This is a genomic window from Salinimicrobium sp. 3283s (genome assembly GCF_039602225.1).
Taxonomy (GTDB): domain Bacteria; phylum Bacteroidota; class Bacteroidia; order Flavobacteriales; family Flavobacteriaceae; genus Salinimicrobium; species Salinimicrobium profundisediminis.
The window spans coordinates 1-57671 of the sequence record NZ_CP143631.1 but is presented as its reverse complement, the minus strand read 5'-3'; the positions used below and the strand labels follow the sequence as shown (position 1 = coordinate 57671).

Below are 57671 nucleotides of genomic sequence, written 5' to 3'. Positions count from 1 at the left end.
ATCCATGATTTCTGAGCAAAAAATCACCCCTCAAAAAGGCCAGAAATTTGACACTTTTGCCACCACTTTTTGCCTGCATGGAGACACACCAAATTCGGTAGAAATTCTTGAATATTTACACCGGGAATTACCCGCTAAAAATATCGAAATCTTTAAAGCTTAATGGAAGTATTTCCGAAGATAAAACGGATGGGCGAGGGGGCTATCCTTGTCGAATTTGAACCTGAAATTTCTCCAGAAACTCTTGCGAAGGTTCTAAATCTTAAGAAATTCCTTCAGGAGAAATTAGTTAAACAAAATGTTGAGATAAAAAGTACATACAGCTCATTATTAATCATTTATGTGTATGTTATAGAGAATGCTTATAATGAGGTTTATAGCCTTTTGGGGGAGTTTTCAGGTGCTAATATAGATGAAATTATTGAATCTAAATTATTTCATATTCCAGTGTGTTACAGTGATGTTTTTGCTCTTGACCTCGATGAGATTTCCCGGGTGAAAAAGTTGTCTAAAGAGGAAATAATCAGGTTGCATTCTTCGGTAGATTATCTGGTGTATTTCACCGGATTTTTACCCGGATTTTTATACCTGGGCGGGCTGCCAGAAGTACTGCATTTTTCACGCAGGGATCACCCCCGGATACAGGTCCAAAAAGGGGCTGTGGGGATTGGTGAAAAACAGACGGGAATTTACCCTAAATCGAGCCCCGGCGGATGGAATATAATTGGCAATTCTCCGGTAAAATTATTTGATCTGGCAGCAGATAAACCATGCCCAATTTCGGCTGGTGACAGGTTGAGGTTTTACCAGGTAGATTTAGAGGAGCACCAAAGAATTTCTGAGCTGGTGGAAAGAGGGGACTTCAGAATAAAATCTGAAAAACTATGATGGCGCAGGCGGAAATTCTACAGCCGGGATTGTACAGCAGCATACAGGATTTTGGTCGGTATGGTTATCGTGAATTTGGCGTACCAACATCGGGGGCGATGGACAGGCAGGCGGCGAAGGTGGCCAATCTTCTGCTAAAGAATGAGCCTGATGCCGCAGTGATGGAAATCACGCTACAGGGGCCAAAAATGGCATTTTCGGGTACTGCTCAAATTGTGATCACCGGAGCGCAACTGTCTCCGGAACTTGACGGCGGGGCGTTGCAGAACAACCAGGTGATGCAGGTCTCGGCTGGGCAGGTGCTTAGCTTCGGGAGAAGAAAATGCGGCTATAGAGCCTACCTTGCCATCAAAGGTGGCTTCCAAACCTATGCAGTTTTGGGTAGCAGAAGCTGGTGTGATGGGGTGACGCCCCACAGCCGACTGGAAAAGGGTGTGAAATTGCCTTTTTTGGAGAGTAAGCGCGCATCTGTTTCAAAATTTTCTTCGGTTAAAGTAGATGAGCATATCACTTCAGGCGTATTGGAGGCTTTTCGGGGACCGGAGTTTGATCTGCTTCAGCCTTCAGAAAAAGAAGCGCTTCAAAAATGGCATTTTTCAGCAGCAAAAGAAAGTAATCGGATGGGGATTCAATTTCAGGAAAAAATGGAGAATAATTTAAATCCGATCCTTACAGGTCCGGTGCTTCCCGGTACGGTACAACTCACGCCATCAGGAACTTTAATCGCTTTAATGAGGGATGGTCAAACTACGGGTGGATACCCAAGAATTCTGCAGTTGACAGAAACAGGCATAAATACTCTGGCTCAAAAAATGCCGGGAGAAAAGCTGCGAATAAAGCTGCTTGACTATAGCTGATTCAGAAAAAACAGATGGTGCCATTTTCATGAAACTGCTTAAATCCCCTACTATTTAAGCATTCCGAAAGATGGCACCATTCTTTATTTTAAGTGCTATAAATTTAATTAAAGTTGATGTGAAAAAGGTAAATTTCTCTAATAATTTACTGTTTTGAATTAAGATTTTTACTAATTGTGTTAGAGGCTGCTAAGTATTTGAGTCTTAATAAATTTCTCTGTTGCCGAATATTTTTAAAGCAGCAGTGAAAGGAATATCTTTGTAAAAAAATTTAAGTGATAGATTCTGCTAAAATTGAGTTACGAAACCTGAGTGTAAAGGATTATAAGGAGTTAAAGATCTCTATGATTGAGAGCTATGATGCCATGCCAAATGAGTATTGGAGCGAGAAGGAGATCAAAAACCTGATTAAAAAATTTCCCGATGGCCAATTTTGTATAGTGATCAATGAGAAAATTGCAGGTTGTGCCCTGTCAATCATGGTAGATTATAACAAGTTTGACGATAGCCATACCTATGGGGAGATTACCGGCGGAGAGAATTTTTCTACCCACACAAAGTCTGGCGATGTGCTTTATGGTATTGATGTTTTTATTCATCCTGAATATCGCGGGATGCGCCTGGGGCGTAGGCTTTACGAGGCAAGGAAGGAGCTGTGTGAGCAATTGAACCTAAAATCTATCATTTTTGGAGGGCGAATCCCTAACTATGCCGAATACGCCGAAGAGTTAACACCTAAACAGTATATAGAAAAGGTAAAGGTCAAGGAAATACATGATCCTGTATTGTCTTTTCAGCTCTCTAACGACTTTCACGTAAAAAAAGTGATCAAGGGTTATTTGCCCGGAGATCATGAGAGCAAAGAATTTGCCACGCTAATGGAGTGGAATAATATTTATTACACCAAGCCTGACAAGCTCATCAATACGGCTAAAACCGTGGTGCGGCTGGGATTGGTGCAGTGGCAAATGCGTCTTTTTAAAGATTTTGATGCTCTTGTATCTCAAATAGAATTTTTTGTAGATGCCGTAAGTGATTATCAAAGTGACTTTATCCTTTTTCCGGAGCTCTTCAATGCACCTTTAATGGCCGAGTATAATCACCTTAATGAAGCTGAAGCCATCCGCTCCCTGGCCTCTTATACCGATAAGTTGCTGGAGACCTTTGTAGATTTTGCCATCACCTACAACATCAATATCATTACAGGCAGTATGCCTCAAATTATTGGAGAACACATGTATAATGTGGGCTATTTGTGCCGTCGCGACGGAAGTTATGAGCGGTACGAGAAACTGCATATTACACCGGCCGAAGGTTCTGCCTGGGGTATGAAAGGTGGCAGCCAGTTAAAAACCCTTGATACCGACTGTGGAAAGATTGGAGTGCTTATTTGTTATGACGTGGAATTCCCGGAGCTGGGGAGACTACTGGCCGAGCAGGGAATGAACATACTATTTGTGCCTTTTATGACCGATACTCAAAACGGTTATTCGCGGGTGAGGTTGTGCGCCATGAGCCGGGCTATAGAAAATGAATGTTACGTGGCAATTGCGGGTTCTGTGGGTAACCTTCCAAAGGTGAACAATATGGATATACAGTATGCGCAGAGTGCTGTTTTTACACCGTCTGATTTCTCTTTTCCTGTGAACGGAATTAAGGCTGAAGCTACGCCAAACACAGAGAGTACCTTGCTTGTAGATGTAGATCTTGACCTGCTCAAAGAGCTGCACACTTTTGGAAGCGTTAGAAACCTGAAAGACCGGCGTAAAGATTTATATTCCCTTAAGCTGAAAAAGTAATTACAAGCGTTTCATTACTTCTTTAATAAGCGGAAGTTTTCCTGCATAGGGAGCATATCGCAGAGGGATATCTATCCAGGTAGCCCTCTTGCTGATGCTTTTTTTGTGCGTGAAAGTGTCGAAAGAGAATTTGCCGTGGTAGCCGCCATAGCCGCTGCTGCCCACCCCGCCAAACGGCAGGTTCTTATTGGCAATATGTATTACAACGTCATTGGTAGCACCCCCTCCAAAATGGTATTTTTGAAGGGTTTTTTCTGAAAAACCTTTGTCTTCAGCAAAGACGTAAAGCGCAAGAGGATCGGGATAATGGCTGATGATCTTTTCGATTTCCGTTTCATCGGAATAAGTGAGGACCGGAAGGATTGGGCCAAAGATCTCATCCTGCATTACTGCAGATTCGAGTGAAGGTTCGTTTAGTAGGGTAGGCGCGATATAATTGTCGCCTGGAGCGGTTTCACCTCCTGTAATGATGGTTTGGCCCTCAAGCATCGCCTGAAGCCTCTCAAAATTCTTCTTATTGATGATTCTGGCATAATCTGGCGACTTTTTTATCTCATCGCCAAAGGCAGCCTTAATTTCTTTTTTTACGGCCTCGGTAAATTCAGTTTTCTTCCTTTTGTCGATCAGGATGTAATCGGGGGAAATACAGGTTTGTCCGGCATTAATGAATTTTCCCCAAACAATTCTTTTTGCTGCCAAACCAATTTTAGCCGACTCATGAATGATACAGGGATTTTTTCCGCCGAGTTCCAGGGTTGAAGGAGTAAGATTGGGGGCTATGGCTTTAGTTACAATTCTTCCTACCGGAACGCTTCCGGTGAAAAAAACATAATCCCATTTCTGTTTCAGGAGTTCTTCCGATGTTTCTACGCCTCCCAGGATCACGGCAATATGTTCTTCAGGATAAACTTCAGCAAATATTTCTTTGGTGATTTGAGAAGTTGCGGGAGCGTATTCACTGGGTTTGATCACCACGGTGTTTCCTGCAGCCAATGCACCTATTGCCGGGGAAACACTTAACTGAAAAGGATAATTCCACGGTGCCAGTACCAGGACTTTACCGTAGGGCTGGGAATAGATATAATCTTTTGATGGAAAATTGAGGAAAGTGCTTTTTACCTTTTGAGGTTTTGCCCACTTTTTTAGCTTCCTGATGGTGTACTTAAGTTCACTGAGAATAAGTGCTGTTTCGGTGGCGTAGGTTTCAAATTCCGGCTTTCTGAAATCGGTGAAAAGGGCTGCAGCTATTTCTTTCTCCCTGCTTTCAATGACATTTTTAAGCTCCTTTAATTTAGATATCCTTTTGGCAACATCAAGAGTTTTACCGGTCTCAAAAAAGGCATTTTGAGAGCTGAGTATTTGAGGGATGTCTACTGCTGCTATATTTTCGATTTCTTCAGCCATAATTTTTCATTGTAATTTACAAAAATTATGACTGAAGCTAAAGCTGTATTATTTTACAAAGCTCATGGGCAATCTAAACCTTGTAGGTGCAGGTTCTCCAAAGTGCTTGGCGGGTTCCCATTTTGGCATGTTGCTCAATACCTGAACGGCTACCGCATTGTACCAGCGTGGAGCACCTTCAACTACCTGCACTTCGCTAATTATTCCTTCTTCATTGATAGTGAAAATAAGTAGAACCTTAACAGTAGTGCCTTTCTTTTGTTTTTCAGGCACAGGCAGGGTCTCTTTTAAATAATCTTGCAGGGCATCATTCCCACCGGGATAGGAAGCTGAAACCCAATAAGGGAAATGCTCAATTTTTTCACCTTCTTTATTCCATACCGTTCCCGATTTGAATTTGTCTTTTTTAAAGAAATCGTGACGTTTTTTATTACCATTGGGCCACCAGGCGACGAGCTCTCCATGTCGGTCTCCATTTTTGTATTCAATTTCGTACCATGGCTCTCCTGTTTTGTACCAGAATTTATGTCGGCCTTCATTCACCGGTTTTCCATCTTTACCGGTTTTCCATCTTTAATAGATAGATATTGTTCTGCAGAAATATCACCGTTTATTCTATAGGTTACCCTATGAAATTCAGCATCCCCTTCATCAGTTTTTTCCTCTATCTTATAAAAAGTAGCTTCGGCAGGATTGGTCACTACTTCATACTTTTCATTCATGTAAATTTTTTTCTGGGCAAAAAGTATTGTGGTAAAGAGAAGGAAGAGGGCGGGAATTATATTTTTCATTTTTTGTGAACCTTTTTCAGTAAAAGAGAGGAAAATTGAGAATATGATTATTCGGGTTAGAATTCCGGGGAAAAATAAGGTAAAGATTTAAAAAACAAAAAAGTAAATCCGTAAAAGCAGATGCCAAAAATGTAGGGTTTATGCTGAAAGCTATGTAAAAAATAAGGTTTGAAGTTATATTATTTTTCTAATTTGTTTTGGTTTTTAAAAAATAAACTTACTTTTACGGTGTGATTTTAGAGTCTCAAATAATAATAAGGCCCATGTTGCGCCGCCGGATGTAGTCCATCTGTCAGCGCACCTCTCTTTTTGTCTTAATTTTTATTTAGTTTTTTTATTTTGAATCACATTTTTCCACAATACATTTCTCATTTACTTTTTAGGCTTTCTCCTGAGAATTCTTTCAGGCGCCGCCGTAGTTTCCGCCGCACGTTTGTGCGCGCTTAATTATTATGGAACCCAGGTGAGTCCGGTTCTTTCCCCGAAAACCCTTTCTTGATTTTTTAACCTTTAATTCTTTAGCATATGAAAATTGTCATTGCTAATGCTTCTCATGAAAAGTATGCACAGGTAATTTGTGATACTATTGAAGAATCTGCCAAAATTCGCGGCACAGGTATAGCCCGCCGTACACCCGAGTATATTCTTACCAAGATGCAGAATGGAAACGCCGTAATTGCCCTGGAGGGCGATAGATTCGCTGGTTTTTGCTATATCGAAGTGTGGAGCCACGAGAAGTTTGTAGCCAATTCAGGACTTATAGTTCATCCCGATTTCAGGAATCGAGGCCTCGCAAAGGATATCAAAAAAGCCATTTTTGAGCTCTCCCGTAAAAAATATCCTCAAGCCAAGATCTTTGGGATCACCACAGGACTTGCCGTTATGAAGATCAATTACGAATTGGGCTACCAGCCTGTAACCTTTAGTGAACTCACAGATGATGAGAGTTTCTGGAAAGGCTGTCAAACCTGCAAAAATTACGATATTCTTACCCGTACCGAAAGAAAGATGTGTCTTTGCACAGGGATGTTGTATGATCCTGTAAAAAAGGAGAAATCTAAAGAAAAATCAAGACTGAACGACAAGGCGTTCACCCGATTAAAAAGTATCAAACAAACCCTTTTTTACAAAAAAGAAAAAGTGGTTGAAAAAATTGAAAATAAAACAAAATGAAAAAAGTAGTAATTGCTTATAGTGGAGGATTAGATACCTCTTATTGCGCAAAATATTTATCAAAAGAAGAAAACTTTGAAGTTCATGCAGTGAGCGTGAATACAGGAGGATTTAGTCAGGAAGAGATTGAACGCATTGGTAACACAGCCAAAGCCATTGGTGCCACTACCTATACCAACCTTGATGCGGTTTCTTCCTTTTACCAAAAGGTAGTAAAATATCTCATTTTTGGAAACGTACTAAAGAACAATACTTATCCACTTTCTGTAAGTGCAGAACGTATTATTCAGGCTATTGAAATTGTAAACCACGCCAGGAAAATAGGAGCAGGTTATATTGCCCACGGTAGTACAGGCGCAGGAAATGATCAGGTGAGGTTTGATATGATCTTCCAGATCCTTGCTCCCGAAATTGAAATTATTACACCAATCCGCGATAAGAAATTAACCCGGCAGGAAGAGATCGATTACCTGCAATCTCAGGGGGTAGATATGAACTGGGAAAAAGCAAAATACTCTATCAATAAAGGTTTGTGGGGAACCAGCGTTGGTGGTGCTGAGACCCTGACATCAGAGAAACCTTTGCCAGGGGCGGCTTTCCCTTCCCAACTTCAGGAAAAGGAAGCTTCACGGGTAACACTTACCTTTGAAAAAGGGGAACTTACAGCCGTGAACGGAGAAGAAAATTTTCCCGAGAAGAATATAGAAAAACTGGAAGAACTGGCTTCAGCATATGCTATTGGCCGTGATATCCACGTAGGAGACACGATTATTGGTATTAAAGGAAGGGTAGGTTTTGAAGCAGCTGCGGCTTTAATAACCATTAAGGCACACCACCTTTTGGAAAAACACACCCTGAGTAAATGGCAGTTACAACATAAAGAAAATGTTGCAAGTTGGTACGGAATGCACCTTCACGAGGGCCAATACCTGGATCCTGTGATGCGCGATTTTGAAGCTTTTTTACAGAACTCCCAGCAACAGGTAACAGGGGAAGTATATATTAGCCTGCACCCATATAGATTTGTTCTGGAAGGGATCTCTTCTCCTTTTGATCTTATGAACAGCGGCTTCGGAAAATACGGAGAAGAAAACAATGCCTGGACAGCACAGGATGCCAAAGGTTTTATTAAGATCCTTAGTAATTCAGGAAAGATCTATAACCAGGTAAAACAGAAATCATGATCAAAGCAGGAATAATTGGGGGAGCCGGATATACGGCCGGGGAATTGACCCGGATCCTGGTAAACCATCCGCAGGTAGCGCTGGATTTTATTTACAGCACCTCAAGTGCAGGAAAACCTGTATATGCCATTCACCAGGACCTTGTTGGGGAAACCGAAATTACTTTCAGCAGTAAAGTAAACACTAATGTAGATGTGGTTTTTCTCTGCCTTGGGCATGGAAACTCTAAAAAGTTCCTGGAAGAGACAGAGTTCTCAAAAAGTACCAAAATCATTGATCTAAGTACCGATTTCAGGAAAACAGAACCTTCACATTCATTTATTTACGGCCTGCCTGAATTAAACAGGAGAAAGATTGAAAGTGCAGAATTCATTGCAAATCCCGGTTGTTTTGCAACGGCAATCAACCTGGCACTTTTACCTCTTGCATATGCAGGATTATTGAAAGAAGACGTTCACGTAAATGCTGTCACAGGCGCAACCGGCGCCGGAACCTCTTTTTCGGGCTTTACACATTTCGCCTGGAGAGATAATAACTTTTCTTCTTACAAGGCTTTTGAACATCAACATCTTTCAGAAATTGGGCAGAGTGTGCTGCAGCTACAGGAAAATTTTGATCACAAGATCAATTTTATTCCCAACCGGGGCAATTTCTCCCGCGGTATTCACTGTACAACATATACCTCTTTTGAGGGGGAACTGGAAGACGCTGTTGGGATATATAAGATGTTCTATGCAAATGCGGCTTTTACACACGTGGTAGAAGAAGAACTGCATCTTAAACAGGTAGTTAATACCAATAAATGCCTGGTAAGAGTGCAAAAGTTTGATGATAAGATATTGATCACCACTGTTCTTGACAACTTGCTAAAAGGTGCCAGTGGGCAGGCGGTTCAAAATATGAACCTTATGTTTGGTCTTGAAGAAAGCACGGGGCTGAAATTGAAAGCGAATTATTTCTAACTAAATAAGATCTCACAGGTTTTTAAAACCTGTGAGATCTCTAAACCTACCTGATATGAAAATCGCAATTCTTGGAGCGGGAAACCTGGGGCTCTCAATCGCCAAAGGACTCCTTGTGAGCAATGCTTACAACACACTTTATCTCACTAAAAGAAAAACAGAAGCTATACAGGAATATTCTGAATATGAGAACGTGGTGGTAACAAAAAGTAACCGCGAAGCTGTTCAAAATTCTGATATTCTCATTCTGGCAGTGCAACCCAAACAGATTGAAACCGTACTGGAGGAAATTAAAAATGACTTGCACGAGAGACATGTGATTATTTCGACCATTACGGGAGTGAGTATAAGCAGGATCGAAGATTTGGTGGGAGATCACATCATTATTCGGGCAATGCCTAACACTGCCATTGCCGTAAAGAAATCAATGACATGTCTTTGCAGTAATGAGAAAGGACAAAAACAGCTTCAGGTAGCCGAGGCTATTTTCGATAAAATGGGAACAACAATGGTAATTCCCGAAAACAAAATGCAGGCCGCAACAGTATTATGTGCCAGCGGAATAGCTTTTTGGATGCGATTAATAAGAGCCACTACTCAAAGTGCAGTTCAGTTAGGTTTTGACGCTAAAGAGGCTCAGCAACTATCAATGCAGACCTGTCTTGGTGCAGCGAGTTTATTGATAGAATCGGGTAAACATCCCGAAGAAGAAATAGACAAAGTAACCACACCTATGGGTTGTACCATTGAAGGTCTTAACGAAATGGAACACCACGGCCTCAGTTCTTCGCTAATACGGGGAATGCAGGCTTCATTCAAAAAAATCAATAATATTTCTAATTAGCCCCCATGAATTTATTTGACGTTTATCCACTATATAATATTACTCCTGTAAAGGGAGAAGGCTGTCATGTCTATGATGACGAAGGCAAAAAGTATCTCGATTTGTATGGCGGTCATGCCGTAATTTCGATAGGCCATTCGCATCCTTCTTATGTTAAAGCCGTACAGGAGCAGGTTCAAAAACTCGGATTTTACTCCAATTCCATAAAAAATCCGTTACAGGATGAACTTGCCGAAAAGCTTTTGCAGGTTTCGGGACTTGAAAATTATAAACTTTTTCTTTGTAATTCGGGTGCCGAGGCTAACGAAAATGCACTTAAACTTGCTTCATTTCACACCGGGAAAAGCAGGGTGATCTATTTTAAAAATGCTTTCCACGGAAGAACTTCGGGTGCTGTGGCAGTGACCGATAATGAGAGTATAAAAGCTCCTTTTAACAAGGCTCATGAAGTTACCTGCCTTGCTTTTGAAGATGTGTCAGGTCTGGAAAAAGAACTTTCAAAAGGGGATGTTGCCGGGGTCATTGTTGAAATTATCCAGGGAGTGGGAGGTCTTGATGAAGCATCTACCGAATTTTATCAGGCTACGGCCAATCTATGTTCAAAATACAATGCTGTTCTCCTTGCCGATGAAGTGCAATCGGGTTATGGCAGGACCGGAGATTTCTTTGCCTTCCAAAAACATCAAATTTCACCCGATATTATTTCAGTAGCGAAAGGAATGGGCAACGGATTTCCAATTGGGGGGATCCTTATTTCTTCAAAATTTGAAGCAAAACACGGCTTATTGGGAACCACCTTTGGCGGTAATCACCTGGCCTGTGCAGCGGGTATTGCCGTTCTTGACGTGATAGAAAATGAGAACCTGATGCAAAATGCAGCCGAAATTTTTCAGTTTGTCAAAGAAAAGGCTGCTGAAATTCCGCAGATAAAGCAAGTGAAAGGAAGAGGCTTGATGTTGGGGCTGGAATTTGACTTTGAAGTGGCCAGCCTTCGGAAAGATCTCCTGTTTGAACATCAGATTTTTACAGGAGCAGCTTCCAATAAAAAGTTATTGCGAATACTACCACCTCTAAGTATCCAAAAAGGGCATTTTGAGCAGTTCTTTTCGGCGTTGAAGTCAGAACTTAAAAATCAATAATATCTAGCAGATTAAATAAGGCCTCACAGATTTTATCCCGATAACTATCGGGGCTGTGAGGTCTCAATAAACATATTTTAAAAATGAAGAATTATATCAGTTTATCAGATATAGAAAATTTAGATTTGGCTATAGCAGAAGGGCTTCAGCTTAAGAACAATAATACGGTAGCAAACCTGGGAAAGGGAAAAACTCTTGGAATGTTGTTTTTTAACCCGAGCCTTCGCACGCGCCTTAGTACCGAAAAAGCTGCAAAGCTCCTCGGGATGGAGGTGATGGTGATGAATGCCGATAAAGATGGCTGGGCTTTGGAGTTTGAAGATGGAGCAATTATGAATTCCAACAAAGCAGAACATATCAAGGAAGCGGCTGCCGTGCTCTCACAATATTGTGATATTATTGCGGTGCGGGCATTTCCCGGCCTTGAAGATAAAGCAAAAGATGAAGAAGACCTGGTGATGAAAAGCTTTAAAAAATATGCTACTGTGCCGGTGGTAAATCTTGAAAGTGCTACAGGGCATCCGCTTCAGGCCCTAACCGATGCCATGACCATTACAGAGCTGCAAAAGACAAAAAAGCCAAAGGTTGTCCTTACATGGGCACCGCACCCACGAGCCCTGCCTCAAAGTGTCCCCAACTCGTTCGTTGAGGTGATGCAGCGTATGGATGTTGAATTTGTAATTGCAAATCCTCCGGGTTACGATTTGAACCCTCAGGTCAAAAAAGATACAAAGGTGTTTCACAATCAAGATGAGGCACTTAAAGATGCCGATTTTGTTTACGTAAAGAACTGGAGCAGCTATGAGAACTACGGAAAGATCTTATCTGAAGACAGTTCCTGGACCTTTAGTGAACAAAAAGTACAGCTTACAAACGATGCAAAAGTGATGCATTGCCTGCCCGTAAGGCGAAATGTGGTTATTGATGATGCCGTACTGGACAGTCCTAATTCCGTAGTAATTCAACAAGCCGGGAACAGGACCTACGCCGCCCAGGTGGTGCTGAAGAGGTTGCTCGAAAACCTGGAGATAGAATAAGATAAACAGCATAAGGCACAGCTGAAGGGAATAGTTCAATAAATCTGGCTTGGTTTAAAAAAGCCTGTAAAATGTCAACATGAGAAAACAAGATCTTACTATTGTAAAAATAGGAGGAAAGCTAATTGAAAACGAGGAGCGGCTTTCGTCTTTCCTCAATGATTTTTCTGCTCTTAATGGTCTGAAGATCCTCATTCACGGAGGTGGAAATATGGCAACCGAAATCGCTACAAAATTAGGATTCCCCACAAAGATGATCGACGGCCGCCGAATTACAGATGCCAATTCGCTTAAAGTGATCGTGATGACCTACGGCGGACTCATAAATAAAACCATTGTTGCTAAATTACAGGCGCTCCAGGCTAACGCCGTGGGTCTTTGCGGGGCAGATGGCAATAGTATTGTTTCTAAAAAGCGTGCAGTTAAAGAAATTGATTACGGTTTTGTAGGAGATATAGAAACGGTGAATACCAGGTTTATAAATTCTTTGCTGGAGCAGGGCTGCGTTCCTGTTTTTTCGGCTATTTCAGCTACTCGTGAGGGACAACTTTTAAATACCAACGGGGACTCTGTTGCTGCTGAAATTGCAAAGGCAATGAGCAGTATTTATAACACCCAATTGTATTTTTGTTTTGAGAAGAAGGGCGTTTTGGCCAATCCGCAAGATGAAAATTCGGTTATTCCTGAAATTGATCATAAAAAATATCAGCAGCTTCTTGAAGAAAAAGTGATAAGTGAAGGAATGCTTCCGAAGCTTCACAATTGTTTTGAAGCTTTGGATCATGGAGTGAATAAAATATTTCTTGGAAATGCTGATGTTCTTAAAATGGGAAATTCCTGTACAAAAATCATAAAATGACACACTTATCTAAATTGCAGACCGAAGCCCTGGAACTTCTCAAAAAATTGATTTCCACCCAGTCTTTTTCAGGAGAAGAAGAAGGTACAGCCGCATTGCTTGAGCAGTGGTTCAAAGATCATGAGATTCCTTTTCAGCGCCACCTGAACAACGTTTGGGCAGTGAATAAGAACTTTGAAGATACAAAACCCACTTTGCTGCTTAATTCCCATCACGATACTGTTAAACCTAATTTGGCTTACACGAAGGATCCTTTTAATGCTGAAATTTCTGAAGGGAAATTGTTCGGTCTTGGAAGCAATGATGCAGGTGGATGTTTAGTATCCCTGCTGGCCACTTTTACCTATTTTTACAAAGCTGAAGGTTTGTCACATAACCTGATTTTTGCCGGAACAGCTGAAGAGGAGATCAATGGAAAGGATGGTATTGCGTGCCTTTTGCCTTTGCTGCCAAAAGTAGATGTTGCCATTGTAGGAGAACCCACGCTGATGGATTTGGCAATAGCCGAAAAAGGCCTGGTAGTATTTGATGTTTTAGTAAAAGGAACACCTTCACATGCTGCACATCCCAATGATGATAATGCCATTTATAAATCGGCAAAAGCCTTGCAGTGGTTTGAAGCCTGTAAATTTGAAAAAGTTTCAGAAGCTCTAGGAGAAGTGAAGCTTACAGTTACTCAAATTAAAGCAGGAAGCCAGCACAATGTAGTGCCGGCACAGGTTGAACTGGTGGTAGATGTGAGAGTTAACGACCAGTACAGCAATGCCGAAATTGCAGCTATTTTGGCAGAACAAGCCCCTGTTGATGAGATCAAGCCACGTTCTTTAAGACTTAATTCTTCTTCCATTCCTCTGGAGCATCCATTAATAGAGGCAGGTATTTCTTTAGGAATGAAAACTTATGGATCACCTACCCTTAGTGATCAGGCTATGCTTAGCTGCCCTTCTTTAAAATTAGGTCCCGGAGACTCTACCAGGTCACATTCGGCAGATGAGTTTATCTTTGTGAAGGAAATAGAAGAAGGTATTGAGAAGTATATAAAGTTGCTGGAAAAGGCATTCGTATAAAAATAAATTTAAGACCTCACAGGTTTTTGAAACCTGTGAGGTCTATTAAATCGGAAATATGAAACTCTGGGATAAAGGAATATCAATAGACAAAAAGATCGAGAATTTTACTGTGGGTAATGACAGGCAACTGGATATGTTCCTTGCCGCGCATGATCTGCAGGCTTCGGCGGCACATGCTAAAATGCTGGGGAAAGTTGGCCTAATTGGAGAAGAAGAGGTGATTCAATTAGTTGAGGAACTTCAGCGCCTTCAGCAACAGGTAAAGAACGGAACTTTTGTGATTGAAGAAGATTTTGAGGATGTGCACTCCAAAATAGAGTTTGAGCTCACCAAAAAACTGGGAGACACCGGAAAGAAAATCCATACCGCCCGTTCACGGAATGATCAGGTTTTGGTGGCACTGCATCTTTATTTCAGGGAAAACCTTCAGGAGATCATCAGTCGGGTCAATGATTTGATAGAAGTACTTCTTAAACTTGCTGAAGAGCATCAAAACAGCCTTTTGCCGGGTTACACTCATTTACAGGTAGCCATGCCTTCCTCTTTTGGGTTGTGGTTTTCGGCATATGCAGAGATACTAATAGACGACCTCTACCAACTTAAGGCCGCGCTAAAAATAGTAGATCAAAACCCCTTAGGTTCTGCCGCAGGCTATGGCTCCTCATTTCCTATAGACCGGGAATTTACCACAAAGGAGCTCGGTTTTTCCACCTTAAAATACAACGTGGTGGCAGCTCAAATGAGCAGGGGGAAAAGTGAAAGGGCAGTAACTTCGGCAATAGCTTCGGTGGCCAATACGCTCTCCCGTTTCTCTATGGATATCTGTCTTTATATGAGCCAGAATTTCTCCTTTATCAGCTTTCCGGAGGCACTTACTACCGGTTCCAGTATTATGCCTCATAAAAAGAACCCCGACGTCTTTGAACTTGTAAGGGGTAAAAGCAACAAACTCCAATCTATAGCCGGGGAAATGGTACTGGTGACCAACAATCTGCCGAGCGGTTATCACAGGGATTTTCAGGTGATCAAAGAGAACAGTATATATTCTGTAGAAGGTTTGAAAGAGATCCTCGATGTTTTTACACATTCCATTTCGCAGATTATTGTGAAGGAGGTAAACCTGCAGGATGAAAAATATAAATACCTTTTTACCGTAGACAGCATTAACGATCTTGTGATGGAAGGAAAATCCTTCAGGGAAGCCTACCAGATCATTGGCGAACAGGTTCAACAAGGCACTTATGAACCTGTGGGCAACAAACATCATTCCCACAGCGGAAGTAAAGACAATCTTTCTCTTGACGAAATAAGGAAAAAGCAAAGATCTGTAGATTAACTTTCCATTATTCTTACCTCTCAAAAATGCCGTTTTTTAACGGCATTTTTTATTCCCGCCTTTCTGCTGAAAATATCTTTTGGAATTTAGCTATCGTAAATAATTAAGGGTTAAGTATTTGTTTTTCAGTTAATTAAAACTATTTCGTTGCTTCTGAAAATAATATGAAGCCAGCAACTTCAAGTTTGTGCAAGATTTATGGGCCTAATTTTAGAAAAAAATGACGAAATCCCGTAATGAACAATAAGTACAGTAAAATTTTAACACAAAACGAATCTCAACCGGCCTCTCAGGCCATGTTACATGCAATAGGTCTTACAAAAGAAGATTTTCAGAAGCCATTCGTGGGTATAGCAAGTACAGGCTATGAAGGGAATCCCTGTAATATGCATCTTAATGAGCTTGCCACCCTGGTGAAAAAGGGTTGTAATGAAAATGGTCTTGTAGGCTTAATTTTTAATACCATAGGCGTAAGTGACGGAATTTCTATGGGTACACCGGGAATGCGCTATTCTCTTCCTTCCAGGGACATCATTGCAGATTCTGTTGAGACGGTCATCCATGCCATGTCGTATGATGCGCTTGTTACGGTTGTGGGGTGCGATAAGAATATGCCCGGGGCGCTTATGGCGATGTTAAGGATCAATAGGCCGTCTATTTTAGTGTATGGAGGAACAATAGCTTCGGGCTGCCACAATGGGAAAAAACTGGATGTGGTTTCGGTTTTTGAAGCCTGGGGCTCTAAGGTGTCTGGTGATATTAGTGACGAAGATTACAATAGCGTCATCGAAAAAGCCTGTCCCGGGGCAGGCGCATGTGGCGGAATGTATACCGCCAACACCATGGCTTCGGCTATTGAAGCTTTGGGGATGGCACTGCCTTACAATTCGTCAAACCCTGCAACAGGAGCCGAAAAAAGAGCAGACTGCGAAGCCGCCGGAAAAGCTGTTCAGTTGCTTGTAGAGAAGGATATAAAGCCCAAAGATATTGTTACCCGAAAGGCACTTGAAAACGCCGTTAGGTTGATTACAGTGCTTGGAGGGTCTACCAATGCGGTACTTCACTTTTTGGCGATTGCAAAAGCTGCTGAAGTAGAATTTACCCTTGCCGATTTTGAGAAGATAAGTGATACCACCCCTTTCCTTGCCGATCTTAAGCCCAGCGGAAGATTTGCGATGGAAGATGTTCACAGTATAGGAGGCATTCCTGCCGTTTTAAAATATATGCTGAAGCATGATATGCTTCATGGGGACTGCCTCACGGTTACCGGTAAAACTTTAGCTGAAAATCTCGCTGATGTGCCCGATTTAACTGAAGGCCAGCAAGTGATAAGAGCAATTGAGAATCCTATTAAGACATCAGGACATTTAAGGATCCTGTACGGCAACCTTGCCGAAGGTGGATCGGTTGCCAAGATCACCGGGAAAGAAGGCTTGTTGTTTAAAGGTAAAGCCCGTGTGTTCAATAGTGAATATGAAGCGAATAGCGGCATTTCTGAAGGGAAAGTGAAGAAAGGTGATGTGGTAGTTATAAGATATGAAGGCCCTAAAGGTGGCCCGGGAATGCCCGAAATGCTGAAGCCTACGGCAGCGATAATGGGAGCAAAGCTCGGTAAAGATGTTGCCCTGATTACCGACGGAAGATTTTCGGGAGGGACCCACGGTTTTGTGGTAGGTCATATTACCCCAGAAGCACAGGAAGGCGGGTTAATTGCCCTGGTTGAAGATGGAGATGAGATCACCATCGATGCCGAAGCCAATACAATTTCGGTTGATTTGAGTCCGGTGGAGATTCAGGAGCGAAGAAATAAATGGAGCGCCCCTAATCTTAAATTCAGCAAAGGTGTGCTTTATAAATATGCAAGAACAGTTTCTTCAGCCTCAGAAGGCTGTGTTACAGATGAATTCTAATAAGTAGAACTATGGAAGTTAAAACAGCTGGTTTTAAAGAAGTTTCCACTGCGGAAACATTGAAAGTTTCGGGAGCAGAGGCCGTGATAAAGAGCCTTCTGGCCGAAGGGGTGGAGGTAATGTATGGATATCCCGGAGGCGCTATTATGCCCGTTTACGATGAAATTTTTAAATACAAGGGTCAAATTGAACATGTGCTCACCCGTCATGAACAGGGAGCGGCACATGCAGCACAGGGATACGCCCGGGTCACCGGAAAAGTGGGAGTGGCTATTGCAACTTCGGGTCCTGGAGCTACCAACCTCATAACAGGAATTGCCGATGCTCACATAGACTCTACGCCAATGGTATGCATTACCGGGCAGGTGGGGTCGCATCTTCTGGGAAGTGATGCTTTTCAGGAGATAGATATCGTGGGGCTTTCAACTCCCATTACAAAATGGAATTACCAGATTACCAAAGCTTCCGAAATTCCTGAAGTTCTTGCCAGGGCTTTTTACATTGCCCGAAGTGGAAGACCAGGCCCTGTTCTTATTGATATCACCAAAGATGCCCAGTTTGAAAGCCTGGACTTCAGCTACAAAAAATGCTCAGGAATAAGAAGCTATACGCCTTATCCTGAAGTCAACCTACTTCAAGTGGAAAGAGCTGCCCAGGCCATTAACAATGCAAAAAAACCCATGATAGTTTTTGGGCAGGGAGTTATTTTGGGCAGTGCAGAAAAACTTTTAAAAGAGGTGGTTGAAAAGACCGGAATACCTGCAGCATGGACAATTCTCGGACTTTCGGCATTGGAGACAGATCATCCGTTAAATGTTGGAATGGTAGGGATGCACGGCAATTATGCCCCCAATATTTTGACTAACGAATGTGATGTGCTTATTGCCATAGGAATGCGTTTTGACGACCGGGTAACCGGAGACCTCAATACTTATGCAAAACAAGCTACCATTATTCATTTTGAAATAGATCCTGCCGAGGTAAACAAGAATGTACATGCTCATATCCCGGTATTGGGAGATGTGAAACAGACTTTAAAGCTGCTTCTCGAATTTCTTCAGCCAAAGAGCCATGATCAATGGCATAATAAATTTCGGGAGCTTCATAGTACTGAATACGAAAAGATCATCAAAAATGATCTTTCAGCAAGCGAAGGAAAGATAAAGATGGCCGAAGTTCTCGATGAAATAAACACAGTTTCAAAAGGGGATGCTATCATAGTTTCAGATGTGGGCCAGCATCAAATGGTGGCCTGTAGATATGCAAAATTCAACTCCTCGCGCAGTAATGTAACGTCGGGCGGACTGGGAACCATGGGGTTTGCTTTGCCTGCAGCCATTGGTGCAAAAATGGGAAGCCCTAACCGCCAGGTTGTGGCAATTATTGGTGACGGAGGTTTCCAGATGACGTTGCAGGAACTGGCTACCATTTATCAAATGAATGTTCCTGTGAAGATTGTTGTTTTAAATAACAATTTTCTCGGTATGGTAAGGCAGTGGCAACAAATGTTCTTTGAAAAACGCTATGCTTCTACAGAAATGGTGAACCCCGATTTTACAGGCATCGCCAAAGCCTATCATTTAACCACCAGGAAAATTTCAGAAAGATCTAACCTTCAGGAGGCAGTACAGGAAATGCTGGCATTAGATAAACCTTTCTTTCTTGAAGTAGAAGTAGAAAAGGAAGAGTGCGTTTTCCCAATGATCACAACAGGAGCATCAGTTTCAGATATACGTTTAGAGTAATGGAAAAGAAAAATTATACAGTATCGGTTTACACAGAAAATAACCTGGGGTTGCTAAGTAGAATAGCCGCCATTTTTTTGAAGAGACACATAAATATTGAAAGTATTACGGTCTCTCAAAGTGAGGTGCATGAGGTGATGCGGTTTATCATCATCGTAGAAGTGACTGAAGAGCAGGTCAAAAAGATCGTGGGACAAATTGAGAAACAAATAGAAGTAATTAAAGCTTTCTATCACAAAGATGAGGAGCTTATTTACCAGGAGACTGCCTTATATAAGGTGCGATCTTCAGATTTTGTAGAAGATTTTGACATCCAGAGTTTTATTAAAAAGACCAATGCCCGCATTGTCACTGTTTCACCCAATTTCTTTGTCATTGAAAAAACTGGGGAGCGGCACGAGACTGAAAGCCTTTATGAAAAATTAAAACCTTACGGACTTATGCAGTTTGTAAGATCGGGAACCATTGCAGTTTCCAAAAATGAAATGCCAATATCAGAACTATTAGAAAAATTCAATACTTCAAATACAATACAATGAGTAACTATTTTAACAGCCTTTCAAGAGGCGAACAATTAGCTCAATTACAAACCTGCAGGTTCATGTCTAACGAAGAGTTTAATGACGGCACCTCAGCTTTAATCGGTAAAAAAATAGTAATCGTGGGCTGTGGGGCGCAGGGGTTAAACCAGGGGCTCAACATGAGAGATAGCGGTCTTGATATTTCTTATGCTTTAAGAGAAGGGGCAATTCAAAACAAGAGACAATCTTACCTCAATGCTACAGAAAATGGGTTTGAAGTAGGGAGTTTCCAGGAATTGATCCCACAGGCCGATTTGGTTATAAACCTTACCCCAGATAAGCAGCATTCTTCGGTGATAGAAGCTATTCAGCCTTTAATCAAAAAAGATGCAGTTCTTTCCTATTCTCACGGTTTCAATATTGTGGAGGAAGGAATGAAGATAAGAGAAGATATTACTGTAATTATGGTTGCACCTAAATGCCCGGGGAGCGAGGTGCGTGAAGAATACAAACGTGGTTTTGGCGTGCCTACGTTAATTGCTGTACATCACGAGAATGATCCGCATGGAATAGGTTTAGAGTGGGCAAAGGCTTATGCTTATGCTACAGGTGGCCACCGGGCAGGAGTTTTGGAATCGTCTTTTGTAGCCGAAGTAAAATCTGATCTCATGGGCGAACAGACCATCCTGTGCGGCGTACTGCAAACCGGATCTATTTTGAGCTTCAATAAAATGGTTGCTGAAGGAGTAGAGCTGGGATATGCTGCAAAACTCATTCAGTATGGCTGGGAAACTATTACTGAAGCTCTAAAACATGGAGGAATTACTCAAATGATGGACAGGCTTTCAGATCCTGCAAAGGTGAGGGCGTATGAAATTTCCGAAGAACTGAAGGAAACGTTGAGACCCTTGTTTAGAAAACATATGGATGATATCATCACCGGTGCCTTTAGTTCAAGGATGATGAAAGATTGGGAGAATGATGATAAAGAATTGTTGGAGTGGAGAGCAGCTACAGAAAATACTGCTTTTGAAAAAACTGACGCTACTTCAGAAAAAATTAGTGAACAGGAATACTTTGACAAGGGCGTGCTTTTGGTGGCCTTTGTAAAATCTGGCGTAGAGCTGGCTTTCGAAACCATGGTAGAAGCCGGAATTATAGAAGAATCGGCTTATTATGAATCCCTTCATGAAGCGCCACTTATTGCCAATACCATTGCAAGAAAGAAACTGTATGAAATGAACAGGATTATTTCGGATACAGCTGAATATGGTTGTTATCTTTTTGACCACTCCTGCAAACCTTTGATAAAAGATTATATCAATAACCTGGAGCCAGATGTGATTGGAAGGGAGTATACTGGTAGTGTTCAGGATGAAAATAAAGTAGCACAAATAAATGAATCTGTAAGACAGCATTCTGTTGAAAAGGTTGGTGCAAAACTTAGAAAGGCGATGACCGCAATGAAAAAACTCGAAGTATAATGGATGAGCTAACTGCTGCTACAAAACAATACCGCCCGCAACTGGAGGCTGTAAGAGAGGCTAAAGAAAGGATCTCAAAAGTGACACTTTTGACACCTTTGGCTTCCTCATTTACATATAGCAGGAAGTTTAATGCCAATATTTTTCTGAAAAGGGAAGATCTTCAACAGGTAAGGTCTTACAAAATTCGTGGTGCCTATAATAAGATCTCAAGTTTACCTAAAGACCAGTTGAACAAGGGAGTTATTTGCGCCAGTGCCGGCAATCATGCCCAGGGAGTAGCCTTTGCATGTAATAAATTACAGACCAAAGGGGTTATCTATATGCCGGTAACCACCCCACGCCAAAAAGTGGAACAAACCCAGATGTTTGGCGGGGAATGGGTAGAAGTTGTTTTAAAAGGTGACACTTTTGATGATTCTTATAAACAGGCCGTAGTTCACGGCCTGGAGAAATCGTTGGTCTTTATTCACCCTTTTGATGACCCCAAGGTAATTGAAGGACAGGCCACCATTGCTCTCGAAATCCTGGAACAGGCTGAGGCTCCTATAGATTACGTTTTTGCACCCTTGGGCGGCGGCGGATTATTAGCGGGATTATCTTCGGTATTTAAACAACTTTCGCCCCAAACTAAAGTCATTGGAGTAGAGCCCGAAGGCGCTGCTTCTATGACCGCTTCCCTGCAGGAAGGGAAAGTAGTGGAGCTGCAAACTATTGAGCGATTTGTTGACGGTGCAGCGGTACAGAAGGTGGGAGCAATCAATTTTGATCTCTGCCGGGACAACCTGCACCAGATGCTTAGTATCCCCGAAGGTAAGATTTGTCAAACCATTCTGGATCTTTACAACCAGGATGCTATAGTTGCTGAACCTGCAGGAGCTATGGCACTTGCGGCGCTTGATCTCTTTTCGGAAGAAATTAAAGGCAAGAATGTGGTTTGCATTTTAAGTGGTGGCAATAATGACATCACCAGGACCGCCGAAATTAAAGAAAGGGCCTTACTGTATTCGGGTCTTAAGCATTATTTCATTGTGCGCTTTCCGCAGCGGGCCGGGGCTTTAAAAGAGTTTGTTGAAACTGTGTTAGGTCCAAATGACGATATTACCCATTTTGAATACTCTAAAAAGCACCACAGGGAGAATGGTCCGGCTGTGGTAGGAATTGAGCTAAAGGATGCTGAAGATTTTGCACCTTTAGTGCAACGAATGAAGGATTACAATTTCTATGGGCAGTATCTTAATGATAGCCCCGATCTTTTTCAGTTCCTGGTATAAAAAAAGAAGCTGTCTAAAATATTGATAGTGGTTGAATTAATTGATCAGGTTATCGGGTTGTGCAAACACCGGTAGCCTGATCAATTTGTTTCTGAATAAATTCAGAAGAACACTTTCAATAACTTTAAGACAGCCTCTACAGGCAATAGACAACCATTCTAAATTATTGTCATTTGGCCAATAGTGAGGTTATTATCATTGATGTGATGATGCTCAGACTCACTTATTCTTCCTTCAAGAAAATCACCCACTTTTTCTGTAGAGTAATGATTGTTCTTGTTTAGATCTTGTGTACAAACATTCAGTTTGATGCTTTCTTCAACTGCTTTTCTAATTACATCGGCTTCCCGGTTTAGATTGAAATGATCGAGTAGAAGTGCTGCAGATAAAATTGAAGCTACAGGGTTGGCAATTCCTTTCCCCGTGGCCTGCGGGAATGATCCATGTATAGGCTCAAAAAGAGCATTTTCAAAACCCACTGAAGCTGAAGCCAGCAAGCCTATACTACCACCAATAACGCTGGCCTCGTCAGATATAATATCTCCAAACATATTTTCTGTAACTATCACATCAAATTGTTTTGGATCAAGCACCATTTGCATGGCCGCATTATCTATAAAGAGGAAGTCAAGGCTTACATCTGGATATTCTTTAGCCATATTTGTTACTGTCTTTCTCCATAAGCGCGAAGTTTCCAGCACGTTTGCTTTATCTATAAGAGTAAGTTTCTTTTTCCTCTTTTGTGCTGCTTTAAAAGCAAGGTGGGCGAGTCTTTCAATTTCGTAGGTGCTGTAGGTGCAAAGATCGTTTGCAGTTTGACCATCTTCGCTGGTGCTTTTTTCTCCAAAATAGATTCCGCCGGTGAGTTCTCTGTAGATCACCATATCGGCTCCTGCGATACGCTCAGGACGCAAAGGGGAATGCTCCAGCAGATTTTCGTAAGCTCTTACCGGTCTAATGTTGGCATATAGCCCAAGTTCTTTTCTCAATTTTAATAGCCCCTGTTCTGGCCTGACTTTAGCGGCAGGGTCATTGTCATATTTTGGATGGCCAATCGCACCAAACAAAACTGCATCAGACTCTTTGCATAGTTCTAAGGTAGAATGGGGGAGCGGATCCCCAGTGCGGTCTATGGCAATGGCGCCCACTATTGCTTCTTCAAATTCAAAATCGTGGTCAAAACGTTCAGCTATTGCCTTTAAAATTTTAACTGATTGTTTTGTTACCTCTGGTCCAATTCCATCTCCCGGTAACACTGCTATTTTCAACTTCATATCTGTAATTGTTTGTCTTCGTATTTCTTAATTGCGTCGCGCCTGCTTAATAGAAAATCTATGTCATCATAACCATTTAACATGCAGGTCTTTTTGTAAGGATCTATTTCAAAATTTTCAGCTTCTCCCGAATCTTTTATGCTGATTTGTTGATTTTCCAGATCGACAGTAATCTCTCCTGAAGGTTGTGAATTGAGATAATCAAATAGCTTTTCCAGGAATTCGGGAGACACCTGTACCGGAAGGAGTCCGTTATTCAGGGCATTTCCTTTAAAAATGTCTGCAAAGTAGCTTGAAACTACAACCTTAAATCCATAGGCTTTAAGAGCCCACGCGGCATGTTCCCTGCTTGAGCCACACCCAAAGTTGTCTCCGGCTACAAGAATAGGACCTGAGTAGGATGGGTTGTTAAGGCTGAAATCCGGGTTAAGATTTTCATCTTTTGTATATCTCCAGTCCCGGAAAAGATTTTCACCAAAACCGGCCTTGTCTGTCGCCTTTAAGAATCGGGCAGGAATGATCTGGTCTGTGTCTATGTTTTCAGTTTCGAGAGGTACAGCAGTGGCAGTAAGTTTTATAAATTTTTCCATTTAATTCAGGCTTTTGGTAAAGTCAACTAATTTTCCTGCTACAGCTGTGGCTGCTGCTGTTAACGGGCTGGCAAGAATAGTTCTTGCTCCCTGGCCCTGTCTACCTTCAAAGTTTCTGTTACTGGTAGAAACACAATATTCTCCTGCGGGAATCTTATCATCATTCATAGCAAGACAGGCCGAGCAACCGGGCTGGCGCAAAGTAAAACCGGCATTTTCAAAAATCTCCTGAAGTCCTTCGGCTTTAATTTGGTCGGCCACCTGCCGGGAGCCGGGAACAATTAAAGCGTTAACGTTAGCAGCTTTTTGCTTCCCTTTAATGTAAGACGCTGCTACTCTAAAATCTTCTATTCGCGAATTGGTGCAGCTTCCAATAAAGATCCAGTTCACCGGTTTGTCCAAAAGAGATTCCCCCTGCACAAATCCCATATATTCCAAAGCTTTATCTGCGCTTTTACCTGCGCCAGTAGGGATAGAGCCTGTAAGTTTTATACCCATGCCGGGATTGGTGCCATAGGTAACCATAGGTTCAATATCTTCAGCCTCAAAACTTACTTCCTTGTCAAAAAAAGCATTTTCGTCAGTTTTAAGTGTTTTCCAGAACGTTTTTTGTTTCTCAAATTCATCTCCTTTAGGAGCAAATTCTTTTCCTTCAACATAATTGAAAGTAGTATCATCTGGAGCAATAAGGCCGCCACGGGCTCCCATTTCAATGCTCATATTACAAACCGTCATACGCCCTTCCATAGACATATTTTCGAATACATCTCCTGCATATTCACAGAAGTACCCTGTACCCGAATTTGTTCCCAGCTTGCTGATGATGTATAGAATAACATCTTTTGGGAGCACTCCTTTTCTCAACTTTCCATTGACATTCACCCTCATCTTTTTCGGTTTCTCTACCAAAAGACACTGGCTGGCAAAAACCTGGGCCACCTGGCTGGTTCCAATACCAAAGGCAATGGTTCCAAAGGCACCGTGCGTTGAGGTATGGCTATCTCCACATACTATGGTCATTCCCGGTTGGGTAATACCTAATTCGGGGGCCATAACATGCACAATTCCATTGTAAGGGTGTCCCAACCCGTAAAGCTGGATATTATTCTCTTCGCAGTTTTGCGTTAGCTCCGACAGTTGTTTTCTTGACAGGAGATCCTTTATAGGTAAATGTTGATTTAATGTAGGCGTATTATGATCGGCAGTGGCGACAATCTTGTCGGGCCTGTAAACCGAAATGCCCCGCTCCTTTAATTCATTAAAGGCCTGGGGGCTGGTAACTTCATGGATGAGGTGTTTATCAATATACAACACATCTGGCCCGTTAGGGATTGATTCCACAACATGCGAGTCCCAAATCTTATCAAATAACGTCTTCTTCATTAGGCAGAGGCTCGGTTTTTAAAACTTAAGTCCATAATTTCATGTAAGTCTGTATCTGCTACTTCTTTTTTAACATCGGCATAACTAAGGAAGGTGGCATAGACAATATCTAACTGCAATTTGGTTAGTTCATATCCCATAATTTTGGCTTTATAGGCAAGTGCAGCCCTGCCACTTCTTGCAGTGAGAATAATAGCCGATTCTGTGACTCCTACATCTGCAGGATCTATGATTTCGTAAGTTTCCCGGTTTTTAATGACCCCATCCTGGTGAATGCCCGAGCTGTGCGCGAAGGCATTAGCCCCAACAATAGCTTTATTTGGTTGTACTACCATTCCCATTTCCCTCGAAACGAGGTTGCTTAATTCAAATAATAGTTTTGGGTTCAGGTTAGTAGTAAAGTTAAGGTCGGGGTGCTGCCTCAAAATCATAATTACTTCTTCAAGAGCTGTATTACCTGCACGTTCCCCAATGCCGTTTATGGTACATTCCACCTGGCGGGCGCCATTTCTAATTGCTGCAATGGCATTTGCGGTGGCAAGCCCAAGATCATTGTGACAATGACAGGAAATAATTACATTCTCGATGTTTTTTACATTCTCTTTTAGGTATTTTATCTTTTGTCCGTATTCTTCAGGAAGGCAATATCCCGTAGTATCGGGTATATTTAATACGGTGGCACCTGCTTCTACTGCGGCGGTACATACACGGGCCAGGAACTCATTGTCGGTGCGTCCGGCATCTTCAGCATAAAATTCCACGTCATCTACAAAATTTTTGGCATAGGAAACTGCTTCCCTCGCCCTCACGATAATCTCTTCGCGGGTGGAATTAAATTTATACTTAATGTGAGAATCTGAAGTTCCAATCCCGGTGTGAATTCTTGGCCTTTTAGCAGGTTTTAATGCTTCGGCAGCAACTTCTATATCTTTCTTTACGGCCCGGGTGAGTCCGCAAACGCTGGTATTTTTAACGAGTTTGGAGATTTCAGATACCGATTTAAAATCGCCGGGGCTTGAAACAGGAAATCCTGCCTCTATAACATCTACTCCCAGCGCTTCCAGCTTTTCAGCAATCTTCAGTTTTTGCCTGGTTTCAAGTTTACAACCCGGTACTTGCTCCCCATCTCTCAGGGTGGTGTCAAAAATTTGTACCCTTTCTTTACTCATATCAAATAAAATTTACTTTACAATAACTTTGACTAATTTAACCAGCTCATTTCCCTTCATAGGAAATAAATACCTGTTATTACGACAATTAAATATAAAATTAGAGTTTAAAATATTTGATTTTCAATAAGTTGCACCTGATCTTGTTACAATGACCAATGAATTAACCGATAACCTGTTTTCTCTTATTAAGTCACTTTCACCTTCCGAAAAACGACAGTTTACCCTGTACGTTGGCCGAATTGGGGTGAATAGTGACAGTAAATTTCTTAACCTGTTCAAAGTAATGTCCAGGCAAAAGAAATATGATGAAGAATATATTCTAAAGAATACAGCGATAAGCAAACAGCAGCTTTCTAACATCAAAGCCCATCTTTATAAGCAGTTGCTCATAAGTCTAAAATTAAATCCCGTACATCAAAGTGTACCTATTAATATTAGGGAGCAGATGGATTTTGCTTATATCTTATATCGAAAAGGGCTTTATAAGCAAAGCCTTAAGATCCTGGAGAAAGTGAAAGCCACAGCATTGCATTATGAAGAGAAAGTGCTGGCTTATGATATTCTTGAGTGGGAAAAGATCATCGAGTCTCAATACATCACCCGCAGTACACACAACAGGGCAGAGACCCTGGTACAGGAAACTAAAGACCTTACCGAACTCAATCTCATTTCGGGTAAGCTCTCTAACCTTTCCCTTCAGCTTTATAACATTTTTTTAAAGATGGGCCACGCCCGTACTCAGGAAGAATCTGATACTATTCGTGATTATTTCAAACAAAATCTGCCCGAATTTGATATTGCAAAACTCGGTTTCCGGGAAAAGCTGTGGTTATATAAAGCCCATTTGTGGTATAGCTTTATTTCCCAGAATTTTATTTCCTGTTACCGGTATTCTTCCAAATGGATAGATCTTTTTAAGGAATATCCTCACCTCATTAGCGTGCACCCTGTTTCTTATTTAAAAGGGAATCACTATTTGCTGGAATCGTTGTTTTATCTCAATCATACAGCACTTTTTGAAAAGACGCTCAAACATCTCGAGGAAACTCTAAAAGATCCCAAAATTCCTGATGATGACAACATAGCTACCCTGTCGTTTCTCTACGTTTATTCAAATAAACTCAACCTTAGGTTTATGAAGGGTGATTTTGATAACGGGGATACGCTGGTAGAGAAAATTGAGAAGAAGATCAAAAAATACGGTTCCAGGATAGACGGGCACCACATCATGATTTTCTATTATAAAATTGCCTCTTTATACTTCGGAAATGGAAATTACACAAAGTGTATAGACTTTCTGAAAAGGATCATTGACAATAAATCTTTGGAAGTAAGGGAAGACCTCATGTGCTTCTCAAGAATTCTTAATCTGGTTGCCCATTACGAGGCAGGAAAGGATTATCATCTTGAAAGCCTTGTGAAGTCAACGTACAAATTCCTTATTAAAATGAACGATATGCATAAAGTTCAAAAGGAAATGATAAGGTTTCTTCGGAATTTACCCGAAGTTTCTCCTCTGTACATTAAAGATGAATTCAGGAAGCTTCACAGTACGCTGAAGGTTTACGAAGATCATCCTTATGAACGAAGGGCATTTCTATATCTGGATATCCTGTCCTGGCTCGAAAGCCGGATTGAAGACCGGCCTGTTGCCGAAATTATTGCCGAAAAGGTGAAACTGGTCTCCAGGTAAGAAAGATCAGGCCCTGGGAGCCTCCCATATAGGATCATTTGGTGGCGGAGCAATGACTTCCAGTATTTCCTTTTTTACCGGATGGTTAAAAACCAGCTTCCGGGCATGTAGGTGAATGCTACCGTCTTTATTGCTGCGGTCAAAACCATACTTGAGATCACCTTTTATTGGGCAGCCAATAGATGATAACTGGCTCCTGATCTGGTGATGCCTGCCGGTATGCAAATCGATCTCCAGGAGGTAATAATTATTCAGTTCTTTTATAACCCGGTACTCTAAAATGGCTTTTTTGGAGTCTGGTACTTCCTTTATGTGCGCGTAAGATTTATTCTGTTTAGGATTTCGCTTCATGAAATGCACCAGGGTGTCCTGTTGCTTTGGCGGTGCATTCTTTACCACGGCCCAATACATCTTTTTCGCCTCCTTTTCTTTAAAAAGCTTGTTGAGACGGGGTAGCGCTTTTGAAGTTTTGGAGAACAACACAATCCCGCTGGTAGGGCGGTCAAGGCGGTGAACCACTCCCAGGTATACATTTCCGGGTTTATCGTACTTGATCTTTATGTATTCCTTGACAACCTCGCTAAGTGGTACATCTCCTGTTTTATCCCCCTGCACTATATCCCCAGGACGTTTATTTACGATGATCAAATGATTGTCTTCGTAAAGTACCTGTAGGTTTTGTGGTGTTGAGATTGTCTTACTTTCCAAAAATGGCAAATTTTAAATGGGTTTTGTAGCATAGCCAACAAACGGATTTTGCTCCACCTCCAAAGAACCCAAAGTGCTTAAGAGTTTGTGCAACGAGTCGTTTTCTATGACTTCAGTATTGATGCTAAGCTTTTCTTCGGAAGTAAAAAGTTTTATCCTGCCGGGAAAAGACTGTACCTGCTCAATTTCATCAAGCTCAATTGATTGCTTTCGGAGAGAATTCTTTGTTAATAACCCTTTTTGAATACTCAGATACTGATGCTTTTTCTGAAAAAAGAAAGCTCCAATTAATAATATTCCGAGGAGAAGCTGAAAAAAGGTGAAATAGCTGGCGGTTCCTTCATATATTTTGAGACCACCTAAAATGACGAAAAGTCCTCCCAACACAAGGTTGGAATAAAGTCGCCTTTTTGAATACGCTATTTTCATTATTTTACAATTACTTCTCAGAACCCACTCCTAACTCTGAACTTCTCTAATATTGTTCATCATCTGATGGGAAATTCCTGCTCTTCACATCATCCCGATATTGCTCGAACGCCTTCGTCATTTCTGAATACAGGTCTAAATACCTTCTTAGGAATCTTGGATTAAACTCGTGGGTCATACCAATCATGTCGTGAACTACAAGTACCTGTCCGTCAACACCATTTCCGGCGCCAATTCCAATTACAGGAATGGTTAAGCTTTCAGCAACTTCTTTGGCCAGTTTGGCAGGTACTTTTTCTAATACCAGTGCAAAACAACCGGCTTTTTCGAGCATAAGCGCATCGGTTTTCAGTTTTTCAGCTTCAGCTTCTTCTTTAGCACGTACCGTATAGGTTCCAAATTTGTAGATGGACTGCGGAGTTAACCCGAGGTGGCCCATCACCGGAATTCCGGCATTGAGGATACGTTTTACTGAATCTTTAATCTCTTTTCCACCTTCCAGCTTCACTGCATGTCCGCCGCTTTCTTTCATGATCCTTATCGCTGAACGCAAGGCTTCTTTTGGATCACTTTGATAGCTTCCGAAGGGAAGATCAACAACCACCAAGGCCCGTTCTACCGCCCGCACCACACTAACCGCATGATAGATCATCTGGTCAAGCGTAATAGGAAGTGTAGTTTCATGTCCCGCCATCACATTACTGGCCGAATCTCCTACCAAAATTACGTCTATCCCTGCACCGTCAACTATTTTTGCCATCGAAAAGTCATAGGAGGTAAGCATTGAAATTTTCTCTCCCTGGGCTTTCATTTCAACCAGCGATTTGGTAGTGATTCTTTTATATTGCTTCTTGGCGACTGACATACTTGTAAAATTAAAATTCAGGTAAAAGTACTAAATTACATTCAAAACTGAACACATGAAAAGACTTGTAACCACTGCTGTTTTTGTCATTTTTGGCACCCTGGCTTTCGCGCAGACCTCTTCGGAAGAAGAAAAGGTAAAAGAAGTGGTGCATACTTTTTTTGAAGGTTTCCATGCCAGGGATTCTTTGATGATGAAATCCGTTTTTTATGAAGATCCTGTGATACAGAGTATTGCAAAGGGAGAAGACGGGGTCCCACAATTAGTGAATGAGGAGCTTGAAAAAGTACTGAAGGGAATTGTTTCCATTCCTCTAAAGACCACTTTCAAGGAAGTGCTTCACGAGTATGTGATCAAAATAGATGGCGATATGGCAAATGCCTGGACGCCTTATTCTTTTTACCTCAATGACGCCTTTAGCCACTGCGGCGTGAATAATTTTCAGCTTTTGAAGCAGAAGGGCGAATGGAAGATCATCTATCTTATTGATACCAGAAGGAGGGAAGGTTGTGAATATAAGAAACTCAAATAGCATGGAAACACAAAGATTAAAACAGGAATTTTCACAACTCTATAATGGCGATCCATGGATTGATGTCACTCTGAAGCAGACACTTCATGAAATTTCTGCGGAAAAAGCTTTTAAAAAAATTGCTGAAGGCCGAAATTCCATTTGGCAAATCCTCAATCATATCATTGAGTGGCGGCGCATGATCCTGAAGCGTTTATCTGGCACTATTGTCCCTGTCCCCGAAGATAATTTTATTAGAAAAATTGAAGATCCTTCTGAAGAGGCGTGGCAGCGGACTTTGCAGGATCTGGAAGAGACCCAGCAAGAATGGCTGGAATTTCTTGATAATTTGCAGGATGAAGATCTGGAAAAAACCTATCCGGGGAACGGGCAGCGGTTTTATTATTTGATCCAGGGGATCATTCAACATGATGCTTATCATTTGGGGCAGATTGTGTTGCTTTCGAAGCTACAGTACTAGGTTTGGTTTGACGGACTTCGTCCCGCTGCGCGGGTGTAGCGCCTGACCACCCCGTCAGGCTATCGCCTGCCACCCCTCCTTGAAAACAGGAGGGGAGCTGTTGGAGACATTTCCGCTCCGCGAAACCCTCCACAAGTGGAGAAGTTGTCTTTAAGCTGGTTTCGCTCCGCGTTCACTCTGCCTGCGGCAGGAAGGGATCTTCTTTAGCGGAGGTTGTCTCCTGAACCTGCCTTCAGGCAGGGAAGTTGCCCGCAACTTCAAAGTGTTCCCCTCCTTTTTTCAAGGAGGGGTGCCCGCAGGGTGGGGAGGTTTAACAGTCACTCAAACTCACCCTTACCGCCAGTCCACCTTCTGAGGTTTCTTTATATTTGGAATTCATATCTTTTGCAGTTTCCCACATAGTTTCGATCACCTTATCGAGCGGAACTTTAGCGTGGATAGAATCTGCATCCATGGCCATTTCGGCGGCGTTAATGGCTTTTATGGCACCCATGGAGTTTCTCTCAATACAGGGGATTTGAACCAATCCGGCGATAGGGTCACAGGTGAGGCCGAGGTGGTGTTCCATGGCAATTTCAGAAGCCATCATCACCTGCTCGGGAGTACCGCCCATGACTTCGGCCAAAGCCCCGGCAGCCATGGAGGAGGAAACCCCGATTTCTGCCTGGCAACCTCCCATAGCTGCCGATATGGTAGCCCCTTTTTTAAATAAACTTCCAATTTCTCCGGCAACGAGTAGGAACTGTTTGATCTTTTCAAATCCGGCGTTGTGGTTTTCAATCGTGAGATAATACATGAGCACAGCAGGAATCACTCCGGCACTACCATTGGTTGGTGCGGTGACAACTCTACCAAGAGATGCGTTCACTTCATTTACTCCCAAAGCGAAACAGCTAACCCACTTGAGAATGGACCGGAATTTTACTTCGGTATTTCGAATGGCTTCAATCCATTCTTCCTTGGTGTCATACTTTGAATCTCCAATGAGCTTCTTGTGAGAATCGGGAGCACGGCGGCGCACGTTTAGTCCTCCGGGGAGGGTGCCTTCGGTGTGGCAGCCCAGGTACATAGATTCCAGCATTACATCCCATACAGCTTTGAGTCCGCTGTCAATTTCTTCTTCAGTCCGAAGGGATTTTTCATTCTCATAAACTATTTCGGAAATCTTCTTATTCTCCTGTTTGCAAAATGCCGCAAGATCGGTTCCTTTTACAATTGGAAAAGGGAATTCCTTAAATTTCTTCAGCTGCTTCTTGGCATTCTTTCGTTCTTCCTTTACTACAAATCCGCCGCCAATAGAATAGAACGTGGAGGAGGTTGTTTTTCCGGAGGAAAGTCGGGCTGTGAATTTCATTCCGTTAGGATGAAATGGCAGGAACTTCTTGTTAAAAACGATATCGTTTTCGAGGCTAAAGTCAATACTGCGCTCGCCGTTTAGGTTAAGCCGGTTAAAAGTACGGATGTTATTAATCTCGGGATCAATATTCTCTACGGGAACAGTGACAGGATCATAGCCTAAAAGCCCAAGGACAGAGGCAAGGTCTGTAGCGTGGCCTTTTCCGGTAAGGGAAAGAGATCCGTACAGGTTGATGGTCACCTTTTCTACTTCATCAAATTTTCTGGCTTGCTTTAATTCCCCGATCCACCTTTCGGCTGCCCGCCATGGGCCAAGGGTGTGGGAGCTGGAAGGACCAACTCCTATTTTTAGCATGTCAAAAACGCTGATACTTTCGATTTTTTGCATTCAGGAATAAAAATTTGGGTAAAATTAAATCTTTCTTTTTGAATGACCGTATAAAATAATTAGGAAATAATCCATGTTATTATGGAATATTTCCTAATTTTGAATCATGCAAGTAAATACTTTTGGAAAGATACAGAAGCGAAAAGAAAGACACGCTGCAGAAGTTTCAAAGCAAACAGGGTTTCCTAGTGCGGCTACTCATTATTACGAGGCGCCAATAGATTTAAATAGTGAATTAATTTACAATCAGGATGCGACATTTTTCATTAGAGTTGAAGGCAATAACTGGTCTAAATTTAATATTTGGGATAAAGATGTTCTAATTATAGACCGGTCTATGGAGCTTAAACCAGGTCGTATTGCACTTATAATAAAAGATGGGGAATTTGATATTGTGCAATTTTCAGGTAAATCTACGCAGCCTGAATTCTTGTTGTGGGGGGTGGTTACTTATATAATTCATGCTATGATATGATTGCGATGGTAGATTGTAATAGCTTTTATGCTTCCTGCGAACAAGTTTTTAGACCCGATCTTTTGGGGAAGCCGGTAGTAGTGTTAAGCAACAATGATGGTTGTGTAATTGCAGCAAATAAAGAGGCTAAATCTCTGGCACACATCCCCATGTTTGAGCCTGTCTTTAAGATTAAAGATATTCTGGTAAAAAATAATGTGACTTTCTTTTCTTCTAATTACACCTTATATGGAGAAATGTCCCAGCGGGTGATGAATATTTTGAAGACTTTTTCTCCAATGGTAGAAGTTTACAGTATTGATGAAGCTTTTGTAGAATTAACTGGCATAAATCATTTAGACCTTCCTAAGTACGGTAGCAATATTAAAGAACAGATTCTTCGGTATACGGGTTTACCGGTGGGGGTAGGTATTGCTCCTACAAAAGTCCTTGCTAAACTGGCAAACCGGATAGCTAAAAAAGAGGAAGTGCACGACCATGTATATATAATTGATTCTGAAGAAAAAAGAAAAGCAGCTTTAAAAAAAGTAAAAATTGGTGATGTATGGGGAATAGGAAGGCAACATGCCAGGCGGCTTCAGGAAAAGAAAGTGTTTACTGCGTTTGATTTTGCACACAACACGCCTCTTGCCTGGGTGCGTAAGGAGATGACTGTAGTTGGAGAACGTTTGTGGCGTGAATTGAGAGGGGAATCATGTATAGAATTTACCACTATCCCTAAACCTAAAAAAGGAATAGGTACAGCAAAGTCCTTCGGAAAGCGACTGGAAGATCTCGACATGATTGAAGAAGCATGTGCTTATTACATTAGCGAGGTAAGCGAGGTGATGCGGGCACAGGGTTCATGCGCTTCATATGTGCAGGTGTTTGTGCATACCAATTATCACAGTAAAATTGATAAACGATATTCTGAAAGTTGTACTGTGACTTTGCCTGTTCCTACCAATAATACATTTGTTTTGATAAGCGAAGCAAGAAAAGCCTTACATAGAATATATAAACCAGGTTTTCGCTATAAGAAAGTAGGAGTTAATTTGAGCGGAATTATTCCACAGGAATATGTGCAGGCTAATTTATTTGAACAACCTTCCAAAATTTCTAATCCTGTGCTTATGAAAGTTTTTGATGGTATCAATAACAAATATGGAAAGGCCACAGTCGCTTCAGCTATTACCGGTAGGCGAAAGCAGGAATGGGAGCTTATTAAAAAACATCGAAGCCCGTATTATACCACACAATGGCAGGAACTTCTTAAGGTAGGCAGTAGGTCTTAACTTGAAGGAGTCAGCTACCTGTCTTTCTTTTATGACATCCTGTCATATAATTTCGGGTGGCATAATGATTGACTTTAAGAGGTTGTTCAAAAAAATCAGAAATAATAAATAACAACCTATAGAATTATGAGTAAAATAATTGGAATCGACTTAGGTACTACCAACTCTTGTGTTGCCGTAATGGAAGGTAACGAGCCAACGGTAATACCTAATGCCGAAGGAAAAAGAACTACTCCTTCTGTAATCGCATTTGTAGAAGGAGGCGAAATAAAAGTAGGGGATCCTGCAAAGCGTCAGGCTGTAACTAACCCACAAAAGACCATTTCCTCTATCAAGAGGTTTATGGGAAATAAATATTCCGAAGTTTCTAAAGAAGCCGGAAGAGTTCCTTATAAAGTAGTAAAAGGTGACAATGATACTCCACGTGTAGAGATTGACGGCCGTAAATACACTCCGCAGGAACTTTCTGCCATGGTGCTTCAAAAAATGAAGAAAACTGCCGAAGATTATCTTGGGCAGGATGTAAACGAAGCTGTTATTACCGTACCGGCTTACTTTAATGACTCTCAGCGCCAGGCTACAAAAGAAGCCGGAGAGATCGCAGGTCTTAAGGTAAGAAGGATCATTAACGAGCCAACTGCAGCTGCACTGGCTTACGGACTTGACAAAAAATCTCAGGACCAGAAGATCGCTGTTTATGACCTTGGTGGTGGTACATTTGATATCTCTATCCTTGAATTAGGAGACGGAGTATTTGAAGTACTTTCTACAAATGGTGATACGCACCTTGGAGGTGATGATTTTGATGAGGTGATCATCGACTGGCTTGCAGATACATTCCAAAAAGCTGAAGACATCGACCTTAGAAAAGATCCTATGGCACTTCAGCGTTTGAAGGAAGCTGCCGAGAAAGCTAAAATCGAGCTTTCCTCTTCTTCTCAAACCGAAATTAACCTGCCATACGTTACTGCTACTGCAAGCGGGCCTAAGCACCTTGTAGAGACTTTAACAAGATCTAAATTTGAGCAACTTGCCGATACTTTGGTGAAACGTTCTATGGATCCTGTGCAAAAAGCACTTAGCGATGCAGGTCTTTCAAAAAGTGATATCGACGAAGTAATTCTTGTTGGGGGATCAACCCGTATCCCTAAAATTCAGGAAGAAGTTGAAAAATTCTTCGGAAAGAAACCATCAAAAGGAGTGAATCCAGATGAGGTTGTAGCGATTGGTGCTGCTATCCAGGGTGGTGTATTGACCGGAGATGTAAAAGATGTATTGCTTCTTGATGTTACTCCGTTATCTCTTGGTATTGAAACTATGGGAGGTGTAATGACCAAATTAATTGAATCTAACACCACTATCCCAACCAAGAAATCACAGGTATTCTCTACTGCGGCCGATAATCAGCCATCTGTTGAGATCCACGTGTTGCAGGGAGAGCGCCCAATGGCAAATGATAATAAAACTATTGGTAGATTCCACCTTGACGGAATTCCACCGGCACGAAGAGGAACACCTCAAATTGAAGTGACCTTTGACATTGATGCCAACGGTATCATCAAAGTAAGCGCTACAGATAAAGCTACCGGTAAATCTCAGGATATTAGGATCGAGGCTTCTTCTGGCCTTACCGAAGAAGAGATCCAAAAGATGAAGCAGGAAGCTGAAGCGAATGCCGAAAGCGATAAAAAAGCCAAAGAAAAAGTAGATAAGCTGAACGAAGCCGATGCTATGATTTTCCAAACTGAAAGTCAGTTGAAAGAATTTGGTGATAAACTTTCTGATGATAAGAAGAAGCCAATCGAAGACGCTTTGGAAGAGCTTAAGAAAGCTTATGAGACTAAAGAAGTAGAAACTATTCAGCCTGCATTAGATAAGATCAATGAGGCATGGAAAGTAGCTTCTGAAGAAATGTACAAAGCACAAGCCGAAGCTGGCGGACAACCAGGTGGCCCACAACAGGGAGCTACCGGAGCCGAAGGCGGACAAGCCGGAGGCGATGCCAAGCAAGGTGACGATGTAGAAGACGTTGACTTTGAAGAAGTGAAGTAAACCCCTCCTAACCTCCCCTTGGAAAGGGGAGGAACTTTGGAGATAATTTTTAAAGCGCTGTCATTTGGCAGCGCTTTTTTTTTGTTTAAAAAGGTGTAGCTGCTTATTTTTAATGTATTAGAAGAAAAGTAGTTTTTAAGATTTATCATCAAAATCAATTAAGTCTTATTCCCCCAGCTATGATGATCTGGTTTCAAAAAATCACACTGTATTCAGAAACCGACATCTACCAAAGTAAAATCAAGAATGACTTTACTAAAGCAATCCACTGCTATCAGGCTTAAAACTGCCATGGCTGTCCACTGCGGGGCGGTTGCTTTAGGGCAAAAGGGAGGGTAATTGAACATAACCACAATCTGGTCCACCTAAAAGAGAAAGCAAAAAATTTACTGCTCAGTGAAGTTGTGATAGCTCATCGTAAGCGAAGGTGCTGGGATGTAGAGGCAGCCTTTGGAAATATTAAGCAAAATATGGCTTCAAGCGATTTATGCTACGGGGAATGGAGAAAGTAACTACAGAAATAGGGCTAATAGCCATGGCACATAACTTAAAGAAGTCAGTATAGCCTAGAGAAGGTTTTTCTAAACATTTTTTTTAATCCTCGCTACAAACTAAAAAAAAAGAAAAACCCTTCTTGAAAAATTATCCAAGAAAAAAGGTCGCCTAAAAATTGCTTTGTAGACGACCTCGTTTTATTTAAGGTAGGATTCTAACATTCATCGGAAGTAGCTTTGGAAACCTGTTCGATTCCCGCTTTTTCCGGTTGCTCGGGTTTAACTTCCTCATCTCCTGTAGAAACCAGGAAATTGAGAAAGATGGCAATTAAAATCTCTAAAAGAACACTCATTCTCCCGTTATTGTATCGGTTTCAATAGTGGATTGTTCTTCATTGGGGAAATCTTCTTCAAAAGGTTCCTCCGTGCTTTCTTCAGTATCCCAGTCAGTTTCAGAATCACTCCAGGGATCTTCCTCCTCGGCAGGACAATCAAGACATTCTGCGCCCTCACGGGTGATCTTAAGATACTGTTCTTCATAACCGTTGTGAAGAATATCTCCGTAATAATCTGTGTTCCTATGGAAGGAATAGGTGTTATCTGCGGCGTAAAGTACTGTTCCTATTGGAAGAAATAGAGTAACTTGTACTTTTTGTTCTCTGTGCTTGTTGGAAGGATCTGTCGTTAGGATTCCGCTTAGGTCAAGATTTCCGTTAGAGAAACTTGTACTGTAATTTATCTCTTCGGCTCTCTGCCTGGCTTCATCATAGGTTTTACCTTCAGCAATTTTAACGATCTCCATTCTCCCGGTTGAATCGGAAGTGGATTTTACAATCAACTGCACATTCTGAGACCAGATCACTTTTTTGTTGCTATCGTCATAGGAGATGTTGAAATCACCTGATTGATACGGGGTAGAATTAAACTGCGGATCTCCCATCATGTTGACATATAAAGTGTCATTGGCTTTTATAGGAAGATTTTCAGAAATTCTCACTTCTCCATCAAAAGCTCTTTCGGTAGCCTGTTGAATTCCGAAGAAAATGAGTCCGAGTACTGAGATAATCCAAAGTCCTAATAGTACAAGCTTTGCAGTTCTTCCAATAGATCGCAGGTTTTTGACCAGGATCTTTAATCCAAGTATGAACAGGAAAAAGAACGGGATGCCCACAGCAAAGAAGGCCAGTATTGAAATAACCCAGATGCTGTCTGCGCCAGGGCCGGCGATTTCAACAAAATCTGTCCATGGGGCTTCAATGATCCCAAAGGTTCCTATTGAAAACAGCCCAATAAACAATCCTATAAGTGTAGATCCGGCTATGAGGATGAGAAATATCCCAATAAGTTTCACGAACAGGTTAAGAATGAATTTTACGACATCACCTACTGCGGTCGCAGCCGAGTTTGCACCGGCGCGGGCCTTATAACCGTATTTCTCGTAGTTGATGTCTTTTACCTTTCCCGACACATCATCAAACCCCTCTCTTATTTTGCGTTCAATGTTGCTAATGGTTACCGGTTCCCCACGCATGGCAAGTTTATCGGCAGTGGTTTTAGCTTCGGGCACAAAGATCCAAAGAGCGATATAAATGAGTATAAAAGCGCCGGTAGAAAAAATGGTAAGGAGAATCCACAGGATTCTTATCCATACAGCATCAATCCCTGTATAATGAGCAAGCCCCGATGATACTCCTCCTACATAACTGTGCTCTGTATCTCGAAATAGCTTTTTACCTCTTGTTTTGGTATACACTGGTTCATCCTCAAAGATCTCGTCATCAATGACATAATCTTCGGGTTGTCCCATCACAGAGATCACTTCATCTACTTCCCGTATCCCGATTACCTGTCTTTCATTTTTGATCTTTTCAGCAAAAAGTTCGGCTATCCGGGCTTCAATATCATGAATGATCTCCTCCTGTCCAGAGGTGTTGGTGAGAGATCGTTTTATAGCCTCAAGGTAATGTTGTAGCCTGGCATAAGCATCTTCATCAATATGAAAGAAAATGCCGGCAAGATTTATATTGACTGTCTTATTCATGATTTTTAGGTTTTTGGGTGGTTACGATTGTCACTGCGGTTTGCAGTTCTTCCCATGTATGGGTGAGCTCTTTAAGAAAGATTTTTCCGGTTTCTGTGAGGCCATAATATTTTCTTGGTGGGCCGCTGGTAGATTCTTCCCAGCGATAAGAAAGTAAGCCGGCATTTTTGAGGCGGGTTAATAAAGGATAAATAGTGCCTTCTACCACCAGGAGTTTGGCGCCTTTTAAGGTATCCAGAATTTCGGCTACATATGCATCATTATCTCTTAAAACAGATAAAATACAGTATTCCAAAACACCTTTGCGCATTTGTGCCTTCGTGTTTTCAATCTTCATAGTGTTGAGTTTTGAATGTTGTTGAACTGTTCATTTTTTGATTGATTGATGATTAGAAAATATTTGATGAGGATATTTTTAAGCGGTTTGATCTTCAGAATTACCTGAAGCTGTAAATAGATCTTTAGGTTTACCGGCATTTAAAAAATTAATGGCCAGCGGATATTTGTAAAATTTTCCTTCACCAGCCTTAATGGTAGCTGAAACTACTCCGTAGACATTCAGTACAAAGAGCGCAAGAACCAGGAGGGCCATCGTCATGATATAAATGGTAACAGGCCCTGCCTCAAGAGGATTTCCTATCCATTGATGATGATCATTTATATAAAATGAATCCTCGAAGTTAATGTTGAGCCCTATAAGTATGGCACCAGCTACTCCTATCATTACCAGGAAAAAAGCATACAGGAACAGGCTTATCTGAAAATTTAGAGCTTGTTTGCCATGTTCATTTACAAACGGGTCGTTCTTTTTTGCCGTCCAAAAGATCAAAGGAAAAATAAAATTTCCAAACGGAAAGAAGAATTGACTAAAGGTGGATAAGTGGATTAAAGCTGCCACTGTTTTGTCGGGATTTGTTGATTGATTGTTCATTTGATTGATTTTCTAATGCAAATATATATCTTAAAGATGGTATTATGCAAAACAAAGTACTATAATTTTTGTTTAGGCTTGAGAATTTAACATTTGAGGATGTTATTAAAATTGAATACTTTTAGAAAAACTCTTACTAAGTATGGAAGTTTCCTCCCAAAAATTAAATACCTTCTTAATGTTTAAGCTACCCAGTGCATGGTTAACTGGAGTAAGGGTTAAGGAGATTGATGAAAACCACTGCCTTACAACTGTAAAGCACAGCTGGATTAATCAAAACCCTTTTAACTCTTTATATTTTGCAGTACAGGCTATGGCTGCCGAATTAAGTACAGGTGCGCTGGTAATGGCTTCAATTAAGGCTTCAAAAAGGCCAATTTCAATGCTCGTTGCACAGAATAAATCAAGGTTTACCAAAAAAGCAACCGGGAAGATTAGTTTTATATGTAATGATGCGCATCTTATATCGGCTGCTATTGAAGAAACTATAAAGACAGGGGAGGGGCAGACCTTCTGGATGCGTTCTCATGGGGTAAATGAAGATGGGCAGGAAGTTTCTGTTTTTGATTTTGAATGGACAATTAAATTAAAGTAGGCAGTGTGCAGTAAAATAGTAGGCAATAGCTAAGATGGCACAGATTTTAATTCATGCCGGGCATTTTATGAAATTTTTCTGTGCTCAGGCTTGTGCGATCAAATTTTTTGAATAAATTTTTAAACTTTAAACTTTAAACCTTTATAAGATGAATGCACATGAAATAGATTACGAGATATTTGGAGAGGAGATGCAGTATGTAGAGCTGGAACTGGATCCGCAGGAAGCGGTAATCGCCGAAGCAGGAAATTTTATGATGATGGATAACGGCATCAAAATGGACACCATCTTTGGGGACGGTTCAAAACAAAATGAAGGATTTTTAGGGAAAGTCCTGGGAGCCGGAAAAAGATTGCTTACCGGGGAGAGCCTCTTTATGACTGTATTTACAAATGAGATTTCAGGTAAGAAAAAGATCAGTTTTGCTTCTCCCTATCCGGGGAAGGTGATCCCATTAGACCTTAACGAATTTGGAGGTAAGTTCATTTGCCAGAAAGATGCATTTTTATGTGCAGCCAAAGGCGTGGCTATAGGTGTGGAATTTAGTCGCCGACTTGGCAGGGGATTCTTTGGGGGAGAAGGTTTTATAATGCAGAAGCTTGAAGGTGATGGTATGGCCTTTGTACATTCTGGTGGTACAACAGCAAAAAAAGTACTGCAGCCGGGAGAAAAACTAAAGGTAGATACCGGTTGTATTATTGGTTTTACGAAAGATGTGAATTACGACATTGAATTTATAGGAGGTATTAAAAACAGCCTTTTTGGAGGGGAAGGATTATTTTATGCTACGCTTACAGGGCCGGGAACTGTTTTTGTGCAGTCATTACCTTTTAGCCGGCTTGCAGGACGCATTTTAGCTGCGGCACCACAGGGTGGAGGTAAAGATAAAGGAGAGGGAAGTATCCTGGGAGGCCTTGGAAATATGGTAAGTGGCGATAATCGTTTTTAAGAGTGTTAAATTAGCTTCATCTTGTTCCGGTTTTTGAAAAAAAGATGTATTTTTATACCATTAACGAAAACGATTTCGCTTATAGATAACCATTACTTATTCTAACCAAGGTTAACTAATTTTATCATTATGGCAAGAGCGATGTTTGAGTACACCAAGACGGTACTAAGCAAAGTAAGTTTTGATGTAACTCTGTTCTGCAAAGAGGTGAAAAAGGCACTTCAACGATTATTACCTTATGAGATTGAAGAGTTGAAGCTTTATATTTTTTCACTTATTCGGCAAAATCCCGAATTAAACCAATGTCTTATTTACTTAAACCCTTAAAATAAAAGAGGCAGCCTGAAAAAATAATTTCAGGCTGCCTCCTTTTTATACATTATCTGTATTTACTTCTTGTTTACAGGGCTAATAATCTGCACATTTTGAAAGGTTATTGCCCCTTTAACCACTCCGGCTATTGTACTGCGAAGCGCCTCTATAATCTGCATTTTCAATTCGCTCTTATTGTATATAAGGCTAACTTCTCTCGCGGGAGTTGGTTCAACAAACATTTTGATATTCTTTTGGTCTTCACCCTTTAAGTCTAAGGTATGAAGGTAGGGCAGAAGCGTCATTCCCAGGCCTTCATTTGCAAGTTTGATCATGGTTTCAAAGCTGCCACTCTCCAGCTGAAAATGATCGTCATTTGATTGCCGCGTCGCTTTGCATAGATTGAGGATCCCATCCTTAAAACAGTGGCCGTCTTCTAGCAACAAAATGTCATCGAGGTCAAGATCTTCAACCTTCAGTTTGTCTTTAGAGTTGAGCCTGTGGCCGGGAGGTATATATCCTACAAAAGGTTCATAAAAAAGTACCTGTTCTTTAATATTTGGTAGTCCCAGCGGGGTCGCTGCAATGGCTGCATCAAGATGCCCATCTGCCAGTTTTTCAATCATGGCTTCGGTATGCAGCTCTTCGATCTTCAGCTTTACCTTTGGGTATTTCTTGATAAAATTATTCAGGAACATGGGCAGGAGCGTAGGCATAACCGTTGGAATCACTCCCAACCTGAAAAGTCCGCCAACAAAACCTTTTTGCTGATCTACAATATCTTTAATTCTATCACTCTCATTGACGATATTTCGCGCCTGCTGAACAATTTTTCTCCCGGTAGCAGTAAGCTCAATTGGTTTTTTACTGCGGTCAAAAATGAGAACGTCCAGTTCATCCTCCAGCTTTTGAATCTGCATACTGAGGGTGGGTTGGGTTACAAATACTTTTTGTGCAGCTTTCGTAAAGTTTTGATGCTCGGCAACGGCTAAAACGTAATGTAACTGGGTAATAGTCATAGATCCTTATATTAAAGTAGCTGCAAAAGTATTTATTTTTTCTATAGGAATAACATGATAATCCCATTTCAGCAGTAAGGGGGAATAGTTCCAGCTTTTACTGATGATTTTAACGTGTATTTAGATCCTTTCGTCTCCTTCAACCTGGTCTATACTTACAGTAACATCAGTTTTGGATTGAGCTATGAACTGAATTCCGAAGAAATGCACAGGAGATTACACACGTGCTTCATATCAAATAAATTAGATCAGGTGTCAAAAATGCCATTTTTGACACCTGATCTAAAGGTGATCTTCTGTAAAATAAAAGAGGCTGACTTAAAGGCTAAACTTTTATCAATCTGGAATCGGTTTAGTTTCTATTATTTCTGAAGTTCAGATTTAATAGATTCCGAAGTATATTCAGAATAATGTATAGCAGCTTTTAAGACAGCCTCTCATCAAAATTACAAGAGAAGATTACGCTCCCTGCAGAATGCTGTTAAGCGTTTCGCTTGGTCGCATTGCTGAAGTTACTTTCTCCTCTTCGGGTTGGTAATATCCTCCGATATCTACCGCTGAGCCTTGTGCATCAATCAATTCCTGTAAAATTTGCTTTTCGTTCTCCTGAAGCTTCGTGCTCACCTCTTTAAAATGTGCTTTTAGCTCCTGGTCTTCTTCCTGTTCAGCTAAGGCTTCGGCCCAGTAGAGAGCCAAATAAAAGTGGCTCCCCCTGTTATCAAGTTCATTGACTTTTCTTGATGGAGATTTATCTTTTTCTAAAAATTCTTCCGTAGCCTTATCAAGAGCGTTGGCAAGAACTAAAGCTCTCTTATTATTGTATTTTTCACCCAAATGCTCGAGGGAAACAGCCAGTGCAAGGAATTCTCCCAAAGAATCCCAGCGCAGGTGGCCTTCTTCCACAAATTGCTGCACGTGCTTTGGAGCTGAACCTCCGGCGCCTGTTTCAAATAAACCACCGCCGTTCATAAGAGGAACGATAGACAACATTTTGGCACTTGTACCCAACTCAAGGATAGGGAAGAGATCTGTTAGATAATCCCTAAGAACATTTCCGGTTACAGAAATAGTATCTTTTCCGGCCTTTACACGCTCAAGGGTGCAACGGGTAGCGTCTTCAACAGACATTATTTTGATCTCCAGGCCTTCGGTATCTTGATCTTTTAAATAGAGTTCCACTTTTTTAATAATCTCTGCGTCGTGTGCACGATCTTCATCCAACCAGAAAACTGCAGGCGAACCGGTAGCACGGGCGCGGCTTACTGCAAGTTTCACCCAATCCTGAACCGGCGCATCTTTAGTTTGGCAGGCTCTCCAAATGTCCCCTTTTTCAACGTTGTGTTCCATGAGAACTTTTCCGGCTTCAGTAACAATTTGTACCTGCCCGGCTTCCTTCATTTCAAAAGTTTTGTCGTGAGAACCGTATTCTTCGGCTTTTTGAGCCATGAGTCCTACGTTTGGAACTGTTCCCATCGTTGTTGGATCAAAGGCTCCATGTTCTTTACAGAACTGGATGGTAGTCTCGTAAAGACCTGCATAACTACTGTCGGGGATTACAGCTTTGGTATCCTGTGGGTTACCTTCAGCATTCCACATTTTTCCTGAAGTTCTTATCATTGCCGGCATAGATGCATCAATGATCACGTCACTTGGCACGTGCAGGTTAGTAATTCCCTTGTCGGAATTAACCATGGCCAGGTCTGGGCCATCTTTGATATCCTGTTCGATCTTAGAATTAATCTCGTTTCTTTTTTCTTCAGGAAGATTATTGATAGCACTTAAAACATCACCAAGACCACTATTAGGATCGGCTCCTGCTTCTTGTAGTTCAGTGCCGTACTCTTCAAAAATGTCTTTAAAGAAAACCTTTACGGCATGACCAAAAATAATAGGGTCTGATACCTTCATCATAGTAGCCTTCATGTGTAAGGAGAATAAAACTCCTTTCTCTTTGGCATCTTTAACCTGTTCTTCAAGGAACTTAATGAGGGCTTTTTTGCTCATAAAAGTTCCGTCAATAATTTCCCCTTTTTTAAGCTTTAGGTCTTTCTTGAGAATTGTAGTATCTCCAGATGCCGTTTTAAGCTGAATATTTACAGTGGTAGCTTCGTCAAGAGTGACAGACTTCTCATTGTGTCTAAAATCATCTTTGCTCATGGTAGCCACATGGCTCTTAGAGTCTTTTGCCCAATCGCCCATGGAGTGTGGATGCTTTTTGGCGTAGTTTTTCACGGCCTTTGGGGCGCGACGATCAGAATTTCCTTCACGCAACACAGGATTAACTGCACTACCTTTTACCTTATCGTATTTTGCCTGAATTTCTTTTTCTTCATCTGTTGCTGGTTCATCAGGATAATTAGGTAGGTCATAGCCTTTCTCCTGTAATTCCTTTATAGCAGTCTTTAACTGCGGAATAGAAGCACTAATGTTTGGTAACTTGATAATATTAGCTTCAGGTTGTTTGGCAAGCTCACCTAATTCGGCAAGATCATCAGAAACTTTTTGGTCTTCCTTGAGTCTTTCAGGAAACTGGGAAAGAATTCTTCCTGCCAGGGAGATGTCTCTTGTTTCGAGCTCAACATTGGCCGGTTTTGTGAAGGCCTCTACAATGGGGAGTAGGGAATATGTTGCGAGGGCTGGAGCCTCATCGGTTTTGGTATAAATAATTCTGGTTGTCTTTGACATATTGGAAAATTTTATTTTAGATCAAGAGTGTGCAATTTAGCATTTTTCAAGCTTATTTCACAGGTGCAAAGGTTAAGATAGTATGGAAGAAAGGCATAAAAAGTGCAAAAAAAAGCCATTTCACTATTTTCATAATGAAATGGCTCTAATGAAATAACAATTCTTTGCTGAACTTTTACCTTCTCAAGTGAAATCTATATTTCACAAGCAAGTTGTTATTTCATCAAGATGACTTACATTTCCCAAAAGAGTGTGTGTAAATCATCCAAAACGTTTTTACCAAATTTAACCAACTATGTCTGGCATATTGTTATTCAAAATGGCAAAAACTTATGTAAAGATTTTACTCTACATGAGTTTAAGAAGAATTCCTGGCGACATTCTTTGACTTAAATCTCTGTATTAAATTTACGAAAGAAAATATTTATATGCAAATATCTAAGCCTTAATTGTTTATAAAAATAAGTGAAATATTTATTTAACAAAAAAGCCTCAATAAATGAGGCTTTTTCAAGTAATATATTGAAAGATTATCTTCTTCTTTCTTTAATTCGAGCTTTTTTACCAGTAAGTTCTCTAAAGTAGTAGATTCTTGCTCTACGAACTTTACCACGCTTGTTGATCTCGATTTTCTGAAGAGCAGGCAGGTTGAGCGGGAAAATACGTTCAACACCAACAGTACCACTCATTTTACGAATAGTAAAAGTTTGAGAAGCTCCAGATCCTCTCTTTTGGATCACAACTCCACGGAAGAACTGAGTTCTGGTTTTTTGACCTTCAGTAATTTCGTAATAAACAGTAATAGTATCTCCGGCTGAAAAATCAGGGAAATCTTTTTTTGTTACAAATTCGTCTTGTACAAATTTAATTAAGGATTCCATATTTCTAATGGTTTAAAAATAAAGTCTAAAGCAACATTCACGGGTATCGCCAGAGGTTGGTTCAGAACGTGTGCAAAAGTAATAAATTTTGTGATTCTAAAAACTAATGGCTCATTTATTTTTCGTCGTCACTCAATAAGTCAGGTCTCAGGGCCAAGGTGCGGGCGTAGGCCTGTTCTTCGCGCCATTCTTCAATCTTTGGCGTATTGCCTGAAGTGAGAATTTCTGGTACTTTCCAGCCATTATAATCTGCTGGCCGGGTATAAATTGGAGGCGCCAGTAAATTGTCCTGAAAGGAATCGGTAAGTGCAGAGGTTTCATTGCCCAGAACTCCTGGTAGCAGGCGAATAATGGAATCGCACAGCACAGCGGCCCCTAATTCTCCGCCCGAAAGTACGTAGTCACCAATAGAGATCTCCCGGGTAACAAAATGCTCCCGCACGCGTTGATCTACTCCTTTATAGTGACCGCAAAGAATAATGACATTTTCCTTTAGGGAGAGCTCATTGGCTATACCTTGCTTCAGCGTTTCTCCATCGGGCGTCATATAAATGACTTCGTCATAATCCCTTTCTGCTTTCAAAGCTGTTATGCATTTATCTATGGGTTCTATCATCATCACCATCCCGGCGCCCCCTCCAAATTGATAATCATCTATTTGTTTATAATTATCGGTTACGTAATCACGTAAGTTGTGCAGGTGAATTTCTACATGACCTTTTTCAATTGCTCTTTTTAATATAGAAGCTTCAAAAGGGCTGGTAAGAATTTCGGGAACTACGGTAATAATATCAAATCGCATGGAATGGGAATTTGGGCTGAAAGGAATTCACAGCCCGCAAATTTAGTTAAACCTCAAGAATATTTGTTTCTACTTTGCGACTTTAAGCTGTTTGTTCTTTTCATCTTGTAGCAGTCTTCCCAGTCTTTGCTCTTTTTCGAGAGATTTTGCACGGTAGGCATCGAACTCTTTTTCTACTTCGGCTAAATTTTTCCGGGCTTCGGCTGTGTGAATGTGACTCTTTTTGAATCTCACTACAAATAAAGCCAGTGCTAGTACCAGCACACCAACAATACTCCACATCAAAGTATTATAAGTGGCTTTACTAAGGGACATTCCCAGCACAGCTATTTCATCTTTTTCAGCGCTTAAAGTGGCAAGCTGCTCTTTGAGGTTTTCCAGTTCAGCCTCGAGAGTGGCAATTTTAGCATCCCGGGATTTCAAAGCTTCTTTTGAAGAAGCTATTTCTTCCTTAAGTTCAATAATTCTGTTTGAAGTTAGCTCCTGTAGCGTTGTAAGCTGGTCTGTATCCACAACCTTATAACCTTTAAAGTTGTTGGAACTGGTAATCAGTTCCTGGAATTTTTCAGCAATAGTGGCTTCGCCGGGTGTCTGGGCTACTGCGACTGTAGCAGTTAATAGAATAAAAGTGAATAAAATTTTTTTCATAGCAGGTATTATTTCTTGGTCATTATCACAACGAACACCTAAAAATGATATTGTTGATAATAGTTTAATTTTTTTTCTCATTAACTTCCTGTATTTAAGCAGGCCGAAAAAAAAGCAGTGGCAAAATTAAAGAATAATAACTGCCTGGCTCTGCTGTCCTTCTACAAATTTTTAGTTAATTTCTTCAGTTCTCATTCAGGCTTTTAGTGGCAACTTCAGAAGAATTTCTATTAAATTCATTCTTCTCAAAAAAGGTGAATTTTGGAATCCTTCAGAAATAAAAGGCAGAAAAAAACCCGTAGCCATTGGCAACGGGTTCCCATCACTAATTAAACCCCTATTAATAATAGGTGAACCTTCTAACCTTGGCAATGTATTTTGCAAGGCGTATTACCTGGTGGCTATACCCGTATTCGTTGTCGTACCAAACATATAATACGATATTCTTACCATCGCCTGAAACTATGGTGGCGTTGCTGTCGTATATTGAAGGCTGGGCAGATCCCACTATATCTGTAGAAACCAGTTCGTTTTCTATAGAATATTTGATCTGTTCAACCATTTCTCCTTCTAAAGCATATTTTTTGAGGATCTCATTTACTTCTTCCGGTGAAGTTTCGGTTTCCACCTCCAGGTTGAGTATAGCGAGTGATCCATTGGGAACCGGAACACGTATGGCATTCGAGGTAAGTTTACCTTCAAATACAGGTAAGGCTTTTGAAACGGCTTTTCCTGCACCGGTTTCAGTGATCACCATATTTAATGCAGCTGCCCTTCCTCTTCTGTACTTCCTGTGCATATTGTCAACCAGGTTCTGGTCGTTGGTATAGGCATGTATGGTTTCAAGATGTCCTTTTACAACGCCTAAATCATCCTGAACTGCTTTAAGAACAGGTGTAATGGCATTGGTGGTACAGGAGGCCGCTGAGAATATCGAAACTTCATCGGGGCTGTATTCCTTATGGTTTACGCCGTGAACTATATTAGGAATTCCTTTCCCAGGCGCTGTGAGCAATACTTTTGAAGCTCCCTTAGAAGTGAGGTGCCTGCTGAGTGCCTCCTGATCTCTAAACGCGCCGGTATTATCAATTATCAGGGCATCTTTAATGCCATAAGCAGTATAGTCTATCTCTTCGGGTTCATTGGCTGAGATCATATGTACAGTAGTGCCATTAATTATAAGACACTTCTTTTCTGAATTGTAGGATACGGTTCCGGAAAAATCTCCGTGCACAGAGTCATTTTTGAGAAGACTGGCCCTTTTTTCAAGTACAGTCTCATCGATCTTTCCGCGGGTGACAATGGCTCTAAGCCTAAGTTGGCTGCCTTTGCCAGTGCGGGTCATGAGTTCCCTGGCAACCAGCCTGCCTATACGTCCAAAGCCATAGAGTACAACATCTTTCGGGGTAAGTTCGTCTCCCTTTTTTGCATCTTTTAGTTTAGCCGAAACAAAGGCAGTGGCATTCGAATATTTCTGGTCTTCCAGGTGGTATTCATAGGTCATTTTTCCAATGTCGAGCTTGGCAGGTGGAAAATCCAGCCTTTGAATGGCTTCGGCGATTTCAACCGAATCAAAAATAGAAATTGGCTTTTGTACAAATTCACCGGCATACTCGTGCAGGTCTAAAATGTCGCTCACATTGCGATCTATCAACTGGTTTCTGAATAAAACAAGTTCAATAGACTTGTCATACCACAAATCACTCACTGTCTTAATGAATTGTACTGCTGCCCTTCGCCGATCTGCCTGAAAGGCTAATTCTTTTTCGTAAACTTCGTTAGAGTTCATTTTTTTGTTAGTGTTGTTTTTTAAACTGCGGCAAAAATATAGATTTCAAACGTTTTCGTAAAGCATTTTGAACAAAAAAATGAGGCCCATCATAAGCCTCATTTTTGTTATATATATTTAATTATCGACTCCCCAGATCTGGAAATAGCTTCAGAAAGATTTCCGAAAAGGATTCAATTTTTGCCATTTTTGGCAGGTTATCTCCAAACGTATTTTTGTTTTTCCCCATCGGGAGTTACAAAGGTTACAGAGATGGGTTGCCCCGGAGATCTTTGTGCCATGATCTTTTCAACATCTTTAATATCCCGCACTTCAATGTTATCAATGGCTGTGATTATTGTACCATAAAGCTGTTCATTCTGCATTTGGGGAGTGAGTCCTCTTGTGATCTTTACCCCGTTGGCTACTTTTCTTTGCTTTAGTTCATCGGTACTGGCGTTGGTAACTTCAAGGCCAATGGCTTTGATTTGATAAACCTCATATTTTGTAAGGGTCACATCAAATTCTTTTGGATCTCCATCGCGAATCACCTGTACTGTTACCACATCGTCTGGCCTTTTTGACCCTATATAACCAATTAGATCTGAGAATTTACTGATCTTTACATTATCTAACCTGGTGATAACATCACCTGATCGAATTCCTGCTTTTGCTGCACCGCTTCCTGCTTCCACCTGGTCTACGTAAACTCCTTCAGAAATTTCAATATTATATTCTCCGGGAAGATTAGCAGCCTGTACGCCACGTATTCCCAAGATACCCTGCTGTACATCCCCATACTCAATAAGGTCTTCTACTATTTTTCTGGCATTATTTGAAGGTACAGCAAAAGCATACCCAACATAAGTCCCGGTTTGAGAGGTGATGGCGGTATTGATACCAATCAATTCTCCATTGATGTTTACCAGCGCACCACCACTGTTTCCTGGGTTTACTGCGGCATCAGTCTGGATAAAAGAAGATATGTTAGAATCCATTCCCAGGTCTCTTGATTTTGCTGAAATTATTCCTGCAGTAACGGTAGAGGTAAGGTTAAAGGGGTTTCCTACTGCCAACACCCATTCTCCAATCTGTGCATTGTCAGAATTTCCGAAGGGAAGGTAATGAAGGTCTTCTGCATCTATCTTCAGTAAAGCGATATCCGATTTTGGATCGGTCCCTATCACTTCGGCCATATAATTCTGGTTATTGTTAAGGGTAACCTGAAGCTGGGTGGCATTCTGTATCACGTGGTTGTTAGTTACAATGTAACCATCGGGAGAAATAATCACTCCACTTCCTGTGCCCTGTAAGGCTTGTGTAGTGCTCGAAGAGAAGGGTGACCTTCTTACTGTTGCTACGTTTTTTACGTGAACTACAGCGTTCACCGATTCATTGGCTGCTTCAGTAAAATCTGCATTAGTACCTGTAGGAAGTGAATTCATTTTTACCGGAGTATAGGCAGGGATGCCCGTATTTGCTTCGACTAAGACGTTGTCTTTATCAATGAAAAGCAAGTATCCGGCAAGAGTTAGAACGCCGCTTAAAACAGAGATCATGAGAAAACTGGCAAATCTTTTCATATTTAATATGTGTTTTAGTATTTGTAGAAAAATTCTTTTTTTTAGCAGTTACCTTCCGTAATAAGCCCGTGTGTTAATCATGCCCGTTTTTTCTATTATTGTATCTTTGACCCCTGAAAAATAATCCAGATGAAGCTGAATTTTTATAAATACCAGGGTACGGGAAACGATTTTATTATGGTAGATAACCGTACATCGGTTTTATCCAAAAATGATACCAAATTGATAAGACGGCTTTGTGATCGCAAATTTGGCATTGGTGCAGACGGTCTCATTCTCCTTGAAAATTCAGAAAATTCGCAGGATGATTTTAAGATGGTGTACTTCAACGCCGATGGCAACGAAAGTAGTATGTGTGGTAACGGCGGCAGGTGTCTTGTAGCGTTTGCGAAATATTTAGGAATTATTTCAGACAGGGCGGCATTTACTGCAATAGATGGATTTCATGAAGCTGTAATAGAAGATGAAAAGGTGGGACTTAAAATGATGGATGTTGAAGGGGTTTCTGAAATTGGCAATGCTCTTTTCCTTAATACAGGCTCCCCGCATCATGTCATTTTTTCAGAAGAAGTAGACCAGATTAATGTCAAACAAGAAGGAGCTGCCGTAAGGTATTCACCAGAATATGAGGCTAAGGGAGGCACCAATGTAAATTTCTCTTCATCTCTGGATGAGTCAACTTTAAAAGTGCGTACGTATGAGAGGGGAGTGGAAGATGAAACTCTTTCCTGCGGTACGGGGGTTACAGCTGTCGCTATCGCCGCCTATCACTCCGGAAGAATATCTTCAAATAAAGTAGAGTTAAAAACGCCGGGGGGTGAACTTAGCGTTCGTTTTACGCCTAGGGGTGGCAGTTACAGTGATGTTTGGCTAACCGGGCCTGCACAACAGGTCTTTAAAGGAGAAATAACATGTTAACACTTCAGGGGGAACAGGTTTTTTTGAGAGCTTTAGAGCCCGAAGATCTCGATTTGCTCTTTGAAGTAGAGAACAATGAAGAATTCTGGGAGGTGAGCGCCACCAGCGTTCCTTTTTCCCGCTATGTGCTTAAACAATATCTTGAAAATTCTCATCGCGATATTTACGATGTTAAACAGTTGAGGCTGGTCATTTGTGATAACGCTTCGGAAGCTGTGGGGCTTATAGATATTTTTGACTTTGACCCCAGGAACCGTCGTGCTGCCCTTGGTATCCTTATTATTAACAGGAAAAACCGGAAAAAAGGATATGGCACCCAGGCGTTAGAACTGGTTTGTAAATATTGCTTTACACACCTGGGCCTGCACCAGGTCTATGTTAACGTAGGCTGTGATAATACTTCGAGTAGGCTGCTCTTTGAAAAAGCCGGATTTTTACTCACTGCCAGAAAAAAGGACTGGAATTTGGTAGAGGGAGAATATAAAGATGAAATTACCTATCAATTGATCAACTAATGTATATCAAAAAAATCTTATTAATAATTGCCCTTTTTGGCATCCTGGGTCTGGCAGCATTCTCCTGGTACGTCTATGACGTTATCTTTTCTCCTAACACTGCTTTTTCTGAAGAAACTGCCCAGGTATACGTGCCTACAGGCGCAACTTATGCTGAAGTAAGAGAGCTGCTGAAGCCTTATCTTGAAGATAGCGAAGAATTTGACCTGGTTGCACAGAAAAAAGGCTATATCAATAATGTGAAGGCCGGAAGATTTATTCTGAAGAAAGGCATGAACAACAACGAGATTGTAAATACCCTTCGCAGTACAAACGAGCCGGTGTGGGTAACCTTCAATAACCAGGAACGACTTGAAGATCTTGCCGGAAGGATCGCAGCCCAAATAGAAGCCGATAGTACACAGCTTCTGGAAAGCATGAGAGATTCGGCATTTTTGACACATTCTGGTTTTGAAGGAAGAAATGCGATTGCCATGTACATTCCAAATAAGTATCAGTTCTTCTGGAATACTTCGGCTGTCGAATTTAGGGAGCGGATGAAAGAAGAGTACGACCGTTTCTGGACAGAAAAAAGACTGGCAAGGGCCGAAGAGATTGGGCTCACTCCGCACCAGGTGATGGTGGTTGCTTCTATCGTGCAAAAAGAGACAGCCAAAGTAGACGAACGGCCAAAGGTTGCCGGGGTCTACATGAACCGAATTGAGAAAGGCTGGAAACTTGAAGCCGACCCAACTGTGATCTACGCCTTAAAAGACAGGCTGCAGAATTTCGATACCATTATAAAAAGGGTCCTTTATGCCGATCTTACTCTTGACTCTCCTTATAATACCTATAAATATAAAGAACTGCCTCCCGGGCCTATAACCATGCCTGACATTTCTTCAATAGATGCGGTGCTGAACCATGAAGATCACGACTACTTCTATTTCGTGGCCGATGTGGAGAATTTTGGTTACCACAAGTTCGCAAAGACCCTGTCGCAGCACAACGCCAATAAACGGGCCTATGTTCAATGGATCAATAAGCAGAAGATCAACAGGTAAACAGCAATATTTAGGAAAATCTCCCCACAATAAAACCCTTTTTGGCACGTTCTATGCCTTTAACCGGTCAGCTGAGAAAAAAATGCTCTCAGTAAGTTTAACAGGCTGATAATTAGGTTATTAAAAAATGTAGTACATTTGTCGGCCGTTTCGAGGAAATCTTCATGATTTACTTGAGCAAAAACAAAAAGGATGAAGAAGAAAGTTGCAAAATTTTCAGTATTACCGGTTGTAGGAGCATCTATATTTTTTTATAGCTTTTCCACCAACAAAACCAAGGATTTTGATGCTGCTGTTCTTGAAGAATTCAAGACAGTAAATGAGGAACTGAATTTTGACGTTCCCCATACACCAGATGTTACAGTATTTGATCCGCAGCTTAGGTCTTATCCGCAGTTAGGGAAATCTTACGTAGCTTTTAAGGAAGCCATGGGCTTTAAAGAGTCGGGTGGTGATTACAAGGTCATCAATGAATTTGGCTACATGGGAAAATACCAGTTTGGAAGAGGTACCCTAAAATTAATCGGAATTAAAGACACCAACCTTTTCCTTAATTCCCCCGATCTTCAGGAAGCTGCTTTTTACGCAAATTCTTCTCGTAACAAATGGATTTTACGTAAGGATATTGCAAAATTCCAGAATCAGGTGGTGAACGGGATCAGGATAACCGAATCTGGCATCCTGGCGGCAGCGCACCTTGCAGGCCCCGGTAATGTCAAGAAATTTTTAAGAAGCAATGGAGCCAACAGTTTTAGCGATGGTTTTGGAACTTCTATAAAATATTACTTTAAGAAATTTGAAGGTTTTGATACTTCTTTCGTAGTGCCAGACCGGCAAGCGAAGGTTAATAATCCTTCTGTAATATAAAGATAGTGGGCCTTTTATGAAGGTCCACTTTTGTTTTACGCCAATCTGCAGCAGTTTTGGTCACTATAAATTCTGTTGGTAAAGTAAGATCACAGGCGATGCAAATACGGGTGCCGGGATGCAGTACCTGAGTGAGGTCTTCCAGCATTTTATTGTTCCGGTAAGGAGTTTCAATAAAAGACTGCGCCTGGTTCTTCTCATGAGAGATCTTTTCCAGGTTTTTAATTTCTCCCTTTCTGGCAGCCTTATCAATAGGAAGATAACCGTTAAAAGCAAAGTTTTGACCATTCATTCCTGAGGCCATCATGGCCAGAAGAATAGAGGAGGGGCCCACCATCGGGACTACCTGTATGCCTTCCCTGTGAGCTATTTTTACCACTTCGGCACCGGGGTCTGCAACTCCGGGGCAACCTGCTTCACTTAACAAACCCACATCTTTACCTGTTTTGCAGGCTTCCAAAAAACCTGAAACCTCGGCAGGATCGGTATGTTTGTTTAATATGAAAAACTGAAGTGAAGGCTGAGATTTACCGGGAACTAATTTCTTTATTGCCCTGCGGGCGGTCTTTTCATTTTCTGCAATAAAAATGTCAAGGCGTTCTACCTGATGTTGCACTGTGGCCGGTAAAACTTCAAGAGGTTCATTGTCACCCAGAGTGGTGGGTAGCAAATATAATTTTCCGGAATAGGAGAAGGGAGAGCTCAATCTATTGGTGTTTTTCAGCTATGATCGTGCAGGCTTCATCCAGCATATCGTAAACTTTTTTGAATCCGTTGGCACCACCGTGATAAGGATCGGGAACTTCCACATTCTCTCCGGGAAAGACCTCATTAAGAATGAGTGAAACCTTCTCTTTATCCTGCTCATTTCGGGCAAGGGAAATTACGTCGTGATAATTTGACATATCCATTACATAGATCCTGTCAAAATTGTCGAAATCTTCTGGTGAAAATTGCCGACCCCGTTGTGCTCTAATGTCGAGATTATTTTCCCTGGCAATATCTACCGATCTTGGGTCGGGGCAGTCATCTACATGATAGTTGCTTGTTCCTGCCGAATCGACAAAAACTTTTTCAGCATCAACTTTAGATTTTAGAATGCCTTCGGCCAGGGGTGACCTGCAAATGTTTCCAAGGCACACCATCAGGATCCGGGTTTTCATATTACAAGGTTAGTTTTTTGTTGATATCCTCAACAAATTTCTGAAATTGTTTGTCGGTTGAAGCTAAATTGTCAACGGTTTTGCAGGCATGCAAAACGGTGGCGTGATCCCTTTTTCCAATTTGAGAACCTATACTTGCCAAAGAAGCTTTAGTGAACTTTTTTGCAAAGAACATCGCCAGTTGGCGCGCCTGCACAATGTGTCTTTTACGCGTTTTTGATTGTAGGGTTTCCACATCCATCTGGAAGTATTCGCTCACCACCTTTTGAATATAATCTATAGAAACTTCGCGCTTGGTGTTCTTAACGTAGTTATCAACGATCTTCTTTGCCAGCTCAAGCGTAATATCCTTCTTATTGAAAGAGGAATGGGCTATTAAAGAGATTATTGCTCCCTCCAGTTCACGAATATTGGTCTTGATATTGTTGGCAAGGAATTCCACGATCTCCTCGGGCATTTCTACACCGTCACGATAGAGTTTACTTTTAATGATTTGTACTCTTGTTTCCGTATCAGGATGTTGTAATTCGGCTGAAAGCCCCCACTTAAAACGAGAAAGTAGTCGTTGTTCAATATCCTGCATGTCTACCGGAGCCTTGTCACTGGTAAGAATAACCTGCTTTCGGTTTTGATGAAGGTGGTTAAAAATATGGAAGAAAACATCCTGAGTTCCGGCTTTCCCCGAAAGCAACTGAATGTCATCTACTATCAATACGTCAATGATCTGATAGAAATGTATAAAATCATTACGGTTATTCTTCTTTACAGATTCTATATACTGCTGCGTGAATTTTTCCGCAGAAATATAAAGAACTGTCTTCTCGGGATACTTGTCTTTAATTTCAATCCCTATAGAATGTGCGAGGTGCGTCTTTCCCAAACCAACGCCGCCAAAAATAAGCAAAGGGTTAAAGGAAGTTTCCCCCGGTTTGTTAGCTACCGCCAACCCGGCAGATCTTGCCAGCCTGTTCGAATCCCCTTCTAAAAAGTTGTCAAAGTTATAGCTCGGGTTAAGTTGGGATTCGATCTTTACATTCCTTATTCCGGGAATGATGAACGGGTTTTTTAATTCAGGGTTTTTGTTCTTAATAGGAACATCAACTTCCTGCGAAGCAACATTAGAACGGTTGGTACTTGGTATCTTTTCTGTAAAAGGTTGTTTGTTTCCGTAAGTATTTTCCATTCTTATGACATACACCAGTTTTGCCTGGTCTCCCAGCACTCTATTTAACGAAACTTTAAGAAGTTTAACATAGTGCTCCTCAAGCCACTCGTAGAAAAATTTTGACGGTACCTGAATGCTTAAGGCGCTGTCTGAAAGTTTCACTGCCTTGATAGGTTCAAACCAAGTTTTATACGCCTGTGGTGTAATATTATCTTTAATGAAAGTAAGGCAGTTATTCCAAACTGATTGCGCAGTTTCTGACATTCCTGAGTCTAAATTTATAATACGTTTGTTAGTAGTGGTTTCCATAAGAAAAAGAGAAAATGTCTTTCTCCCGGGTTTTTAGAGCAACAAATATGTGAAC

57 protein-coding genes (1 of these 57 running past the window's edge) are annotated in these 57671 nt (G+C 41.3%); 32 read left to right on the top strand and 25 right to left on the bottom strand.

What is annotated here, in order from left to right:
• From pxpA to VS868_RS00270, 4 genes are all read left to right on the top strand, one after another.
• A protein-coding gene (pxpA, locus tag VS868_RS00285) for a 5-oxoprolinase subunit PxpA (RefSeq protein ID WP_345598796.1) crosses the window boundary here: on the top strand, positions 1-163 show its 3' portion. The gene continues 575 nt to the left of window position 1, outside the view; 163 of the gene's 738 nt are visible here — the last part of the coding sequence; its start codon lies off the left edge, out of view; the stop codon is at positions 161-163.
• Entirely contained in the window at positions 163-888 is a 726-nt protein-coding gene (pxpB, locus tag VS868_RS00280; RefSeq protein WP_345598795.1) for a 5-oxoprolinase subunit PxpB, read from the top strand. Before pxpA ends, pxpB begins: the two co-directional genes overlap by 1 nt.
• Complete coding sequence (locus VS868_RS00275) at positions 885-1745, top strand: biotin-dependent carboxyltransferase family protein (protein ID WP_345598794.1); 861 nt, start codon at positions 885-887, stop codon at positions 1743-1745. Before pxpB ends, VS868_RS00275 begins: the two co-directional genes overlap by 4 nt.
• Before the next feature lie 275 nt (positions 1746-2020).
• A complete protein-coding gene (locus VS868_RS00270) occupies positions 2021-3544 on the top strand; it encodes a bifunctional GNAT family N-acetyltransferase/carbon-nitrogen hydrolase family protein (protein ID WP_345598793.1) in 1524 nt (507 codons plus the stop codon).
• Here the strand turns inward: VS868_RS00270 and VS868_RS00265 are convergent, their stop codons facing one another.
• From VS868_RS00265 to VS868_RS00255, 3 genes are read right to left on the bottom strand one after another with little or no spacing between them, the layout of a single operon-like run.
• Positions 3545-4948 (bottom strand): aldehyde dehydrogenase, encoded by a 1404-nt coding sequence (locus tag VS868_RS00265; RefSeq protein ID WP_345598792.1) that lies wholly within the window; start codon positions 4946-4948, stop codon positions 3545-3547.
• Positions 4949-4996: 48 nt separating this feature from the next.
• A complete protein-coding gene (locus VS868_RS00260) occupies positions 4997-5491 on the bottom strand; it encodes an energy transducer TonB (RefSeq protein ID WP_345598791.1) in 495 nt (164 codons plus the stop codon).
• On the bottom strand, positions 5488-5739 hold the full coding sequence (locus VS868_RS00255; RefSeq protein WP_345598790.1) for a hypothetical protein: 252 nt from the start codon (positions 5737-5739) through the stop codon (positions 5488-5490). Before VS868_RS00255 ends, VS868_RS00260 begins: the two co-directional genes overlap by 4 nt.
• A 525-nt stretch (positions 5740-6264) precedes the next feature.
• Here VS868_RS00255 and VS868_RS00250 point away from each other — a divergent pair.
• The 14 genes from VS868_RS00250 to ilvA all read left to right on the top strand — a co-directional run bounded on the left by VS868_RS00250 (position 6265) and on the right by ilvA (position 22277).
• A complete protein-coding gene (locus VS868_RS00250; protein ID WP_345598789.1) occupies positions 6265-6912 on the top strand; it encodes a GNAT family N-acetyltransferase in 648 nt (215 codons plus the stop codon).
• On the top strand, positions 6909-8096 hold the full coding sequence (locus VS868_RS00245; RefSeq protein WP_266071119.1) for an argininosuccinate synthase domain-containing protein: 1188 nt from the start codon (positions 6909-6911) through the stop codon (positions 8094-8096). The genes VS868_RS00250 and VS868_RS00245 overlap by 4 nt, the downstream gene beginning before the upstream one ends.
• Entirely contained in the window at positions 8093-9058 is a 966-nt protein-coding gene (argC, locus tag VS868_RS00240; RefSeq protein WP_266071120.1) for an N-acetyl-gamma-glutamyl-phosphate reductase, read from the top strand. Before VS868_RS00245 ends, argC begins: the two co-directional genes overlap by 4 nt.
• A gap of 55 nt (positions 9059-9113) precedes the next feature.
• Positions 9114-9902, top strand: a complete 789-nt coding sequence (gene proC / locus VS868_RS00235; RefSeq protein ID WP_266071121.1) for a pyrroline-5-carboxylate reductase — start codon at positions 9114-9116, stop codon at positions 9900-9902.
• Positions 9903-9907: 5 nt separating this feature from the next.
• Positions 9908-11041, top strand: coding sequence for an aminotransferase class III-fold pyridoxal phosphate-dependent enzyme (locus VS868_RS00230; RefSeq protein WP_266071122.1), 1134 nt, complete (start codon positions 9908-9910; stop codon positions 11039-11041).
• Positions 11042-11124: 83 nt separating this feature from the next.
• Positions 11125-12078, top strand: coding sequence for an N-acetylornithine carbamoyltransferase (locus tag VS868_RS00225; protein WP_345598788.1), 954 nt, complete (start codon positions 11125-11127; stop codon positions 12076-12078).
• A 79-nt stretch (positions 12079-12157) separates the two neighbouring features.
• Complete coding sequence (gene argB, locus VS868_RS00220; protein WP_266071124.1) at positions 12158-12937, top strand: acetylglutamate kinase; 780 nt, start codon at positions 12158-12160, stop codon at positions 12935-12937.
• Positions 12934-14004 (top strand): M20 family metallo-hydrolase, encoded by a 1071-nt coding sequence (locus VS868_RS00215; protein ID WP_345598787.1) that lies wholly within the window; start codon positions 12934-12936, stop codon positions 14002-14004. Before argB ends, VS868_RS00215 begins: the two co-directional genes overlap by 4 nt.
• Positions 14005-14062: 58 nt before the next feature.
• On the top strand, positions 14063-15343 hold the full coding sequence (argH, locus tag VS868_RS00210) for an argininosuccinate lyase (protein ID WP_266071126.1): 1281 nt from the start codon (positions 14063-14065) through the stop codon (positions 15341-15343).
• A gap of 236 nt (positions 15344-15579) precedes the next feature.
• Complete coding sequence (gene ilvD / locus VS868_RS00205) at positions 15580-17253, top strand: dihydroxy-acid dehydratase (RefSeq protein WP_266068805.1); 1674 nt, start codon at positions 15580-15582, stop codon at positions 17251-17253.
• Between the two features lie 11 nt (positions 17254-17264).
• Positions 17265-18998: a biosynthetic-type acetolactate synthase large subunit gene (ilvB, locus tag VS868_RS00200; protein WP_345598786.1), complete on the top strand. Its 1734-nt coding sequence runs from the start codon at positions 17265-17267 to the stop codon at positions 18996-18998.
• The gene (gene ilvN, locus VS868_RS00195) at positions 18998-19537 is read left to right on the top strand and encodes an acetolactate synthase small subunit (protein WP_266068807.1); all 540 of its coding nucleotides are present in this window, start codon (positions 18998-19000) and stop codon (positions 19535-19537) included. Before ilvB ends, ilvN begins: the two co-directional genes overlap by 1 nt.
• Positions 19534-21003: a ketol-acid reductoisomerase gene (ilvC, locus tag VS868_RS00190; protein ID WP_345598785.1), complete on the top strand. Its 1470-nt coding sequence runs from the start codon at positions 19534-19536 to the stop codon at positions 21001-21003. Before ilvN ends, ilvC begins: the two co-directional genes overlap by 4 nt.
• Positions 21003-22277: a threonine ammonia-lyase IlvA gene (gene ilvA, locus VS868_RS00185; protein ID WP_345598784.1), complete on the top strand. Its 1275-nt coding sequence runs from the start codon at positions 21003-21005 to the stop codon at positions 22275-22277. Before ilvC ends, ilvA begins: the two co-directional genes overlap by 1 nt.
• 158 nt (positions 22278-22435) lie before the next feature.
• On the opposite strand, the gene leuB is transcribed toward ilvA, so the two are convergent.
• The 4 genes from leuB to VS868_RS00165 are packed head-to-tail and all read right to left on the bottom strand — an operon-like array spanning position 22436 to position 26693.
• Positions 22436-23551 carry a 3-isopropylmalate dehydrogenase gene (gene leuB, locus VS868_RS00180; protein ID WP_345598783.1) on the bottom strand — a complete coding sequence of 372 codons (1116 nt, stop codon included), beginning with the start codon at positions 23549-23551 and terminating at the stop codon, positions 22436-22438.
• Complete coding sequence (leuD, locus tag VS868_RS00175; RefSeq protein WP_345598782.1) at positions 23548-24141, bottom strand: 3-isopropylmalate dehydratase small subunit; 594 nt, start codon at positions 24139-24141, stop codon at positions 23548-23550. Before leuD ends, leuB begins: the two co-directional genes overlap by 4 nt.
• Positions 24142-25524, bottom strand: coding sequence for a 3-isopropylmalate dehydratase large subunit (leuC, locus tag VS868_RS00170; protein ID WP_345598781.1), 1383 nt, complete (start codon positions 25522-25524; stop codon positions 24142-24144). It abuts the gene before it with no gap.
• Positions 25524-26693, bottom strand: a complete 1170-nt coding sequence (locus tag VS868_RS00165; RefSeq protein WP_266068813.1) for a 2-isopropylmalate synthase — start codon at positions 26691-26693, stop codon at positions 25524-25526. Before VS868_RS00165 ends, leuC begins: the two co-directional genes overlap by 1 nt.
• Before the next feature lie 151 nt (positions 26694-26844).
• Between VS868_RS00165 and VS868_RS00160 the strand changes: the two genes are divergently transcribed.
• Complete coding sequence (locus VS868_RS00160; protein WP_345598780.1) at positions 26845-28389, top strand: hypothetical protein; 1545 nt, start codon at positions 26845-26847, stop codon at positions 28387-28389.
• Between the two features lie 6 nt (positions 28390-28395).
• Here the strand turns inward: VS868_RS00160 and VS868_RS00155 are convergent, their stop codons facing one another.
• From VS868_RS00155 to panB, 3 genes are read right to left on the bottom strand one after another with little or no spacing between them, the layout of a single operon-like run.
• Positions 28396-29097: an RNA pseudouridine synthase gene (locus VS868_RS00155; protein WP_345598779.1), complete on the bottom strand. Its 702-nt coding sequence runs from the start codon at positions 29095-29097 to the stop codon at positions 28396-28398.
• 12 nt (positions 29098-29109) lie between these two features.
• Positions 29110-29526, bottom strand: a complete 417-nt coding sequence (locus VS868_RS00150) for a hypothetical protein (protein WP_345598778.1) — start codon at positions 29524-29526, stop codon at positions 29110-29112.
• A gap of 46 nt (positions 29527-29572) precedes the next feature.
• Complete coding sequence (panB, locus tag VS868_RS00145) at positions 29573-30391, bottom strand: 3-methyl-2-oxobutanoate hydroxymethyltransferase (protein ID WP_266068817.1); 819 nt, start codon at positions 30389-30391, stop codon at positions 29573-29575.
• A 55-nt stretch (positions 30392-30446) separates the two neighbouring features.
• On the opposite strand from panB, the gene VS868_RS00140 reads away from it, so the two are divergent.
• Complete coding sequence (locus VS868_RS00140) at positions 30447-30923, top strand: nuclear transport factor 2 family protein (RefSeq protein ID WP_345598777.1); 477 nt, start codon at positions 30447-30449, stop codon at positions 30921-30923.
• 1 nt (position 30924) lies between these two features.
• Entirely contained in the window at positions 30925-31383 is a 459-nt protein-coding gene (locus VS868_RS00135; protein ID WP_345598776.1) for a DinB family protein, read from the top strand.
• Between the two features lie 310 nt (positions 31384-31693).
• On the opposite strand, the gene VS868_RS00130 is transcribed toward VS868_RS00135, so the two are convergent.
• Positions 31694-33127: an L-serine ammonia-lyase gene (locus VS868_RS00130; RefSeq protein ID WP_345598775.1), complete on the bottom strand. Its 1434-nt coding sequence runs from the start codon at positions 33125-33127 to the stop codon at positions 31694-31696.
• Between the two features lie 106 nt (positions 33128-33233).
• Here VS868_RS00130 and VS868_RS00125 point away from each other — a divergent pair, with 106 nt between their 5' ends.
• The 4 genes from VS868_RS00125 to VS868_RS00110 all read left to right on the top strand — a co-directional run bounded on the left by VS868_RS00125 (position 33234) and on the right by VS868_RS00110 (position 37440).
• Positions 33234-33602, top strand: coding sequence for a S24 family peptidase (locus tag VS868_RS00125; protein ID WP_266068821.1), 369 nt, complete (start codon positions 33234-33236; stop codon positions 33600-33602).
• Complete coding sequence (locus tag VS868_RS00120; RefSeq protein ID WP_345598774.1) at positions 33599-34876, top strand: Y-family DNA polymerase; 1278 nt, start codon at positions 33599-33601, stop codon at positions 34874-34876. Before VS868_RS00125 ends, VS868_RS00120 begins: the two co-directional genes overlap by 4 nt.
• 126 nt (positions 34877-35002) lie before the next feature.
• Positions 35003-36928 carry a molecular chaperone DnaK gene (gene dnaK, locus VS868_RS00115; RefSeq protein WP_345598773.1) on the top strand — a complete coding sequence of 642 codons (1926 nt, stop codon included), beginning with the start codon at positions 35003-35005 and terminating at the stop codon, positions 36926-36928.
• 302 nt (positions 36929-37230) lie between these two features.
• Entirely contained in the window at positions 37231-37440 is a 210-nt protein-coding gene (locus VS868_RS00110; RefSeq protein ID WP_345599854.1) for a transposase, read from the top strand.
• Between the two features lie 197 nt (positions 37441-37637).
• Here VS868_RS00110 and VS868_RS00105 read toward each other — a convergent pair whose 3' ends face one another.
• The 4 genes from VS868_RS00105 to VS868_RS00090 all read right to left on the bottom strand — a co-directional run bounded on the left by VS868_RS00105 (position 37638) and on the right by VS868_RS00090 (position 40394).
• Positions 37638-37775 (bottom strand): hypothetical protein, encoded by a 138-nt coding sequence (locus tag VS868_RS00105; RefSeq protein ID WP_345598772.1) that lies wholly within the window; start codon positions 37773-37775, stop codon positions 37638-37640.
• Positions 37772-39463, bottom strand: coding sequence for a PspC domain-containing protein (locus VS868_RS00100; protein ID WP_345598771.1), 1692 nt, complete (start codon positions 39461-39463; stop codon positions 37772-37774). Before VS868_RS00100 ends, VS868_RS00105 begins: the two co-directional genes overlap by 4 nt.
• Positions 39456-39800: a PadR family transcriptional regulator gene (locus VS868_RS00095; protein WP_345598770.1), complete on the bottom strand. Its 345-nt coding sequence runs from the start codon at positions 39798-39800 to the stop codon at positions 39456-39458. Before VS868_RS00095 ends, VS868_RS00100 begins: the two co-directional genes overlap by 8 nt.
• Positions 39801-39878: 78 nt before the next feature.
• Positions 39879-40394 carry a DUF4870 domain-containing protein gene (locus VS868_RS00090; RefSeq protein ID WP_345598769.1) on the bottom strand — a complete coding sequence of 172 codons (516 nt, stop codon included), beginning with the start codon at positions 40392-40394 and terminating at the stop codon, positions 39879-39881.
• A gap of 142 nt (positions 40395-40536) precedes the next feature.
• Here VS868_RS00090 and VS868_RS00085 point away from each other — a divergent pair, with 142 nt between their 5' ends.
• The 3 genes from VS868_RS00085 (at position 40537) to VS868_RS00075 (ending at position 42265) form a co-directional block, all read left to right on the top strand.
• Positions 40537-40989 carry a DUF4442 domain-containing protein gene (locus VS868_RS00085; protein WP_345598768.1) on the top strand — a complete coding sequence of 151 codons (453 nt, stop codon included), beginning with the start codon at positions 40537-40539 and terminating at the stop codon, positions 40987-40989.
• A 148-nt stretch (positions 40990-41137) separates the two neighbouring features.
• Positions 41138-41938 carry a TIGR00266 family protein gene (locus tag VS868_RS00080; RefSeq protein ID WP_345598767.1) on the top strand — a complete coding sequence of 267 codons (801 nt, stop codon included), beginning with the start codon at positions 41138-41140 and terminating at the stop codon, positions 41936-41938.
• A 129-nt stretch (positions 41939-42067) separates the two neighbouring features.
• Complete coding sequence (locus tag VS868_RS00075; RefSeq protein ID WP_265163695.1) at positions 42068-42265, top strand: hypothetical protein; 198 nt, start codon at positions 42068-42070, stop codon at positions 42263-42265.
• 62 nt (positions 42266-42327) lie between these two features.
• Here VS868_RS00075 and VS868_RS00070 read toward each other — a convergent pair whose 3' ends face one another.
• From VS868_RS00070 to VS868_RS00040, 7 genes are all read right to left on the bottom strand, one after another.
• On the bottom strand, positions 42328-43269 hold the full coding sequence (locus VS868_RS00070) for a LysR substrate-binding domain-containing protein (protein WP_345598766.1): 942 nt from the start codon (positions 43267-43269) through the stop codon (positions 42328-42330).
• A 459-nt stretch (positions 43270-43728) separates the two neighbouring features.
• The gene (locus VS868_RS00065) at positions 43729-45954 is read right to left on the bottom strand and encodes an NADP-dependent isocitrate dehydrogenase (protein ID WP_345598765.1); all 2226 of its coding nucleotides are present in this window, start codon (positions 45952-45954) and stop codon (positions 43729-43731) included.
• Between the two features lie 530 nt (positions 45955-46484).
• Positions 46485-46835 (bottom strand): 50S ribosomal protein L19, encoded by a 351-nt coding sequence (gene rplS, locus VS868_RS00060; RefSeq protein ID WP_345598764.1) that lies wholly within the window; start codon positions 46833-46835, stop codon positions 46485-46487.
• Positions 46836-46950: 115 nt separating this feature from the next.
• Positions 46951-47637, bottom strand: a complete 687-nt coding sequence (gene trmD, locus VS868_RS00055) for a tRNA (guanosine(37)-N1)-methyltransferase TrmD (RefSeq protein ID WP_345598763.1) — start codon at positions 47635-47637, stop codon at positions 46951-46953.
• Between the two features lie 69 nt (positions 47638-47706).
• A complete protein-coding gene (locus VS868_RS00050; protein WP_345598762.1) occupies positions 47707-48285 on the bottom strand; it encodes a hypothetical protein in 579 nt (192 codons plus the stop codon).
• A 340-nt stretch (positions 48286-48625) separates the two neighbouring features.
• Positions 48626-50074 (bottom strand): glyceraldehyde-3-phosphate dehydrogenase, encoded by a 1449-nt coding sequence (locus VS868_RS00045; RefSeq protein WP_345598761.1) that lies wholly within the window; start codon positions 50072-50074, stop codon positions 48626-48628.
• A 197-nt stretch (positions 50075-50271) separates the two neighbouring features.
• On the bottom strand, positions 50272-51636 hold the full coding sequence (locus VS868_RS00040) for a trypsin-like peptidase domain-containing protein (protein WP_345598760.1): 1365 nt from the start codon (positions 51634-51636) through the stop codon (positions 50272-50274).
• A 129-nt stretch (positions 51637-51765) separates the two neighbouring features.
• On the opposite strand from VS868_RS00040, the gene dapF reads away from it, so the two are divergent.
• From dapF to VS868_RS00020, 4 genes are all read left to right on the top strand, one after another.
• Positions 51766-52554 (top strand): diaminopimelate epimerase, encoded by a 789-nt coding sequence (dapF, locus tag VS868_RS00035; protein WP_345598759.1) that lies wholly within the window; start codon positions 51766-51768, stop codon positions 52552-52554.
• On the top strand, positions 52548-53069 hold the full coding sequence (locus VS868_RS00030; RefSeq protein ID WP_345598758.1) for a GNAT family N-acetyltransferase: 522 nt from the start codon (positions 52548-52550) through the stop codon (positions 53067-53069). Before dapF ends, VS868_RS00030 begins: the two co-directional genes overlap by 7 nt.
• On the top strand, positions 53069-54112 hold the full coding sequence (gene mltG / locus VS868_RS00025) for an endolytic transglycosylase MltG (protein WP_345598757.1): 1044 nt from the start codon (positions 53069-53071) through the stop codon (positions 54110-54112). Before VS868_RS00030 ends, mltG begins: the two co-directional genes overlap by 1 nt.
• Positions 54113-54304: 192 nt before the next feature.
• Positions 54305-54979: a peptidoglycan-binding protein LysM gene (locus VS868_RS00020; RefSeq protein WP_345598756.1), complete on the top strand. Its 675-nt coding sequence runs from the start codon at positions 54305-54307 to the stop codon at positions 54977-54979.
• Here VS868_RS00020 and VS868_RS00015 read toward each other — a convergent pair.
• From VS868_RS00015 to dnaA, 3 genes are read right to left on the bottom strand one after another with little or no spacing between them, the layout of a single operon-like run.
• Complete coding sequence (locus VS868_RS00015; protein WP_345598755.1) at positions 54957-55685, bottom strand: SAM-dependent methyltransferase; 729 nt, start codon at positions 55683-55685, stop codon at positions 54957-54959. The genes VS868_RS00020 and VS868_RS00015 overlap by 23 nt on opposite strands.
• A 1-nt stretch (position 55686) precedes the next feature.
• Positions 55687-56142: a low molecular weight protein-tyrosine-phosphatase gene (locus VS868_RS00010; RefSeq protein WP_345598754.1), complete on the bottom strand. Its 456-nt coding sequence runs from the start codon at positions 56140-56142 to the stop codon at positions 55687-55689.
• Position 56143: 1 nt separating this feature from the next.
• Positions 56144-57571: a chromosomal replication initiator protein DnaA gene (dnaA, locus tag VS868_RS00005; RefSeq protein ID WP_265163680.1), complete on the bottom strand. Its 1428-nt coding sequence runs from the start codon at positions 57569-57571 to the stop codon at positions 56144-56146.
• Positions 57572-57671: the final 100 nt, after the last annotated feature.

Coding starts and splice junctions, on each gene's coding strand:
- pxpB (WP_345598795.1), top strand. CDS start 163: ATGGAAGTATTTCCGAAGATAAAACGGATGGGCGAGGGGGCTATCCTT.
- leuD (WP_345598782.1), bottom strand. CDS start 24,141: ATGGAAAAATTTATAAAACTTACTGCCACTGCTGTACCTCTCGAAACT.
- ilvA (WP_345598784.1), top strand. CDS start 21,003: ATGGATGAGCTAACTGCTGCTACAAAACAATACCGCCCGCAACTGGAG.
- ilvB (WP_345598786.1), top strand. CDS start 17,265: ATGGAAGTTAAAACAGCTGGTTTTAAAGAAGTTTCCACTGCGGAAACA.
- VS868_RS00070 (WP_345598766.1), bottom strand. CDS start 43,269: ATGACTATTACCCAGTTACATTACGTTTTAGCCGTTGCCGAGCATCAA.
- panB (WP_266068817.1), bottom strand. CDS start 30,391: ATGTCAGTCGCCAAGAAGCAATATAAAAGAATCACTACCAAATCGCTG.
- VS868_RS00245 (WP_266071119.1), top strand. CDS start 6,909: ATGAAAAAAGTAGTAATTGCTTATAGTGGAGGATTAGATACCTCTTAT.
- VS868_RS00130 (WP_345598775.1), bottom strand. CDS start 33,127: ATGCAAAAAATCGAAAGTATCAGCGTTTTTGACATGCTAAAAATAGGA.
- VS868_RS00050 (WP_345598762.1), bottom strand. CDS start 48,285: ATGAAAAAAATTTTATTCACTTTTATTCTATTAACTGCTACAGTCGCA.
- VS868_RS00020 (WP_345598756.1), top strand. CDS start 54,305: ATGAAGAAGAAAGTTGCAAAATTTTCAGTATTACCGGTTGTAGGAGCA.
- rplS (WP_345598764.1), bottom strand. CDS start 46,835: ATGGAATCCTTAATTAAATTTGTACAAGACGAATTTGTAACAAAAAAA.
- argH (WP_266071126.1), top strand. CDS start 14,063: ATGAAACTCTGGGATAAAGGAATATCAATAGACAAAAAGATCGAGAAT.
- dnaK (WP_345598773.1), top strand. CDS start 35,003: ATGAGTAAAATAATTGGAATCGACTTAGGTACTACCAACTCTTGTGTT.
- ilvN (WP_266068807.1), top strand. CDS start 18,998: ATGGAAAAGAAAAATTATACAGTATCGGTTTACACAGAAAATAACCTG.
- argC (WP_266071120.1), top strand. CDS start 8,093: ATGATCAAAGCAGGAATAATTGGGGGAGCCGGATATACGGCCGGGGAA.
- VS868_RS00080 (WP_345598767.1), top strand. CDS start 41,138: ATGAATGCACATGAAATAGATTACGAGATATTTGGAGAGGAGATGCAG.
- VS868_RS00165 (WP_266068813.1), bottom strand. CDS start 26,693: ATGAGTAAAGAAAGGGTACAAATTTTTGACACCACCCTGAGAGATGGG.
- VS868_RS00225 (WP_345598788.1), top strand. CDS start 11,125: ATGAAGAATTATATCAGTTTATCAGATATAGAAAATTTAGATTTGGCT.
- VS868_RS00065 (WP_345598765.1), bottom strand. CDS start 45,954: ATGTCAAAGACAACCAGAATTATTTATACCAAAACCGATGAGGCTCCA.
- VS868_RS00215 (WP_345598787.1), top strand. CDS start 12,934: ATGACACACTTATCTAAATTGCAGACCGAAGCCCTGGAACTTCTCAAA.
- VS868_RS00100 (WP_345598771.1), bottom strand. CDS start 39,463: ATGAATAAGACAGTCAATATAAATCTTGCCGGCATTTTCTTTCATATT.
- VS868_RS00250 (WP_345598789.1), top strand. CDS start 6,265: ATGAAAATTGTCATTGCTAATGCTTCTCATGAAAAGTATGCACAGGTA.
- VS868_RS00105 (WP_345598772.1), bottom strand. CDS start 37,775: ATGAGTGTTCTTTTAGAGATTTTAATTGCCATCTTTCTCAATTTCCTG.
- VS868_RS00075 (WP_265163695.1), top strand. CDS start 42,068: ATGGCAAGAGCGATGTTTGAGTACACCAAGACGGTACTAAGCAAAGTA.
- VS868_RS00045 (WP_345598761.1), bottom strand. CDS start 50,074: ATGAACTCTAACGAAGTTTACGAAAAAGAATTAGCCTTTCAGGCAGAT.
- VS868_RS00040 (WP_345598760.1), bottom strand. CDS start 51,636: ATGAAAAGATTTGCCAGTTTTCTCATGATCTCTGTTTTAAGCGGCGTT.
- VS868_RS00275 (WP_345598794.1), top strand. CDS start 885: ATGATGGCGCAGGCGGAAATTCTACAGCCGGGATTGTACAGCAGCATA.
- mltG (WP_345598757.1), top strand. CDS start 53,069: ATGTATATCAAAAAAATCTTATTAATAATTGCCCTTTTTGGCATCCTG.
- VS868_RS00010 (WP_345598754.1), bottom strand. CDS start 56,142: ATGAAAACCCGGATCCTGATGGTGTGCCTTGGAAACATTTGCAGGTCA.
- leuB (WP_345598783.1), bottom strand. CDS start 23,551: ATGAAGTTGAAAATAGCAGTGTTACCGGGAGATGGAATTGGACCAGAG.
- ilvC (WP_345598785.1), top strand. CDS start 19,534: ATGAGTAACTATTTTAACAGCCTTTCAAGAGGCGAACAATTAGCTCAA.
- VS868_RS00160 (WP_345598780.1), top strand. CDS start 26,845: ATGACCAATGAATTAACCGATAACCTGTTTTCTCTTATTAAGTCACTT.
- VS868_RS00150 (WP_345598778.1), bottom strand. CDS start 29,526: ATGAAAATAGCGTATTCAAAAAGGCGACTTTATTCCAACCTTGTGTTG.
- dapF (WP_345598759.1), top strand. CDS start 51,766: ATGAAGCTGAATTTTTATAAATACCAGGGTACGGGAAACGATTTTATT.
- dnaA (WP_265163680.1), bottom strand. CDS start 57,571: ATGTCAGAAACTGCGCAATCAGTTTGGAATAACTGCCTTACTTTCATT.
- VS868_RS00230 (WP_266071122.1), top strand. CDS start 9,908: ATGAATTTATTTGACGTTTATCCACTATATAATATTACTCCTGTAAAG.
- argB (WP_266071124.1), top strand. CDS start 12,158: ATGAGAAAACAAGATCTTACTATTGTAAAAATAGGAGGAAAGCTAATT.
- VS868_RS00120 (WP_345598774.1), top strand. CDS start 33,599: ATGATTGCGATGGTAGATTGTAATAGCTTTTATGCTTCCTGCGAACAA.
- VS868_RS00135 (WP_345598776.1), top strand. CDS start 30,925: ATGGAAACACAAAGATTAAAACAGGAATTTTCACAACTCTATAATGGC.
- VS868_RS00095 (WP_345598770.1), bottom strand. CDS start 39,800: ATGAAGATTGAAAACACGAAGGCACAAATGCGCAAAGGTGTTTTGGAA.
- trmD (WP_345598763.1), bottom strand. CDS start 47,637: ATGCGATTTGATATTATTACCGTAGTTCCCGAAATTCTTACCAGCCCT.
- VS868_RS00090 (WP_345598769.1), bottom strand. CDS start 40,394: ATGAACAATCAATCAACAAATCCCGACAAAACAGTGGCAGCTTTAATC.
- VS868_RS00125 (WP_266068821.1), top strand. CDS start 33,234: ATGCAAGTAAATACTTTTGGAAAGATACAGAAGCGAAAAGAAAGACAC.
- VS868_RS00140 (WP_345598777.1), top strand. CDS start 30,447: ATGAAAAGACTTGTAACCACTGCTGTTTTTGTCATTTTTGGCACCCTG.
- VS868_RS00085 (WP_345598768.1), top strand. CDS start 40,537: ATGGAAGTTTCCTCCCAAAAATTAAATACCTTCTTAATGTTTAAGCTA.
- leuC (WP_345598781.1), bottom strand. CDS start 25,524: ATGAAGAAGACGTTATTTGATAAGATTTGGGACTCGCATGTTGTGGAA.
- VS868_RS00030 (WP_345598758.1), top strand. CDS start 52,548: ATGTTAACACTTCAGGGGGAACAGGTTTTTTTGAGAGCTTTAGAGCCC.
- ilvD (WP_266068805.1), top strand. CDS start 15,580: ATGAACAATAAGTACAGTAAAATTTTAACACAAAACGAATCTCAACCG.
- VS868_RS00255 (WP_345598790.1), bottom strand. CDS start 5,739: ATGAAAAATATAATTCCCGCCCTCTTCCTTCTCTTTACCACAATACTT.
- proC (WP_266071121.1), top strand. CDS start 9,114: ATGAAAATCGCAATTCTTGGAGCGGGAAACCTGGGGCTCTCAATCGCC.
- VS868_RS00265 (WP_345598792.1), bottom strand. CDS start 4,948: ATGGCTGAAGAAATCGAAAATATAGCAGCAGTAGACATCCCTCAAATA.